Origin of the sequence: Streptomyces sp. NPDC017991 (assembly GCF_044328075.1) — a bacterium.
Lineage (GTDB): Bacteria > Actinomycetota > Actinomycetes > Streptomycetales > Streptomycetaceae > Streptomyces.
Genome location: NZ_JBIRGP010000001.1, coordinates 680,307 through 735,384 on the forward strand (window position 1 = coordinate 680,307; position 55,078 = coordinate 735,384).

Genomic DNA, 55,078 nt, shown 5'->3' on the forward strand with positions numbered 1-55,078 from the left:
TTCCGTTTTGTTTGCGAGTGGGGGCCCGGGGGGTGTGGTTTTTGCGCCCGTTAGTTCCCCGGGCGGGGCGGCGGGGCGGGGGGGGGGGGGGGCGGGGGGGGGGGGGCCCCCCCCCCGCCCCTCGGTCGGTTCGGGTCGGTTCTCCCGCTCGGCGGCCGGTTCAGCGGCCGGATCAGTGGCGGATCAGTGGGCGGATCAGTGGCAGGGCTCCGCGATCCGGACGCCGTGGCTGTCGCCGTCGGACAGGAACGCGGCCAGCGCCTCCCCCTCGTCGGCCACGGCGGTGCGGTCAGTCCGGGAGAAGCCGTGCAGCGGGGTGACCGTCACGGTGCCGTCCTTGCCGACGGTCCAGGTCGCGGCGGCCCGGCCGTCGACCAGGACGACACGCTCACCGGCGACCGACAGACCGCGGTGTGCGTCGTCGATGATCCGGCCGCGGTCGTGATAGCCGAGGATCGCGTTGTCGAACGCCGGCAGGAACCGCACCGGGGCCGGCGCGTCCGGATCGGGGCGAGGCGCGTCGGGCAGGTCCAGCAGCTCCCGGCCCCGCTCGTCACGGAAGGCGACCAGCTCTCCGCGTACGGCCGCGATCGCGGCGGGCAGACCCGCGAGACCGCACCAGGCGCGCAGGTCGGCCGAGGCGGCGGGGCCGAACGCGGCCAGATAGCGCCGCACCAGCGCCTGGCCCACCGGATCGGATCCGTCCGCGTTCGGCAGGTCGGCTTCGCGCCCCAGCCAGGAGGAGAGCATCACATTGCGCACCCCCGCCTTCGTCCGCCAGAGCCCGCGCGGCGGCAACTGCGCCATCGGGACGAGAGCGGCGATCAGCATCTCGCCCAGCGCCCGCGGCCCCGGGTCCGGCCAGCGCTCTTCGACGGCCCGCGCCAGCTCCGTCATCGAGCGGGGCTCGCCGTCGGCCATGACAGCCCGGCCCGCCGCCGCCAGCTCGTCGAGGTCCACCCCGCCGAGTTCCCGGCGGTAGGTCCCGAGCACGCGTTGGCGCAGCATGGCCGTGTGGCGGCCCCGCCATGCCAGGGCGTCGTCGGCGGTGACGAGGTGGACGGTCCTGCGCATGAGGTGGGTGCGCACCACCTTCCGCCCGGTCAGCAGGTCCGAGAGCACCATCGGGTCGAACGCGGACAGCCTGGACCAGAGCCCGACGAACGGTTCCTGCGGTTCCTGAGCCTGCAGACCGCCCAGGTGCGCGACGGCGTCGAGGACCGGCGGATCGGCACGGTCGAGCAGCAACTGCCGGGCCAGCGTCGCGCGATTGAGCGCCCGGGTGCCGAGAACGGTCGAAGTGCCCACCGCTCAGGTCGACTTCCGGCCGTCGAGCGACTCGCGCAGGATGTCCGCGTGGCCTGCGTGCTGGGCGGTCTCCGCGATGACGTGCATCAGCACGCGGCGAGCGCTGTGCACCGACCCCGGTTCGTTCCAGGGCGCCTCGGGGAGCGGGTGCGTCACGGACAGGTCGGGCAGGCCGGCGACGACCTCCTCGGTCCGGGCGGCGACCTGCTCGTACCGTTCGACGATCCCGGCCAGCGTCTCACCGGGCAGCAATTGGAAGTTGTTCCGGTGGTCGATCGCCCACTGCGGGAACTCACGTGCGGTACCGGACGCGAAGTCGGCCCAGGTGACACCGTCCGGCAGGTCGAAGCACATCGCCGACGGGCCCTCGACCACGAAGCGCAGCCAGCTCTCCTCGATGGCCGCGACGTGCTTGATCAGCCCGGCCAGGGACAGCGTGCTGACCGTCGGGCTCCGGCCGGCCTGCTCGTCACCGAGATCGCGGGTCGTGGCCGTCAGAGCGGACCGGACGGTCGCGAGTTCGGCGAGCAGGTCACTCCGCTCGGGGTCGAGGGCGGGCCGGGAGGTGGTCGTGGCGGTCACGTCGGTCATGGCGGTCACGTCGGTCATGGTGATCGGGTCCTTCTTCCAGTCGGTGTTCACGCTGTGGCCGTGACAGTGGGCGGCCGGGGGGGCCTGTCGCTGCCCCTGCCCCTGCCCCTCGGGCACAAGAAGACAGTCGCAGGGGAAGCGGTCAGGGTGTGTCCGCTACTCCGGGCACCATGGAGCCATGCCGAAGACCTCAGCGCGACTGCTGTCCCTGCTCTCGCTGCTCCAGGCGCGCCGGGACTGGCCAGGGGCGCTGCTGGCCGAGCGACTGGACATCAGCCCGCGCACCGTGCGCCGCGATGTCGACCGCCTGCGCGAACTCGGCTATCCCATCGTGGCCTTCAAGGGCCCGGACGGCGGGTACCGCCTCGACGCCGGTACGGAGCTGCCGCCGCTGCTGTTCGACGACGAGCAGGCCGTGGCCCTCGCTGTCGCGCTCCGGATCGCGACCGCCTCCGGTGCCGGTATCGGGGAGGCGGCGGTGCGTGCGTTGGCCACCGTGCGGCAGGTCATGCCCACGCGACTGCGCCGCCGGATCGACACCCTTCAGGTCACCGCCGTCGAGCGGCCCGCGTCCCGGCCTGCGCCGCAGCTCGACAGCGGTGTGCTTCTGACGCTCGGTGCCACCGTCCACGCCTGCGAGGTACTGCGCTTCGACTACACCCCGGCGGACGCGACGGCTCCGGCGTCCGGGGCGCCCCCACGCAGGGCCGAGCCCCATCATCTCGTCACCTGGGGCGGACGCTGGTATCTCGTCGCCTGGGACCTGGACCGCGAGGACTGGCGGACCTTCCGCGCCGACCGGATCACCCCGCGCATCCCTACCGGCCCCCGCTTCGTCCCGCGCGATCTCCCCGGCGGTGACGTGGCCGCTTTCGTGGCCGCCAGGTTCCGTGGCTCCGACGGCTTCGGCGACTGGCCCTGCCGCGGCGAGGTGATCCTCTCCATACCTGCCTCCAGCGTGGCCCGGTACACGCATGACGGAGTCGTCGAGGCGCTCGGACCGGAGCGCTGCCGGCTCACCCTGGGCTCGTGGTCCTGGGTCGGCCTGGCCGCCTCCATCGGCCGATTCGACGCCGACATCGAGGTCGTCGGCCCGGCCGAACTCAGGGACGCGTTCGCACAACTGGCCCGCCGCTACGGCGACGCCGCGTCCGCGACCGCACCCGCCGCCGCACCCGCCTCCGGCTCCGGCTCCGGCTCCGGCTCCGGCTCCGGCTGCCGAACCGTCTTCGACGTCGACCGACGCCGACCTCTTACGGACCGGTGACGTGGTGTGCGTACCCCTGCTCCGGGCCATGGAGCGGATCTAGGGTTCGGCGTATGCGTGTACTGGTCACCGGCGGTGCCGGGTTCATCGGGTCCCATGTCGTCGAGGCGCTGCGGGCGGGCGGACACGAACCCGTGGTGTTCGACCTACGAGCCGTAGGAGAAGCAGGAGACGGACGAGGAGCGGTGGGCGGCGACGTACGCGATCGCGACGCGGTGTCGGCGGCCGTCTCCGGGGTCGACGCGGTCTGTCACCAGGCGGCGATGGTCGGCCTGGGCAAGGGGGTCGCGGACGCGGCCGAGTACGTCTCCCACAACGACCTCGGGACCGCCGTGCTCCTGGCGGCGATGGCCGAGGCCGGGGTGCGGCGGCTGGTCCTCGCCGGGTCGATGGTCGTGTACGGGGAGGGCCGGTACTCCTGTGCGCGGCACGGCGGGGTGCAGCCCGGGCCGCGGTCGGCCGCCGATCTGACGGCGGGCCGGTTCGAGCCGCGGTGCCCGTCCTGCGACGCGGACCTGGCGCCCGGTCTCGTCGGCGAGGACGCCCCGGCCGACCCCCGCAACGTGTACGCGACGACCAAGCTCGCGCAGGAACACCTGGCCGCCGCGTGGGCGCGGTCGACGGACGGTACGGCGGTCTCGCTGAGGTACCACAACGTCTACGGGCCCGGGATGCCGCGCGACACCCCGTACGCCGGTGTCGCGTCCTTCTTCCGTTCCGCGCTGGCCCGCGGCGAGGCTCCCCGTGTCTTCGAGGACGGCGGTCAGCGGCGGGACTTCGTCCACGTACGGGACGTGGCGGCGGCCAACGTGACGGCGCTGGAGGCGGATACGGCGGGCGGTGCGCTCACGGCGTACAACGTGGGGAGCGGGGAGCCGCACACGGTCGGCGAGATGGCGCGGGCGCTGGCCGGCGCGTACGGCGGGCCCGAGCCCGTGGTGACCGGGGAGTTCCGGCTGGGGGACGTGCGGCACATCACCGCGGACTCGTCCCGGCTGCGGACCGAGCTGGGCTGGCGGCCCGGGGTCGGATTCGCCGAGGGCATGCGGGAGTTCGCGGTGGCGCGCCTGCGTGGCGAGTGAGTCCGTTGTTCACATGGCTGTTCGGAGTGGCTGTCCGGAGTGGCTGTCCGGACAGGTGAGTCGCGGCTCGCTCTCAGCTTCCGGTCGCCGCGGGCAGGGTCACCTCGAAGCGGCAGCCGCCGGAGATGTTGCGCACGGTGGCGCGGCCCTGGTGGGCCTCGACGATGCCCTGGACGATGGCGAGTCCTAGGCCGGCTCCGGCCGGGGGCGTGCGTGCGTCGGAGCCTCGCCAGCCCGTGTCGAAGACGCGCGCGAGGTCCTGCTCGGGGATTCCGCCGCAGCCGTCGCTGACGGACAGGACGACTCCGTCGGCCGAGCGGGCGGCGGCCACCGCGACCGTGCCGTCGGCCGGGGTGCGCCGGATCGCGTTGACCAGGAGGTTGCCGAGGACCCGGCTCATCTCCTTGCCGTCCACCTCGACCGGCACCGGCTCGACGAGGTCGCCCACCAGCCGTACCCCGTGCCGGCGGGCGAGCGGGTCCGCTCCGGCGAGGGCGTCGCTGACCAGGTCGTACAGCGACATACGGGACAGGGACAGCGCGAGTGTTCCGGCGTGGATGCGGGAGAGTTCGAAGAGGTCGCCGACCATGTCGTTGAGGTGGTCGACCTCGGTACGGATCTGGCGCAGATAGCGCTGGGGGTCGGCCGCCACGCCGTCCTCCAGCGCCTCCGACATCGCGCGCAGCCCGGCGAGCGGGGTGCGCAGGTCGTGCGAGATCCAGGCGACGAGCTCGCGGCGGGAGGACTCCAGGGCCCGCTCACGCATCCGGGACTCGGCGAGCCTGGCGCTGGTCGCCGCCAGTTCACGGCTGACCGCGGCGAGTTCGGCGGTCGCCGGGGCGTCGGGGACGGTGAAATCCCCGCCGTCGCCGAACACCCGGGCCGCCACGGCGAGTTCGTGGCTGCGGGCGACGACCCACCGGCCGAGCAGCAGTGCGGTGACCATGGAGACGACGGCCGCCATCGCGACGACCGTGGTGACCACGCTCAGATCGTGCGCGGACAGGAACATGGCCTGCGCCACGGCCAGCGTTCCGGCGAGCATCGCGGTCACCGCCACGGCGGCCACCACCGCGAGGGACACCGTGAGCGAACGGCGCCGGATCAGACGCAGCGCACCCGCTCCGGCCAACCCCGCGGCCGCGGCGCCGGCGAAGGCGTACAGGGCGATCAGCAGCATGTTACGCATGGTCGGCCTCCCCCTGGCGGCCGTCGTCGGCGGTGGGTGCCGGGCCGTTCTCACGGGTGGGGGCGGGGGCGCCACCAGCGGGGCCGGGGGCGTCGCCGGAGGGACCGGGAGCATCGCCGGTAGGACCGGGGGCGTCGCCGGAGGGGTCGGGAGCGTCGCCGGTGGGGTCGAAGCGGTAGCCGACGCCCCACACGGTCTGGATCAGCCGGGGCCGCGCCGGATCGTCCTCGACCTTGCCGCGCAGGCGTCTGACGTGGACGGTCACGGTCGACAGGTCCCCGAAGTCCCACCCCCACACCTCGCGCATCAGATCCTCCCGGGCGAACGCGCGGCCCGGGTGGCGCAGGAGGAACGACAGCAGGTCGAACTCCCGCAGGGTGAGGGCGAGTTCCGTGCCCCGCTTGGTGGCGCGGCGCGCGGCGGGATCGACGGTGAGCCCGGCCGCGCTCAGTGGCCGCGCGGCGACGGCGGGCCGCGTGCGGCGCAGCACCGACTCCACCCGCAGCACCAGTTCGCGCGGGCTGAACGGCTTGGTCACGTAGTCGTCCGCGCCCACTTCGAGGCCCATGATGCGGTCGTCCTCGTCGCCACGGGCGGTGAGCATGATGACGGGGACCGGTCCGCGGTCGCGCAGCCGTCGGCACACCTCCAGCCCGTCCATGCCGGGCAGCATCAGGTCCAGGACCACGAGGTCGGGCCAGTGCGCGGCGGCGCGCGCGAGCGCGTCGGGGCCGTCGCCGGCCCGGTCGACGCCGTAGCCGGCGCGGTCGAGGTATCCGGAGACGACCTCGGCCACGGTGGGATCGTCGTCGACCACCAGGATCCGGGCGCCCCCGGCGGAGCGGGATGCGGCGTGCGCGGCAGCCTGAGGGACAGCTTGAGGAACTGCCTGAGGCGCGGTCTGAGGGGCGGCGCGAGAAGCCGGGGTCGGTTCGTGCGGCTGGTGCATGCGCCAAGCCTCGCACCGCGCTGTCCATCGTGCCGCCCCCCGACCCCGACGTCCCTGTTTCGTAAGGACCCGATGCCCGAAATGTGCATTTCGCGTTCGTAGGGTGAGAGGCGTGACAACCCCTCCCGCCTCCCCTCCTGTCGACGTGGTCCTCCCGTGCCTGAACGAGGCCGAGGCCCTGCCCTGGGTCCTCGGCCGGATCCCGCCCGGCTGGCGGGCCCTCGTCGTGGACAACGGCTCCACCGACGGCTCGGCCGACATCGCCCGCGCTCTCGGCGCGAGCGTCGTCCACGAGCCGCGCCGCGGCTTCGGGGCCGCCTGCCACGCGGGGCTCGCCGCCGCCACCGCCGACATCGTCTGCTTCTGCGACTGCGACGCCTCGCTCGATCCCTCGCTCCTCCTTCCCTTCGTACGTCAAGTGCGCGAGGGCGAGGCCGACTTGGTACTGGGCCGACGCCGCCCCGAAGGCCGGTCCGCCTGGCCCGCCCACGCCAGGGCCGGCAACCTCGCGCTCGCCCGGCTGCTGCGCCGCCGCACCGGACTCCGGCTGCACGACCTCGGTCCGCTGCGCGCCGCCCGCCGCGAGCCGCTGCTGTCCCTCGGGCTCACCGACCGGCGCAGCGGCTACCCGTTGCAGATGGTCGTCCGCGCCGCCGACGCGGGCTGGCGGATCGCGGAGCACGACGTGCCCTATCTGCCCCGTACGGGCTCCTCCAAGGTGACCGGCACCTGGCTCGGCACCTGGCAGGCCGTCCGGGACATGAGTCGCGTACTGGCCGAACCCGCTCCCCCTCCCCCGGCCGCAGCCCACGCCCCGGCCCAAGCCCAAGCCCAAAACTCAGCCGCGGCCCAAGCCCAGGGCTCAACCCAAACCGCCCAAGGAGGCACCCCCCGATGACCACGCTGCTCGTCATCGCCAAGGAGCCGCTGCCGGGGCGGGTCAAGACCCGGCTCACTCCGCCCTTCACCCCGGCGGAGGCCGCCGCCCTCGCGGAGGCGGCACTCGCCGACACCCTGAGCGCCGTGGCCGCCACACCCGCCACCCGCCGGGTCCTCGTCCTGGAAGGGGCCCCGGGCCCCTGGTTGCCGCCCGGCTTCGACGTCGTACCGCAGTGCGGCGGGGGTCTCGACGAGCGGCTGGCCGCGGCCTTCGCCGGCTGTGACGGACCGGCCCTGCTCATCGGAATGGACACGCCCCAGGTGACACCGGCCCTGCTGACTGTGGACCTCACCCGCTGCGACGCCGTCTTCGGCCCGGCCGAGGACGGCGGCTTCTGGGCGCTGGGGCTGGCCGAACCCGATCCGCGGCTGCTGCGCGGGGTGCCGATGTCGACGCCCACCACCGGGACCGTGCAGCGGGACCGGCTCGTCGCCGCCGGGCTGCGCGTACGCGATCTGCCGCCGCTGCGGGACATCGACACGGCCGCCGACGCCGATGCGGTCGCCGCGCTCGCGCCCCAGGGCCGCTTCGCCGCCCGTCTCGCCGGACTCACGGCGGTCGCCGGCCGATGAACCGACCCGTGAACCAACCGGTGAACCAACCGATAGACCGTCCGACGAGCCGACCGCTGAGCAGGCCCATGAACCGGTCCATGAACCGGTCCGTGGACCGACCCATGGACCGACCCGGGGGCCGGCCGTTGGAACTGCCCACGGGCGAACCCGCCGTCGACGACCCCGCCCCACCGCCGGCCCAGCCCGCGTGGGCCGGCGCCGACCCGTACACCCGCGCGCTGCGCACCGGCCGCGGGCCCCTCTTCCTGCGTCGCACCGACGGCTGGCTGCTGCCGTTGGAGGTGGAGCGCTGGTGTGCCCGCGCCGACGCGGTGGACCTGGAGATCCTGGGCCGGTGCGAGGGTTCCGTGCTCGACATCGGCTGCGGCCCCGGCCGGCTCGTCGCGGAACTCGCCGGGCAGGGACGGCGTGTCCTCGGCATCGACGTCAGCGCGGCGGCCGTCAGCCGGACCACGCGGCTCGGCGGCCCCGCCCTGCGCCGCTCCGTCTTCGAGCCGCTCCCCGCCGAGGGCCGGTGGGAGACCGCGCTCCTGGTCGACGGCAACGTCGGCATCGGCGGTGATCCGCGCGCTCTCCTCGCCAGGCTGACCGACCTGCTGGTCCCGGCCGGGCTGCTGATCGCCGAGACCGTGCCGGTGGACGTCGACGAGCGCGTCCGTGTACACATCACGGACGCGCGAGACCTCGACGTTCCCGGCACTCCCGCCACGCCGTTCCCGTGGGCCCGGATCGGCACACGCGCCCTGATCCAGTATGCGACGCGCGCGGGCTGGACGGCCGTCGATCAGTGGACGACCGGCGGCCGGTCCTTCGTCGTCCTGCGCAGCCGCAGCCCCAGGCGCAGCAGGAGGACGAGCGCCGACCCGGCGAAGAGGACGGCCGTGATCAGCAGCCAGCGGCCGAGGAAGCCCTCCGCCGACAGCCCGGTCGCCATCCGGTACCGCCGGTCCACCTGACCGCTGATCAGCGGGAACCAGACCAGCAGGAGCAGCGCGGACAGGGCCGCCGGGACCCGGACGTACATCGTCCGCTCCCGGTGGCCTGCCGCGCCGAACACCCGGACGACCCCGCGGTCCGCCACCGCGTACAACGGCAGCAGCACCAGATCGTGCAGCAGGGCCGCCCCCACGAACCACAGGGTCACCCCGAGCCGGTCGTCGCCGAGCAGCCGGACACCGGCATAGCCCGCGAGGGCGAACGAGCAGGCGAGCAGCAGCAGTTGCAAGGTCCCCCTGGGCGGCTTCCTCATCACAGGTCTCCGAACGTCATGCGGGCCACCCATTTCGTGTTCAGCACACCGGGCGCGGCGGGCACGACGACCCGTGCCGGGTAACCGTGATCCGGGCTGAGGTCCTCGCCGTTGACCTCCAGGGCGAGCAGGGAGCGCGGGTCCGCCACCTGGTTGGCGCGCAGGGCCGCGTGGCGGAAGGCGCCGTGCCGCTGAAGGGACTCGACGAGGACGTCCGGCGGGTCGTCGTCGTGGCCGACGAGTGCCGCGAGGTCACGCAGCCGCACACCACGCCACCCCTGGTCCGAGGTCGACCATCCTTCGACGCACGCGATGGGCAGCGCCGCACTGTGCTGGGGCAGTTGGAGCAGCTCGGCCCGGCTCAGCCGGACCGTGCCCGTCCGCCCCGTGACGACGAGCCGCCACGCGTCCTCGCCCGTCTCCGCCTCGTCGATGCCCGCGTAGGCGGCCGTCTTGTTGATCTGGAAGCCGTTCGGGCCGCTGCCCGGGTCGGCTCCGCCGTGCGGCGCGAGGAGGGCCGTGCGCCGCAGCGGCCCGTCGAAACTCCGCCCCGCCGTCGTCCCGAACAGCAGCAGGGACCCACCGCCGACGAACCACAGCGCCCCACGCCGTGAGACGGTCGCGGGATCGGGCCGAGGGGATGTCAACTCCCCTTCTCCCGTTGCCTCCTGCCCCTCCCGCATACGTCGTACGTTCCGTACGGCGGCCGGCGTCTTCAGTACGGCGTGGGCGATGAACGCGGCGAAGAACACCCACGCGCCGTAGAAGTGGAGCGGGTAGAAGGACCCCGGGAAGAGGTAGTCGAGCTGGACGTTGAGCACGCCGGTCACGAACTCGAACAGCGCGCCCCCGACCAGCAGCAGCAACGAGATCCGCTCCAGGGCGTGGGCGGGCGAACGGGCCGGCGGCAGCGCGAACAGTTTCGGCACCACCGACCACAGCTTGGCGAGCAGAACGGGGATCAGGGTGACGCCGAGCGTGACGTGGACGCCTTGTGTGAGGCGGTAGAGCCAGTGCGGGCCGGTGGGCCACGCGAAGAGATAGAAACCGAGGATCCCCTTGTCCGGGGTCTTGTCGTTCACCGGCGACAGGCCGGGGTTGTAGGCGGCGTACGACAACAGACCTGTCACGAACAGCACGGTGATGCCGACGAGCAGGACGAGGCCGAGGACCGAGGTGAACCAGGGGCCGCGCAGCGGACTGCGCCAGAAGCCGGGTGAGGTGGGAAGTCGTGGGGAGTGGTCGCGCATGGCCCGACCGTAGGCAGGAAAGGGCCCCCGGCACGGCCCGGGAACCATGACGAAACGCTGACGTCCGCAGGGCAGGCGGCTCGGGACGGCCTCTGTCGCCCTAGCGTTCCCGTGTGATCCGCTCCCCGCTGCGCGACCCGACTTCGCGCCACCTCGCTCCTCGTCACCTGACTCCGCGCAGCCTGACTCGTCGCATCCTGACTCCGCGCGGCCTGACTCCTCGCGGGCAGACCCTGCGCGACCTCGCCGCGGCGTCGGCCGCCGTGCTCCTCGTCCTCGCCGCCGTGCTGATCGGCCGCCACATCGAGGAGACCGACCACACCCTGTTCGCGGACTGGCCGCCTCTGTGGGCGAGGTGGAGTCCGCACCTCGGCCCGGGCACTCCGGCCGCGCTGGCGGTCGCGCTCGGGGTCGTGGCATACGGTCCCGTCCTCGCGGCGCGCCTGCCCTGGCGTGCGCTGCTGGGCACCGCCTGGGCGGGCGCCATGGCCTGGATCTGGTCACTGGCCCTGATCGACGGATGGCACCGGGGCGTGGCCGTCCGGCTCACCACCCGTTACGAGTACCTCCAGGTCATCGACCGCTTCCACGACATTCCGGCGACCCTGCGGGACTTCACCCACCACATCCCGCTCGGCTCCCCGGACCACTGGCCGCCCCATGTGGCGGGACATCCGCCCGCCGCCTCCCTCACCTTCGTCCTCCTCGACCGGATCGGGCTGAGCGGCGGCGGCTGGGCCGGGGCCTGGTGCATCACGGTCGGCGCCACCGCCTGCGTCGCCGTACTGGTGACCGTGCGCAGGCTCGCCGACGAGGAGTCGGCGCGGCGCGCGGCACCGTTCCTGGTGCTCGCACCGGCCGCGGTGTGGATGGGCACGTCGGCCGACGCGTACTTCGCCGCGGTCGCCGCCTGGTCGGTCGCGGCGCTCGCACTCGCCGTGACCGCGCCGAAGGGCACCCGAACGAAGGTCGCCGCCTTCAGCTCCGGCCTCCTGTTCGGCCTGACCTGCTACCTCTCGTACGGGCTCACGCTCATGGCGGTGATCGGTGCGGGCGTGCTGTTCCTCGGGCGGAGCCGTGTCCGGGTGCTCCCCTGCCTCCTCTCCCGCGTCGGTTTCCTCGTCGCCGGTCTCACCGTCGTCCCCGCGGTGTTCACACTCGCCGGGTTCAACTGGTGGGAGGCGTACCACCTCCTGGTCGCGCGCTACTACGACGGCGCGGGCGGTATCCGGCCCTACAGCTACTGGGTGTGGGCGAACCTCGCGTGCACGGTCCTCATCACGGGCCCCGCGACGGCGGCCGGGCTCCGGCGGGCGGCCGTCGCGCTGGTCCGGGGGCGCCACGGACTCCTGCCCCACCGCGAGACCCGAGGGCCGGGGGTCGTACGTCGAGTGCCGGGCCCCAAGTCCGCGACGATCGGTGCGGCGTCTTCGGAGCCTGGCGCCGAGTCCCGTGAGGTGGGCGCCGAGTCGCCGGGGGCGGGCGCGCGGACCCGGCTGGCCCTGCTCGTCCTGTGCGGTGCGCTCGTCCTGCTCATCGCCGACCTGTCCGGGATGAGCAAGGCCGAGACAGAACGCATCTGGCTGCCCTTCGCGATGTGGCTGCTCCCGGCATGCGCCCTGCTCAGCCGCCCCCGGGCCTGGCTCGGCGCCCAGGCCGTACTGGCCCTGCTGCTCAACCATCTGCTGCTGACCGGTTGGTGATCGCCCTCGTGCCCGTCGTGGGGACACCCTCACCATTTTTTGCTCGCCCGCCGCCCAAAAGAACCGCATTTTCCCGCGCGGGTGTGGCAAGTTGTACCTCAGCCGGTCCCGTCACTTCCCCCCGTAGTGGCGGGCCCGGCGTTTTGCGTCCGGCTGCTCCGGCTTACGACCCCGCCCCGCTCGTCGTCACTTCTCGTCGTCACTTCTCGTCGGGATCCGGCGTGGGAGGCCAGACGGGGCGATGGGCCTCGGGGAGCTCCAGCAGGGCCAGCCCGACCGTACGGCGGACGGGCAACAGCTCCGTACTGCCCGTCAGTACGAGCAGCTCCGAGAGTCTGCGGCCCGCTCCGGCCAGGAAGAGCTTGCCGTCCAGGCGTTTCAGCAGCCATCTGATGGCGAGCAGGCAGTTCAGCCCACGTGAGTCGCAGAAGACGAGAGCTGTCACATCGAGCACCAGGTGCCGTCGCCCCGCGTCGACGATGGCGGCGAGGGTGCCCAGGAAGTACTCCTCACAGCTCTGGTCGAGCTCGCCGCTGACCCGCAGGACCGCGCAGTGCTCGCAGTCGGTTATCTGGGTGATGGTCAGGCGGTGGGTCTGCGTGGACATCACACCTCCCGGTTCCGGTGCCACGGGCGCCCTGTGGCACGACGCCCGTACGCGTGCGTGTGCCCCGCATTCGAGCGGGCAACGGCGCGGGGCGAAACTCTCTGGCTCGGTGGATCACGGTTGCCGCGAGGTCTGCTTCCGCGGCGTTCTCGGTGTTGTCCTCCGTGGTGTTCCGACGACGCCGGCCGCGGCGGCCCTGAGGAGGCGGCGGAAGGTGGGGCATTCGGCGTGGCTCGGCGCGGGACAGGCCGCCGCGTGCCGCAGCGAGTCCCGCAGCGCACCGAGCTCCTGGATCTTCCGGTCCAGTTCGTCCGCCCGGGCGGCCAGCATCCGCCGGTCGATGCGCGGCTGCCCGTCCGGCGCGAACATGCGGGTGATCTCGTCGAGCGAGAACCCGGCGGTGCGGCCCAGCGCGATCAGCGACAGGCGCTCCAGCACGGCGGGATCGTACTGACGCCGCAGACCCCGTCGGCCGGTCGGGGTGATCAGGCCCTTTTCCTCGTAGAACCGCAGCGTCGAGGCGGGCACCCCGGCGCGGTGCGCCACCTCGGCGATGTCCAGTTCCGGCATTCTCTTGACCTCAAGTCGACTTGAAGTAGCACGGTGTCATCTCCGTCCGGACAAGGCAAGCACAGGAGACACCATGGACAGGGGCATCGACATCACCCACGGGAACGACGACGAGCAGACGGCCCGTTGGAACGGGACCGCCGGACACGCGTGGGTCGAGAGCCGGACAGTGCTCGACGAGATGTTCAGGCCCTTCGAGGACCTGCTCGTCGGTGCGGCCGTCGCCGAACAGGCGAACCGGGTGCTCGACGTCGGCTGCGGTACCGGCAGCACCACGCTGGCCGTCGCGCGGCGGCTCGGCGCACGGGGGCGCTGCGTCGGCGTCGACCTCTCCGAGCCGATGATCACGGTCGCCAGGGAGCGCGCGGGGCAGGAGGGCGGGCAGAGGGACGGGCAGGAGGGCACGCGGGCCTCGTTCGTGCTCGGCGACGCGCAGGATCACGCGTTCGAGCCCGGCGCCTTCGACCTGGTGATCTCTCGCTTCGGCGTCATGTTCTTCAACGACTCCGTCAAGGCCTTCACCAACCTGCGGAGCGCCGTGCGCGACGACGCCGGGCTCAGGTTCATCACCTGGCGTGGCCCCGCGGACAATCCGTTCATGACGACGGCCGAACGCGCCGCGGCACCGTTCCTGCCGAAGCTGCCCGTGCGCCGTCCCGACGAGCCCGGACAGTTCGCCTTCGCGGATCCCGACCGGGTCCGCGGCATCCTGGAGGAGAGCGGCTGGACCGGGGTCGACATCCGGCCGCTCGACGTCGTCTGCACGCTGCCCGAGAGCGAACTGGTCCGCTATTTCACCCGGCTCGGACCGCTCGGCCTGGTCCTGCGCGAGGCCGACGAGCGGACCCGTGCGGGCCTCGTCGAAACGGTCCGCGCCGCGTTCGACCCGTACGTCCAGGGTGCGGAGGTCCGCTTCACCGCGGCCTGCTGGACGGTCGGCGCGCGGGCGTAGGCCGTTGCTCCCACCGGGTTCCCGTCCTCCGGGGCGGGCGCACGACAGTGACGCGCCGCAGTGGGTGTCGCACCGCCGGCCGTCAACCGACACAGGTGCGTCCGCAAGGATCCACAACCGGGCAACGGTCGCCCCGCCCGGTGGATTCGGCGCGATGGGGGATGTGAGGCTGCAGCGCATGAAGCCTCGTACCGCCTTGCCCGCTCTCGCCGTGTGCGCCGTCTGTGTCGTGCTCGCCCCGCTCACCGGATGCGGCGGTGGCGGCGACGACGACTCCACGAGCCGGAAGCCGACGCCCTCCGATGGCACGGCCTCGGCCTCCGGAGTTCCCAGGGCGCCCGCCGAGAGCCGGCCGCCGGTGGCCGGGAAGGGGTCGAAGGACCCCGACGACCTCAACGGGGACGGGTTCCGCGACCTCGTCGTGCCGATCTCCGTCGGCGACGACCCGGACGATCCCGACGGCGACCAGCGGGTCGGCGTGGTCTACGGATCGGCCGAGGGGCTCGATCCCTCGACACGCACGGTCCACGGACGCCGCGACCTCGGTCTGCCCGGGTCCCCGGAGAGTCAGACGGGTGCCGACAGCGTCGGCGCGGAGTCGGTGGTCACCGCCGACCTGGACGGTGACGGCTTCCCCGACCTCGTCACGTCCGTCGCGGGCGGGTCCGTGGACGACGGACGGATATCCGCCACGCGCACCGCTCCGTACGTGACCTGGGGCGGCCCCGGCGGGCCCGGGACGAAGGCCGGCGGTGCCGCCGGGGCGACCGCGGTGCGGCTGCCGCCGAGCGTGACGAAACTGGGCCTGGAGTCGGTCGTCCGCGGCGACTTCGACGGGGACGGGCACCACGACCTCGCGGCACTCGCGTACAACCAGTCGTCCCTGGTGCTGCTGTACGGCCCCTTCACACGCGCCGGTGCGCCCGCGCGCGCCGACACCGGTCTGCCGTGGAAGAAGGGCACTCTCGTCGCGGACGACATCGACCCGTCCGGCGAGCCCCGCGCGACCTCCTTGCTGCTGCACGGTCTGAGCGACGGTGAGCAGTCGGGGAACACCCTCTACGCGGCCCGCCGGGGAGCTCCCCTCGCCGGCGGCGGCAAGCGGCTGCGCCTCGGCAACGCCCACGCGTTCGGTGACTTCGACGGCGACGGGGAACGTGACGTGGCCATCGGGGACGACGGCGGCCGCAACGACGAACCGGGCTTCGAGACCCAGGCACCCGAGGTGAGCGGATCCCTCGCGGTCTACCCCGGCAGCGGCGCGGCCCCTGAGACGCGGCGACTGCCCGAGGCGCCAAAGGACTTGAGCACCTATTACGGGCCCGGCGGCTTCGCGGCGGCCGATCCCGACGGTGACGGCCGCGACGGCGTTCTGGTCGCCACGTACGAGGGGGCCACGCTCATCGACGGTGATCGGCGCGTCCCCGTGCTGCGCCAGGGGCCCGCGAAGGCGGACGGCAGGAAGACGCCCGCCAAGTGGCGGCACGCCCGGCCCGCCGGTGCCGCCGACTTCGACGGCGACGGCAAGGACGAGCTGATCCTCGACTGGGCGTCCGGCACGTTGTTCGGCCTCTACGGCCTGCACCCCACGCACTGGTGGATCACCGAGGGCACCACGTCCCGCGATCAGGCGTCCTTCGCGACGACGGGCGCGTAGGTGCCGCGTTCGGCGGTCCAGGTGACGTGCGGGGGTACGACCCGTGCGCACAGGGGGCCGCCGTGGGGGTCGGTCAGGCCCAGGCGCGCCACCAGTACGCCCTCGCGGGCGGCCTCCGCGAGTACTTCCGCCGGGACCATGTCGAGCATGAGCTTGGCGCGCCGGAACATCGAGAAGACGCCCTCCTCGTCGACCGTGCCCCAGGACAGGTAGACGAAGCGGCGGCCCAGCCGGTCCTGCACGTAGGGGCCCTGCACGTCGGTGCCGGTCGGCGTCGCCGTCGCCGTGCACTCCAGGGTCCAGGTCGCCGACCGCGCGCCCCCGGGGTGGGGGTCGAGCAGTTCGCCCGGCCGGTTGCGGCGCTGTACGGCTACGTAGACGTCGCGGGGCTCTTCCGGGCCGTTGCGGCTGACGGGGACGGGGTGGGTGGGGCCGGGGAGGTCCACGGCTTCGATTCGGACGAGCAGGCGGGTCATGGGGTCATCATGCCGCCGTGGGCGGCGGCATGTGGCCGCCGGGCCTGCGGCGGCGGGCGGCCTGCGGCCACAGGGCGGGCCGGGCGGGTGGTGAGCTGCGGGCTCGTCGTGGCTGGGCGCGCAGTTCCCCGCGCCCCTGTCGGGGCGCCCCTCCGGGGGATCTCAAGACGCCGGGATTGCCACGTACTGGTAGTCCAGGAATTCGTCCATTCCTACCCGGCCGCCCTCCCGGCCCAGGCCGGACTGTTTGACGCCGCCGAAGGGGGCCGCGGGGTTCGAGACCAGCCCGGTGTTGAGGCCGACCATGCCGACCTCAAGGCGTTCGCTGACGCGGAGGGCGCGGTCCAGGCCCTCGGTGAAGACGTAGCCGACCAGCCCCCACGGGGTGTCGTTGGCGCGGCGGACCACCTCGTCCTCGTCGTCGAAGGTGAGGATCGCGGCGACCGGGCCGAAGATCTCCGTGTCCATCAGACGGCTGCCGGTGTCGACGTCGGCGAGCACGGTCGGCGGGTAGAAGCACCCCGGCCCCTCGGGGGTACGGCCACCGACGAGCACCCGGGCGCCGCGTTCCACCGCGTCCGCGACGAGGTCCTCCACCTTGGCGCGCCCCTTCGCGTCGATCAGCGGGCCCACGTCGACTCCGGCGCGCGTGCCCGGGCCCACGACGAGCGCCCCCATCCGCCGGGCGAGCCGCTGTCCGAACTCCTCCGCCAGCGACCGGTGCACGAAGAAGCGGTTGGCGGCGGTGCACGCCTCCCCCATGTTGCGCATCTTGGCGGTCATCGCGCCGTCCACGGCCTTGTCGAGGTCCGCGTCGCCGAAGACGACGAAGGGCGCGTTGCCGCCCAGTTCCATCGAGGTGCGCACGACAGCGTCCGCGCACTGCGCCAGCAGCAGCCGCCCGACCTGCGTGGAGCCGGTGAAGGACAGCTTGCGGATCCTCCCCCAGCCTCCGGCCGGGGGGACCCCCACCCCGCTTCGCTCCCCGCGCAGCAGCGGCTCGCAGACCTCCGAGGCGCGCGAGGTGGTGAGGACGTTCAGGACGCCGTCCGGCAGCCCGGCCTCCTGGAGGATCGCGGCCAGGGCGAGGCTGGACAGCGGTGTCTGCGGAGCCGGTTTGAGCACCATCGTGCAGCCCGCCGCGACCGCCGGGCCGATCTTGCGGGCGCCCATGGCCAGCGGGAAGTTCCACGGGGTGATCAGCAGACAGGGGCCGACCGGGCGGCGGGTCAGCAGCATGCGGTGCCGCCCGTCGGGCAGCGTGCCGCACCCGCCGTCGACGCGTACGGCCTCCTCGGAGAACCAGCGGAAGAACTCGGCGGCGTACGCCACTTCTCCCCTGGCCTCGGCGAGCGGCTTGCCCATCTCGGAGGTCATCAGGTGGGCGAGTTCGCCGGTCCGTTCGAGGACCAGCTCGTGTGCGCGGCGCAGGATCTCGCTGCGGGCCCGGGGTGCGGTACGGGCCCACGCCTCCTGGGCCCGTACCGCGGCGTCCTCCGCGAGCCTGGCCTCCTTGAGACCTCCGTCGGCGACATGGCAGAGGATCTCACCGGTCGCGGGGTCGTCGACGGGCATGGTGGCGCCGTCCGCGGCGTCCACCCAGGCGCCGCCGATGAACAACCGGGTCGGGGTGTCGGTCATGGTGTCACTCCTGAGTCGATCGGCTGGGCGGGCGGATGCACACGGGCCGGGGCCGGACCTTCATCGGTCCTGGGGCGTTGTACCGGCCTTCACCGCCGACGCCCACGCCTCAAGGCCCGCGTCCACCGCCGTCTCGTCGATCACCAAGGCCGGGATCATGCGGACGACCTGGTTCCAGGCGCCGCACAGCAGCAGGAGCAGGCCCTCGTCGACGGCGGCCCGCTGCACACGGGAGGCGGTCTCGGAGTCGGGGCCGCCGTCCGCGTCGACGAACTCGCTGGCCAGCATCAGCCCGAGGCCGCGTACGTCCCCGATGGCGGGCGTCCGGGCGGCCACCGCCTCCAGGCCCCGGCGCAGCCGTGTCCCCATCGCCTCGGCGTTCTCGACCAGCTTCTCGTCGCGTACGACGTCGAGGGTCGCGCAGGCCGCGGCGCAGGCCACCGCGTTGGCGCCGTAGGTGCCGCCCTGCGAGCCGGGCCACGCCCTGGCCATCAGCGCCTCGGGGGCGGCGATGGCGGACAGCGGGAATCCGCTGGCGAGCCCCTTGGCGGCCACCAGGATGTCGGGGGTGACACCGAAGTGGTCGTGTCCCCAGAACCGGCCGGTACGCCCCACCCCCGTCTGCACCTCGTCCAGGATCAACAGGAAGCCGTGCCGGTCGGCGCGTTCCCGCAGCCCCTCCATGAAGGCGCGGGTCGCGGGCACGTAACCGCCCTCGCCGAGCACCGGCTCGACGATCACCGCGGCCGTGTCGGCGGGCGAGGAGATCGTCTGGAGCGTGTGGTCGAGCTCCTGGAGGGCGAAGCGGGTGGCGGTCTCCTCGTCCCAGCCGTACCGGTAGGCCGTCGGGAACGGTGTGACGACCACGCCGCTCATCAGCGGGGAGAAGCCGGAGCGGAAGCGGGTGCCGGAGGTCGTCATGGCGGCGGCGGCCACGGTGCGGCCGTGGAATCCGCCGTGGCAGACCAGCACGTTCGGGCGGCCGGTGGCCTGCCTGGCCAGCCGCAGCGCGGCCTCCACCGCCTCGCTCCCGGAGTTGGCGAAGAAGAGGCTGTCGAGGCCGGCGGGCAGCACCTCGCCGAGTTGGTCGACGAGCTGGCGCAGCGGCTGGTGCATGACCGTCGTGTACTGGCCGTGGACGAGCCTGCCCACCTGGTCCCGGGCGGCCTCGACGACCCTCGGGTGGCAGTGCCCGGTGCTGGTGACGCCGATGCCCGCGGTGAAGTCCAGGTAGCGGCGGCCGTCCTCACCGAAGAGGTGGACGCCCTCGCCCCGGACGGCCACCACGGGAGTGGCCTGGCGAAGGTGCGGCGACAGTGCGGTCATGTGCGTCTCCCGGCCGTGCGTTGTCGTCTGCTCCGGAAGGGCGAGCATCTCGACCGGGGCGGCGGGCGACAATGCGTGAACTGTCCGACCAGGCGGCGGGGTTCGGACGTTGTGTCAACCGGCCGCAGGTCAGCCACGCTTGTCACGGGGTCCGGGCGGGCAGGCACGCAGCATGAGCGAGTACGCCGAAACGCCCCGGACGTCCGTGGCCGAGGAGCCGGGCGCAGCTCTCGCGGGCCGCTCGCTCACCGTCGCCGACGTCCTGGCCCTGCCCGTCCTGGCCGCGGGGCAGCCGGAGGTGGTCGCCGGGGCCGGCCGCCTCGGCCGGCCGGTCCGCTGGGTCCACATCACCGAACTCACGGACCCCGCCTCCTTCCTCAAGGGCGGCGAACTCGTCCTGACCACCGGCATGCCGCTGCCCGAGGATCCGGCGGGCGTACGCCGCTATGTCGACGAACTGGCCGACGTCGGGGCCGCGGCCCTGGTCATCGAACTCGTACGGCGCTACCACCGCCCGCCCGCGCCGCTCATCCGGGCATGCCGCGGCCGTGGCCTGCCGCTCGTCACCCTGGCCAAGGACGTCAACTTCCTTGAGGTCACCCAGGTCGTCCACACCCTCATCCTCGGCAGCCAGGCGGACGCCGTGCGCCGGACCCAGCGCATCCACGAGGCGTTCACCGCCCTGACGCTGCGCGGCGCCGGACCCGAGGACGTCGTACGCGCGGCGGCGGAGATGAGCGGCCGCACGGTCGTCCTGGAGAATCTGGCGCACCAGGCGCTGCTCTGCGAGCCGTCCGGCAGCACGGTGGACGAGGCGCTGTCCGGCTGGGAGCGGCGCTCCAGGGCGACGCGCCACGAGACGGCCCTCCGGACCGTCGATCCGGACGTGATCGATCCGGACGTGACCGGCCCGGAGGGCTGGCTCGTGGCCCCCGTGGAGTACCAGGGCGAACTCTGGGGACGCGTCGCCATGCTGCCGTCCCCCGCACCATGGGCGGTCTTCGGGCCGCAGGACGTCACCGTCCTGGAGCGGACGGCGATGGCCCTGACGATCGCCCGCCTCATCCACGCCACGCCCTGGGAGCGCACGGCGCACCGAAGCGCCCTGCGCGACCTCGCCGAGCAGCGCCACCGCTCCCCAGCGGACGCCCGCGCGCGCCTCGCCGCGCTGGGCCTGCCCACTGAGGGCACCGTCTTCCTCGCGGTCCTGCTGGACACCCGGGCGCCCGCCGACGGCACCGGCCTGGAGGCACGCCTGTCCCAGGAGCTCAGGACGACGGGCACCGCCGCGCTGGTCGGCACGCTGGCGCCCGCGCGTCTCGGCGTCCTGCTGGCCCTGCGCCCCTCCCAGCCCTGGCGGTCCACCGTCGAGCAACTGGGCCGTATCGCGCTGGAGTTGGACCCGTGTGCCGTCGTGAGCATCGGTTCCGAGGTCGTGGACCTGGCCCACGCCGCCCGTTCCTTCCGTGAGGCGTCCCGCGTCGCGGAGGCCACCCGTCCGGGCCGGCCCCTCCCCGCGGGCAGGTCGTACAACGAGCTGTCCGACATCGGGCTGCGCCGCCTGCTGTACGCGCTGCGCGAGGACACCCGTATCCAGGAGTACGCCGAACGGCAGCTGGGCCGGCTCATCGACCACGACGGCCGGCACGGCACCGACCTCCTGTCGACCCTGCGGCACTATCTGGACGCCGCGGGCAGCAAGACAGGTGCAGCCCGGCTCGGCGGACTGTCCCGGGAGACCGTCTACCAGCGTCTGCGCACCATCGAGCGCCTGCTGGACTGCGACCTCGAATCCGGTGAGCGGCGTACCGGACTGCATGTGGCTCTCACGGCCCTCGACGTCCTGCGGGACGGCGGAGCGGCGACCTGAGACACAGGGGCGCGACTCCGCCGTCCCGCACGGCCGGGCTCTACTCGTGGCCGCGGAGGCGTGCGCGCAGCAGGTTGGGGTCGGTGCCCGTGGCGTAGGCGGCGCTGAGCACGTACACCTCCTTGCCGCGCAGCGCCACGGAGCTGGGGTTCTGGAGTCCGTCGGCGGTGTCCAGGACGGTGGTCCGGGTGCCGTCGGACCTGATGTGCACCACCTTGTTGGGGGTGTTGAGCGTGGCCAGGACGTCGTCGCCGTGTCCGGTGAAGGCGAAGTCGTCGATCCCGGCCAGGTCCGACGCCTTGACCTGCGGGGTGCCGGCGCGGTTTCCCGGGTGGATCGGAATGCGCAGGAGGGTGCCCCGGTCGAGGTTGGTCACCCAGAGCGCGCCGTCGCGCACCTTCGCTCCGTTGACCCCGAGGAAGCCGGTGGAGGCGAGTTCGGGCGCGGTGGACCAGGCGGTGGGGGTGCCGCCGGTGACGGGGACGGTCCACACCGTGCCGAGCACCGAGTCGGTGATGTAGAGGCGCTGGCCGCGTTCGTCCAGGGCCAGTCCGTTGGGCAGGCCGTCCGCGGGCAGTGCGGCGATCCGCTGCGGGGACCGCCCGGGGCGCAGCCGCCACAGCCCTGTCAGGTCGGCGGTTCCGGTCGCGTACAGCACGTACAGGGTGCCGTCCGGGGTGCGGGCGATGCCGGTGGCCAGCGGGAAGCCGAGGGCGGGAGTGCCGACTCCGCCGTCGGCGGGTGCGGGCAGTGTCGCCAGTACGCGGGTCGCGCCCCGCGGGCTCACCGCGGCCACCTGACGGCTCGCCGCGAAGGTGACGGCCGCGGTTCCGTCGGGCAACAGGGCTATGTTCTCCGGCAGTTGGCCCGAGGACACGTCGAAGTGGGTGGCGATCCGTACATCGGTCAGCGGTTCGCTCGTGGGACGGGTGGGCGTGGCGTCGGCAGGCAGGGCCGAGGCGAGGGTGGCGGCGGCCACCGCGACGGCGGCCATGAGCATCTTGATACGGCGGTTCGGCTTCGAGTTCGACATGGGGTTCGGCTTGGAGTTCGGCATGGGGTTAGACATGGTTCCTTCGCTGGTTTCGGGCATGCGGCAGCCGCGGTGCGGCGCCGTGGTCGAGGGGCGCCCCGCTGAGAGGGCGCCAGGGTGCAACCGCCCCGCGAACCGCGCGGGTCGGGCGGTGTGCGTCAGCGGATCAACGCTTCAGAAGGTGTGGGTATCGGCGCCGCGGTGCGGGCCGTCCGCCGCCCGGGGCGCGGTGGCATGGGCGAGCAGCGCCAGGGCCGCCGCGGACGGGGAACCGGGGTCGGCGGTGGCCACCACCAGGGACGGTCCGTCTCCCTGCGGGCTCTGGAGTGTCTGCTGGGTGACGGTCACCGTCCCGACCAGCGGGTGGCGCATCTCGTAGTCGGCGACATCGCAGGCGAGCACCCGGTGATCGGCCCACATCGTGGCGAACTCCCGGCTGTGCATGGTCAGTTCACCGATCAGCGCGGCCAGCAGCGGGTCGTCCGGGTGCCGTCCGGCGGTCAGCCGCAGATTGCCCACGACGGCCCTGGCCTTGGCCGGCCAGTCGACGTACAGCTCGCGGGTGTGCGCGTCCAGGAACACCAGCCTGGCCATGTTCGGCCGTCGCCCCGGATCGCCCGCGCCGCCCGGATCAGCAGGGCTGTCGTGATCGAGGTGCCCCGCGAACAGCCCGTGCCCCGGGCGGTTCCAGGCCAGGACGTCGCTGCGGCGGCCGATCACGACGGCGGGGGTGCCGTCGACGGCCGCCAGCAGGGCACTCGTCGCCGGGGTGACGCGTTCGGGGCGCGGCCGTGCGCCGGGCCCGCGCCGCTTCGGGGTACTGGCCAGGGTGTGCAGATGGGCCCGCTCCGAGTCGTCCAGTCGCAGGGCGCTCGCCACGGCGTCGAGCACCTCACGCGAGGCGTTGCGTGACTGGCCCTGTTCCAGGCGGGTGTAGTAGGGCGCGCTGATGCCGGCGAGCATCGCGAGTTCCTCCCGGCGCAGCCCCGGCACGCGGCGCCGCTCGCCGTAGGTCCGCAACCCCACGTCCTCGGGGCGCAGTCGGCTCCGGCGTGCCTGGAGGAACTCGGCGAGGTGCCCGTGCTTGTTCATGTCACCGAGTATGCGGACCGCCGCCGGTCGGTGCCTCACCCCGCCGGGGTAGGGATGACCACGGTCCGGCCGACCCGGTACTGCCTGCCGCGCTCTACCCGGCGACCCTGTGGGCCTACCCGGCGCCCCTGTCGGCCAGTCCCGCGAGCACCCGGTCCGGGGTCAGGGGGAGTTCGCGGTGGCGGACGCCCGTGGCGTGGTGGACGGCGTTGCCGATGGCGGCGGCCGTGCCGACGATGCCGATCTCACCGATGCCCTTGCTGCCCATCGGGTTGAGTTGGGGGTCGTCCTCGTCGATCCAGTGCGCCTCGATGTCAGGCACGTCGGCATGGGCCGGGACGTGGTACGCGGCGAGGTCGCGCTCCACGAAGTCGCCGGACGCGGCGTCCACGGTGCTGCCCTCGGTCAGCGCCATGCCCAGGCCCATGGTCATGGCTCCGATGAACTGGGAGCGGGCGGTACGGGCGTTGAGGATGTGTCCGGCGGCGTAGACGCCCAGGAGGCGGCGTACCCGGACCTCTCCGGTCACCGTGTCGACCGTGACCTCGGCGAAGTGGGCGCCGAAGGCGTGCCGGGAGTAGGGGCTGTCGGCGTCGGCGGTGCCCGCCGTGTCGGCGTGTGTCCGGAGTCCCGCGTCCGGCAGGGGGCCCGTGCGTTCGGCCAGGGTCGAGGCCAGCCGCGTACAGGCCTCGTGGACGGCCCAGCCCCAGGACGCCGTACCGGCCGAACCGCCGGCCAGCGGCGCGGACGGCAGGTCGCTGTTGCCCACTTCGGCGCGTACGCGGTCCAGGGGGACGCCGAGTGCGTCGGCGGCGACCTGGGCGAGGACGGTACGGGCGCCGGTGCCGATGTCGGTGGCGTTGATGCGGACGACGAAGCCGCCGTCGGGCAGCGCGTGTGCCTCCGCCTGTGCCGCACTGGCCATCGCCGGATAGGTGGCGGAGGCCACTCCCGTGCCGACGAGGAGCGGGCCCTCGGCACGGGACCGGGGGCGGGGGTCGCGTGCTGCCCAGCCGAAGCGCCGCGCGCCCTCCCGCAGGCAGTCGACGAGATGGCGGCTGCTGAACGGCTTGCCGCTGTCGGGTTCGGTGTCCGGCTCGTTGGTGATGCGCAGTTCCACGGGGTCCAGGCCCGCCGCGACGGCGAGTTCGTCCATGGCCGACTCCAGGACGTACATGCCGGGCGCCTCGCCGGGTGCGCGCATCCAGGAGGGGCTGGGCACGTCCAGCGCGACCACCCGGTGGGAGCTGAGCCGGTGGGGCGCCGCGTACATGATCCGGCTGGGTACGGCGGCCTGCTCCACGAACTCCTTGATGCGTGAGGTGTAAGTGGTGACCTCGTGGAGGGACGAGGTGAGGGTGCCGTCGGCGGTGGCGCCCAGGCGGAGCCGGTGCAGGGTGGGCGCCCGGTGGCCGACGACCGCGGGCAGGAAGCGCCGGGGCAGTGCGACGGTGACGGGGCGTCCGGTCTCCCGCGCCGCCATCACGGCGAGCACCACATGGGGACGCGGGGTGCCCTTGGATCCGAATCCGCCGCCGACGTGTTCGCTGACGACGGTGACGTCGTCCTCGGACAGCTCGAACAGCGATGCCAGGGTGGCGCGGACGGTCGTGGCGCCCTGGCTGGAGTCGTGCACGACGAGTCTGCCGTCGTCCCAGCGGGCGGTGGCCGCGTGCGGCTCCATGGGGTGGTTGTGCAGGGGCGGGACACGGTAGTGGGAGTCGACGCGGACCTCGGAGGCCGCGAACGCGCTCTCGGGGTCGCCCTGTTCGCGGCGCGCGGGGAAGCCGCCGTTGGCGTCCTCGGGCGTGTAGGCCCCGGGGTGGTCGTCGGTCAGGGTGACGTCGTGTTCCTCGACGTCGTACTCGACCCGGACCGCGGCGGCGCCGGCGCGGGCCGCCTCCAGGGTCTCGCCGACGACCAGGGCGACGAACCAGCCGTGGTGCGGTACGCGCGAGTCCTGCAGCACGGAGAGCGTGGGATCGTCGGCGGGGGCGAGCCGGGGCGCGTTCTCGTGGGTGAGGACGGCGAGGACCCCGGGCAGTGCCAGGGCGGCCCCGGCGTCGACGGTACGGACCGTGCCGCGGGCGATCCCGGCGACCACCGGCCAGGCGTGGGCCCTGCCGGGGTCGGTCTGTTCGGCGGCGTAGCGGGCGCTGCCGGTGACCTTGTCCCGGCCCTCCCGGCGCTCGGCGGGCGCGCCCAGCGCGGTGCCGGTGTCGGCCATGACTGCTCCTTCTGCTGGTGTCCGGTCAGGTGCTGGTGGGCGGCGCGAGCCGTCGCAGGGCGTCCACCGCGAGATTGCGGGCCAGCCGGACCTTGTAGCCGTTGTCGCGCAGTGGCCGGGCGGCGGCGAGTGCGAGGTCGGCGGCCCGCTCGAACGCGGCGGTCGTCGGGGCGGCGCCCAGCAGTGCCTCTTCCGCGATCCGGGCCCGCCAGGGACGGTGGGCCACTCCCCCGAAGGCGAGGCCGACCTGCCGGACGACACCGCCCTCCGTGTGGAGCACCGCGGCGACGGAGACGAGGGCGAAGGCGTACGAGGCCCGGTCGCGGGCCTTGCGGTACAGCGAGGGCAGCCCTGCCGTGGCGCCCGGCAGGACCACACCGGTGATCAGTTCGCCGGGGCGGATCACCGTGTCCTGTTCGGGGTGGTCCCCGGGCAGCCGGTGGAACTCCGCGACGGGAACGGTCCGCGGCCCGTCGGCCCCGTGCAGTTCGACACCCGCGTCCAGGGCGGCGAGCGCCACGGCCATGTCCGACGGATGCGTGGCGATGCACTGCGGGGAGTACCCGAGCACCGCGTGGTCACGGTGTACGCCGTCCAGGGCGCCGCAACCGGAGCCGGGCGCCCGCTTGTTGCAGGGCTTGTCGGTGTCCTGGAAGTACGGGCAGCGGGTGCGCTGGAGCAGATTGCCGCCCGTGGTGGCCGCGTTGCGCAGTTGTCCCGAGGCCCCGGCCAGGAGTGCCTGGGAGAGCGCCGGATAGCGGTCGCGGACCATGGGGTGGGCGGCGAGGTCGCTGTTGCGGACCGTGGCGCCGATCCGTACCGATCCGTCGGGCAGCTCGTCGACCGTGTCGAGGGGCAGCCTGCTGACGTCGACCAGTGTGGTCGGTTCCTCCACGCCGAGCTTCATCAGGTCCACCAGGTTGGTGCCGCCGCCGAGATAGCGGGCGCCGGGGTGGGCCGCGTACAGCTCGGCGGCCTCCTCGACACTGCCGGCGCGCGCGTATGCGAAGGGTTTCACCGGATCACGTCCTCGACGGCCCGCACGATGTTCGGATAGGCGCCGCAGCGGCAGAGGTTGCCGCTGAGCCGTTCGCGGATCTCGTCCGCGCCGAGCGGCACGGGCTCCCCGGACGGGGTCTCGGGGTCCGTCACGTGCGAGGGGTGACCGGACTCGGCCTCGGCGATCGCGCCGACGGCGCTGCAGAGCTGTCCCGGTGTGCAGTAGCCGCACTGGAAGGCGTCGCGGTCGATGAAGGCCCGCTGCAGCGGGTGCAGTTCGCCGTCCGCCCGCCGTTCTTCGCCCTCGTCGCCGTTACCGCCGGCGAGTCCTTCCACCGTCGTGATGTCGCAGCCGTCCTGGGCCACCGCGGGCAGCAGGCAGCTGTTGACGCGGCGGCCGTCCACCAGGACCGTGCAGGCGCCGCACTGGCCGTGGTCGCAGCCCTTCTTGGCGCCGGTGAGGTGCAGCCGCTCGCGCAGCACGTCCAGCAGGACGGAGCGGTGGTCGACGACGAGCGTGCGCGGCGTGCCGTTCACCCGCAACGTCACCTCGGAGTGGTGGCGATCGGGTGACGAGGGGATTCGTTCCCCCCTGGGGGTGCCGCCCGGGCTCCCCGGGCGATCGGCTCCGCCGTCCGGGGCTCCGCCGTCCGCCGCCCCGCCGTCCACGGCCGAGCCGTGCGTCGGGCCGCTGCTCAGGCTGTTCTCCGGGCTGTTCCTCGGGCTGTTTTTCGGGCTGTTTTTCGGGCTGCCCATGCTGTTCATGACCTTCCGACGGCGTCCGGACCACACAGCTCACGTATCCAGGCTGCCGCCCGCCACACGTTCCCGCACGCCGGAGCCGTGCGGGAACGGTCCGGCGGGCGGCCTCCTCGTCGGCCTGTGTCAGCCGCCGGCCGCGGCCGTGACCGTCGCCGGGTCCTCGCCGGTCAGCTCCACGACGCGGTGCGGCGGTACACCCGCGGCCAGCGCCCGTCCGATCAGTTCGTCGCGGCCGTCCGTGATGTCGCGGTAGGACAGCAACTGCCCCTCGACCCGCGCGATCGCCTCCGGGCCGGTCCGTCCGCGCACCCGGCTCAGTTCCTCGTCACTCAGCGGCACCGGCAGCCGCTCCGCGCCCTCGGGAACGGAGCCCGTCTCCTCCGGCGGCAGCAGACGAAGTTCCGGCGCGGTCGCCGCCGTTCCCTGCGCGTCCAGCCACGCTCGTACCGCGGGAGTCTCCATACAGGCGAGCTCACCCACGGCGGCCGGGGGCACGCCGAGCCGTACGGCGGGGTCGTCGAGCAGGAACAGGTAGGCGTCGTCGGTCATCCTCGGCTCCTTCTCAACGGGGAGTGGTCGACACCCCTGTACCCCGCCGCCCGCCGATTACCGCCGCCTTTCGACCCGGGCCCGGCCTCGCAGTTCCGGCGGCGAGGGGTCCGACCGGTACGAACGGCGGACGCGCAGCGGAGAAGTTGAAAGCGCGATCGAATAAGACAAATGCAACTTCTATGAATAAGTCTTGCCATAACGGTCACCCGTACCTTCGAGAACCGAGAAGAACATGTCTCTCGAAAAGGGGATGGTGGTATGTCTTCCACCGAGTTTCTGACCGACGAGCTCACCGAGGTCCAGGGCGTGGACGTCGAAGCGGCTCTCGACCCGGTCGAGGCCGACGGCTCGTACCGTGACAGCCGCGAGTGCGCGGCGCTCGCCCTGACGTCCGGGTCGACATCACTCCTGCTGTCGCCTCCGACTCCGCGGCCCAAGAAGGGTTGACGGGACAGACACATGGAACAGTCAGGCACTTCGACCCGCCTGGCGGACGCAGTGCAGGGCCTGACGTCAGAACTGGTCTCCGCTCTTCGGAGCGGGGGCCCGTTCGGGCTCTCCGGCAGCGTCCCAGGAGCCGACGGACCGGAGCCGGCCGACGGACTGACCCTCGCCGCCGTACGGGTGGTGGGGGCCGACGCCGTCCTGCCGAGCGTTCTGCGCCGCACCCCTCCCGAACCTGACGACCTCGCCGTGTTCAGCGGGGCCGTGCACGCCTATCCGCCCCCCGCGGACGCGTCGCCCACCTCCGCGTGGAGCCACTGGGCCATGAAACGAACACTCCTGCGACTCAAAGCCGGCCCGGACACGGGACCTGACGCGTCCGTCGCGGGCGTCTCCACGCATGACGCAGAACCCGCAGCGGCCTGGCTCGACGGCGCCTCGTGGCAGTCGCTGACCCACCAACTGGCCGTACTGGCCCCGCTCGCGGTGCCCGGCGGGGACTGCGCGGTGACGCGCATGGCCCGTGGCCGCCCCGTCGACGTCGCCCGGGGATTCGTCCGGGCGGTCCGTCGCCGCGACTGGCTCCAGGCCGCAGGGGCGGGCCGCTGGCTGGCCCTCCTCGACGGAGTGCCGGACACGCTCGGACTGGACGCCGGCCTCGCGTTCGTGGCACAGATGGGCTGCGCCGATCCCCGTGTGACGCTGCAGGTCGAGGCGGCGCGGCTGATGCGAACCGGGGCACCGGTGTGACGGCGCGCGATGTCCGAGGGCTCGGCGAGGCCGCGATGGCGTGGGTGTCCGCCCATCGCGGCGAGTTCGCGCTCGGCGACGACGCACTCGCCGAGCACGCCGACGTCAACTTCACCTGGAAGCCCCTCGGGGAACTGGCCCAGGTGTGCGTCAGCATCCGCAGGCACACCGAGGCCACCGACCCGCTGCACGAGGCCGCCTGCGACCTGCTGGCCTTCGCCTGGCGGCAGACCGGGCAGGGCGCCCTCTTCCTCGAACTGAAGCACCTCGAACCCTTCGCCACGTACCCACTGGAGATCTACGCGGCCTTCGCGTCGGCCGGCCTGCGGCACACCGACTACGAGAAGGCCACCGCGACGGTGGCCCGTACCCGCGGCTGGCAGGTGACCGAGCAGGAGCCGAACCGGCGCCTCAGCGTCCTCAACTCCGAGCGCCGCAGCGGCATCCCGCTCCACGCCGACATGGAGAGGGCGCTGCGGCGCACCTGGCTGGGCGGCCTGCCTGAGCCATGGACGTTCGAACGGGCCGCCGGGTACACGCTCACCCATGTGGTCTTCCATCTGACCGATTGGGGCCATGGACCGGTGGGCGTTCCCCCGCTGGTCGCCGACTACCTCTCGCACTGGCTGCCGCCCTGGCTGGACACCTGTCTGGAGGACGAGCAGTGGGACCTGAGCTGCGAACTGCTGGCGGTGGCCGGCAGCCTGCCCGGCCCACCGGACCTCACCATGCTGCGGGAGGCCTGGGCGAAACTCGGCTTGGCCCAGGACGCGTCCGGTGCCGTCCCGGAGGTGGGTTCCGGGCGAGAGGGCCATCCGATCGCGGACGACTTCGTGGGCTGCTACCACTCGACCCTGATGACTGCGTTCGCCGCCGTGCTGACCACCGCCCGCTCGCGTGCGCACGCCGCCCACATGACCCGTGCGACCCACGCGGCGCGTCCGGGACAGGGCGGGCAAGGAGTGTCGAGATGACGAGCACCCGCCTCATCCACACCGTCGGGACCGGCGCCCTGGAGTGGCTGCACGCCCACCGGGACGGATTCCGTCTGGAGCAGGACGTCGACCCGGAAGTGGGCTTCCTGGAACGCTTCAAACCGGTCGGCGAACTGGCCCTCATCTGCAAGGTGTTGTTCCGCGAAGGCGTGGCCGGCTCCCGACAGGCCCAGCTGGCACGGCAGTTGCTCGACCACGCCTGGCGCGACACGCTGGACGGCGGCCGGATGCTGGTCCGCGGCCAGCGCATCGAGCCCCTCTCCCCCATCCCCTTCGAGGTCTATCTCCCGTTCAAGGAACTGGGCTACAGCCATCCCGAGGCCGAGCAGGCCTTCCGGCTCAACCAGCGGCTGGAGAGCTTCCACGCCTTCGAGCTGCCGCCGACGCGCCGGCTCGGCCTCTCCGCGTTCCAACGCCGTTACGGGCTCCCGGCCCGGCCGCCGGAGTCCGAGGTGATCGGCACGACATGGCTCGGGCGTACCCCCGAACCCTGGACCGTCGAGGGGCACATCGCCTACGACATCACGCACACCGTCTTCCACCTCACCGACTGGGGCGAGAACCCCGGCGGCATACCGGCTCCGCTCGCCGACTACCTGGCCACCTGGCTGCCGGTCTGGCTGGACGACTGGCTCGACCTGGAACGCTGGGACCTGCTCGGCGAACTGCTCGTCGTCGACGCCTGTCTGCCGCGCCCCACCCTGGACGAGCGGGCCTGGGAAGGCTTCGCCGCCGCCCAGCAGCCCGACGGGGCGATGCCCGCCGTGCGCACGATGCCCCAGGGCGATCCCGAGGAACTGTTCGACCTCGTCTACCACCCGACGCTCGTCGCCGCGTTCGCCTCCGTCCTGGCCACGTCCCGCGCCCTGACGCGGTTGGCGCACGCACCGGCATGACACCACGACCCGAGCCCTGGCCGGGCGTTCCGCCCGGCCTCACCGGTGAACCCCCGCCGTACCACCCCGCCCAGGAGCGGTCCCTCGACGGCGAGACGGTACGGGACCTGCTCGACGACGCCGTCCGCGCCGTGGACGCACCCGATGTCGTCTTCGCCCTCTCGCGGAACGGTCACCGCACGGTGCGCTGCGGGGGCACCGGGCCGCCTCCGCCCGTTCCCCGCGATCAGCTGCGCTACGAGATCGGTTCGGCCACCAAGACGTTCACCGGACTGCTCCTGGCCCGGCTGACGCAGTCGGGCAGCCTGTCCGCCGGTGAGCCTGCCGTCACCTGTCTGGATCCGACGCGGCGCGTCGGCCGGGACCCCGTGACCCTCACGCACCTGATCACCCACACCTCCGGGCTGCCCGCCCTGCCCGCCGACTTCTTCCTCCGGGCCCTGCCCACCTGGCGCACCGACCCGTACGCCGCGTATCCGGACCGGCGCGTGGTCGACGCCTTTCTGCGCCACCGGCAGCACCGGCGGCCCGGCACCCGCTGGCACTACTCCAACTTCGGTGTCGCCGTGCTCGGTCACGCCCTGGCCGCGGCCACCGCGACACCCTGGGACGAACTGCTGGGCAGTCAGGTGCTGCGGCCACTCGGCCTGAGCGGCACCGCCCTGCGGCCCGGCGGCCCCGACACCGACGCCACGGGCCACCGCAAGGACGGCACAACACCCGTGGCCCCGTTGGCAGTCGGCGGCTTCCGGTCGGCCGGCGCCGTCCGGGCCACCCCGCCCGACCTGCTGTCGTTCCTCGAAGCCCATCTGAACCCGTCGGGTCCGTACCCGACGGGCCTGGATCCCTCCGACAGGTCACTGGCCGATGCCCTGCGCGCGGTACGCCGTCCGGTGCTCCGGCGCGGGTGGGGGCACCGGCACGTGCACACGGTGGCCTGGTTCCAGCACCCCACCGGTCACGGCCCGATGTACTTCCACTGCGGAGCCACACTCGGTCAGCAGGCCTTCCTCGGATTCAGGCCCGACACCGGAACGGCGCTGGCGGCCGTGTGCACCCGCCGCTTCCGGGCCCGCGACACCTTCGTGACGACGGCGTACGCGCTGCTGGCCGGGATGTGAGACACGGCCGGACCCACCGGACCGACGGGGCGCATGCGAAGGCGCGAGGGCCGTGTCCGGAGACAGGCACCTCGCGCCGCCGCGACCTGCGGCCGTGGCCGAGTGACCGTCAGAGACGCTGCCACAGGGCCGGCGTGAGGCGGGGCTGCCACACTCCCTGCGCCTGATGCGTCTGCAGACACTGGTACGAGACACCGTCGTAGGTCACCCGGGTCCCGACCTCGTACACCCGGCCCGTGGTCCAGCCGACCGTCCGGCCGTCCTCCGGGGCGGGCGTGCCGCTCTGGCCCGTGGCGGTCTTGAGCGTCAGACCGTACGTGGTGAGCAGCGGGTTGATCGGTTGGTGGAAGGTGACGCCGCCGGCCTTGCAGTCGCCGCTGCCTCCGGAGGTGACGCCCTGGGCCTGGGTGCCGGACAGGTAGGAACCGCCGGAGTCACCCGGCTCCGCGCACACGGTCGTACGGGTCACGCCGTTGATGTCGCCCTCGGCGTAGCTCACGGTGGTGTCGTGCTGCTCGATCGTGCCGCAGTGCCAGCCGGTGGTGGAGCCGGAGCGGCAGATCGCCGCACCCACCAGCGCCTGTACGGAGCCGGCGACCTGCACGTTGGTGTCACCCTCGCCCTTGACGGCGGGCGTGGCGGTCCACTCGCTGTTGACGCTCACCCACGACATGTCCTGCCCGGGGAAGACCGAGGCCTCGAAAGTGCCCTGGGCGACCTTGTTGAAGCCGGTGGTCCTGGCGCCCGCCTTCCCGCAGTGCCCGGCACTGGCGAACCCCTGCTGCTCCCCCTTGGTCACGGAGAAGCCCACCGAGCAGCGGGCCTTCTCGTCGATGTAGTACGCGTCACCGCCCCGCACGTCGTGCAGGGCGCGCGGCCGGTCCGCCGACACCTTGACGTCCACGAGCCGCCGGTCGATCCCGGCGGCCGCGACGAGCTTGTCGGCGGCGGCACGGCTCGTCGCCTGCACCGTCACGCGGTTGGTCCGTACGTCGACGTACCGGACCGGCGTGTCGAGGGCCTTGCCCACCGCGGCGGCGTCCAGCTTCGCCTTGGCAGTGTTGAGGTCCTTCAGCGCGTTCTTGACGACCTTCGCCTGCGCCCCGTCGGCCTTGATGGCGGCGACACCGGCGGCGTCGGTGGTGGCGACGGTCAGGCCCGCGGAGGTCGTGCCGTGAACCCAGGCGCCCGCGAAGTGCTTGCCCAGCACGTTCTGGAGCCGGCCGGCGCGGGTGCCCGCCTCGGCCTCGTTCACCAGCCGCGCCTTGGCCTGGGGGCCCGTCAGCCGCAGGTCGCGCTGCATCGCGCGCAGGACGGCGGCCGACGGCCGGTCGGCGCCGAGCGTCTGCGCGGAGGAGGGCCCCGGCGCGGGGGGCTCGGCGGCGGTGGCCACGGGCAGCCCGGTGAGCGCGAGTGCGCCGAGCACGGTCAGGGCGGTCCGGGCGGCTCCGCCGGCGTGTCTGGGGACCATCGGGTGACTCCTCGTTCTCGGGGATCTGGTGCCGCGGCATTAGACCTTGCCGACATGGGCTCAGAAAATGTCCGGTTTCCTGTGGTTCGGCGCTTCGGACGACACGAAGGACCCGCCCGGCGGAGTACCGGATGCCGAGGGGCCGCCTCACCGGGTACTGATGTCCCGCGACCGCACGCGTCCGTCCGGGACTGTCCGCGCCCATCCGGGACCGTCCGCGGGAGGAGCGGCGGCGCGGCGGACGGTTCTCGTCAGACGGGTTCGAGGCCGGGGTCGCCCGCCTCGGTCACGAAGGACGCGGCGGTCGTGACCGGTGCGCCGGGCGTCGTCACGGCGGAGACGGTCCGGTAGTCCGCCCTGGCCTTCGCACGGTCCAGGGCGACCCGCACATAACCGCGCCGCCCGTTGTAGAACTTCAGGTGCGGGTTGGCCTTCAGGTACGTGTCCCAGTTGCCGGGCTTGTCCGCGCCGTCCTTGCCGCTCGCGACCGAGGTGGCGACGATCTCCGTGCCCAGCGTCTTCGACGCCGGGTCGTCGAAGTCCTCCTTGATGTCGAAGGCGTACCCGACGTGCACGTCCCCCGTCATGACGAGCAGGTTGTCGACCCCGGCGGAGTCCGCGCCGTCGAGGACGCGCCGGCGCGAGGCCCGGTAGCCGTCCCAGGCGTCCATGGACGTCCTCGCCTCGGCGCCGAGATCGAACTTGCGCTGCGAGAAGCACACCTGTTGCGCCATGACGTTCCACAGGTTCCGCGAGGCACGCCAGCCGTCGATCAGCCACTTCTCCTGCGCCGCCCCCGTGATGGAGCGTTCCGGATCGTCCGTCTCGGGGCCGGGAGCGTGCAGCGTGTCACCGTATGCCTGGTCGGAGCGGTACTGGCGGGTGTCGAGGACGTCGAACTGGGCGAGGCTGCCCCACTGGAACCGGCGGTAGAGCTGTGTGTCCGGGCCGTTGGGCATCTGGGCGTTGCGCAGGGGCTGGTTCTCCCAGTGCGCCCGGTAGGCCGCCGCGCGCCGCAGCAGGAAGTCCTGCGGCGGGTCGTTGTTCTCGCTGATCGCGCCCGCGTAGTTGTTCTCGGTCTCGTGGTCGTCCCAGGTGACGACGAAGGGATGCCTCGCGTGGGCCGCCTGCAGGTCCGGATCGCTCTTGTAGAGGGCGTAGCGCAGCCGGTAGTCGTCGAGGGTCTTGGTCTCGCGGTTGTAGAGGTCGGGCAGCTTCCGGTCCGTGTAGTCGCGCGCGCCGCCCACGGAGTTGACGGCGTACTCGTAGAGGTAGTCGCCGAGGTGGAGGACCACGTCGACGTCGTCCTGGGCGAGATGGCGGTGCACGGTGAAGTACCCGTCGTGGTACGCCTGGCAGGCCACGGCCGCGTAGGTGAGCTTCGCGACGGCGGCCTCGGTGGCGGGGGCCGTGCGGGTACGGCCGGTGTCGCTGATCCAGGCCCCGGTCCTGAACCGGTAGTAGTACACCCGGCCGGCTTCGAGGCCTTCGACTTCCACGTGCAGGCTGTGGTTGTACTCGGGGAAGGCGACGGCGGTGCCTCTGCGGACGATCAGGGCGAAGAACTCGTCGGCGGCCAACTCCCACTCGACGGCCACGTACTGCCCGGGCAGACCGCCGCCCGGCTCGTACGGGGCGGGCGCGAGCCGGGTCCACAGCAGCACGGAGCTGGGCAGCGGGTCTCCGGAGGCCACGCCGAGCGTGAACGGATCGGTGGGGATCCGCGCCGCGTCCAGTTCCCCGGCGCCTGCCACGCCCCGGGCCGGCAGATTGGTGCCGAAGGCGAGGGCGGCAGCTGCGGCGGTCACCGTGAGGAACCGGCGGCGCCCGAAATGCCGTGCGGCGGCACGCAGTTCGGGGTCGTGTCGTGACGAGGTGTCCTGCGTCAGCGCTCTGCGACGGCCTGCCGGGGCCATGGAGGCCTCCTTTCGCGGTTGACGACACGCACAACGGACCCACCGGCTGCGTGCGACCGGGTCACAGGGCCGTAGGGCCGCATGAAGTGGATCACCGCATGTTAAACAGATAAAGCTCACAAATACGGCAGGCGCGGGACGCGCGGAGCGTCCGGACCGGACGCGAGGGGGCGGGTCCGGCCTTCCGGATTGTCAACGTCCGCTTGTCATGCCCGACTTGACCGGTTGCGGACCCCGGCGCGGGGTACGCGGAAATCCCGTACGAACACGGTCCCGTACGAACACGGGTGGACGTGGAAGGGAAGACGAGTCATGGCACTGCGAGGCAGAGCGACACCGCCGTCCGAGCTGGGCACCCTGGAGCACGGCACCAGGCAACGCGGGCAGCTGCGGGTGCGCCTCATGGACATCGCGTGGACCGCGCTGTGCACCGTCCTGGCCCTGTGGGCCGTATGGAGCGTCTTCGGCGTGGCGAACGGAGCGACCGACTGGGCCTACTGCGCCGTGGCCTGGGTCCTTCTCGCCATCGCCCTGTCCCTGCGTGTCGCGACCGTGCGCCGGCGGACCCGGGTCTGACGCGGCACCGACCGGAAACCAAGGAGTGACGGACCATGGAACGCGTCAACACCCTGCTCGGCAAACACGTCTGGCTGCAGTTCGTCCTGTCCATCCTCGTCGGCAGCGCCCTGATAGTGCTTCTGTTCCCGGGGCCCTCCGTTCTCTCCGTCGTGATCCGCACGACCGTCATCTCGGTCGGAGGCATCGCCGCCGTACTCGTCGCCCGGCGCAAGGAGAAGCGAGCCGCCGGCAGCACGGACAGCCTCGTCGTGCTGGACCGGAAGCTGCGCCAGGGTGATGTCCCCACCGATCCGGCGGAACGCGATGCCATGCGCGCGCTGGTCGCCCAGCGCCTGCACCGCACACGTCACCGCGTGCCGGCCCTGGTCTTCCTCACGGCCCTCTTCTGCTCGGTCACCGTCCTGACGGCCGCCACAGGCGGGCTGCGCCAGGCCATCGGCTTCGCACTGCTCACCGTGGTCTTCATCGGCTGGGGCGTCTCCAACAGCTCCCTTCAGCAGCGCCGCCTGCGCGCCATGAACGCGGCCCTGCGGAGCGACGGCCCCGCGCAGCGGCCCGACCACTCCCGGGCCCAGGCGCAGGCCCAGGCGCAGACCTAGGCCGGGCCCGGCGCCGCCGCCTCAAGGGCGTCGATGCCGCCGGACATGATGGTCCGGACATGTTCGCTGATGTGCTCGGCGGGCCAGTCCCACCAGGCGACAGCCAGCAGCCGCGCGATGTCCTCGTCGGCGTACCTGCGCCGCAGGAGTCTGGCCGGGTTGCCGCCGACGATGCCGTAGTCGGGCACGTCGTCGACCACGACGGCCCCGGAGGCGATGATCGCCCCGTGACCGATACGGACTCCGGGCATCACCGTGGTCCGGTATCCGAACCAGACGTCGTTGCCGACCACGGTGTCACCCCTGCCCGGCAGACCGGTGATCAGATCGAAGTGCTCGGCCCAGTCGCCTCCCATGATCGGGAAGGGGAACGTCGAGGGGCCGTCCATCCGGTGGTTGGCCCCGTTCATGATGAACCGCACGCCTTCGCCCAGCGCGCAGTACTTACCGATCACCAGCTTCTCCGGCCCGTAGTGGTACAGCACATTGCGGGTCTCGAAAGCCGTCGGGTCGTCCGGATCGTCGTAGTAGGAGTACTCCCCCACCTCGATCAACGGCGAGGTGACCAGGGGCCGCAGCAACACCACGCGGGGCTGCTCGGGCATCGGATGCACCACGTTCGGATCGGCGGGAACAGCCGGCATCACGGATCAACTCCTCATGGGTCGATGACGGGTCCCATGATCGCAAGCGGGCACGAGGACTTGGGCGGGAGGATCCAACCAGCCGTACGCCCAGTCGGGTTCGCCCTCGTCAGTCGGGTTCGTCCGCGTCCAGCAGCCACAGCGCGGCGGCCCGGATCTCGTCCGAGGACGCCTCGTCCGTCAGGCGGCGGAGGGCGGGGAGGGCCTCGTCGAGGCCGGCGAGGGCGTTGCATGTGCGCCAGGTCGCGTCCCTGCCGGAGGCGAGATGGGCGGTGAGCGCGTCTGCGACGGGACGGCGTTCCCAGAAGCGGAGGCCGTCGTGGACGACTTCGCCCAAACCGTCGACCGCGCCCGCACGGATCTCGGCTTCGGGATGGTCGAGAAGCGGGAGCAGCAGCCAAACGGCGTCCCATCTGCCCGCCCTGCCGACCGCCACCGCGGCGGCAGCCCTGGTAGCGCCCGGCATCGCCTCGTCGGCGAGGGCTCTGCGCAGGTGCTCCCCGGCGGTCCGGGTGCCGATGTGTCCCAGAGCGGCTGCGGCCCACCGCCCGGCCCCCGGGTCTTCGAGCCAACGCACCGCGAGGTCGGTCACCCGGCGCTCGCCCCGCCACCCGAGTCCGCTCAGCAGTAAGCCCGCGACCCGCGGGTCCCGCTCCGTCCGGAGGGTTTCGACCAGGGCGTCCCGCACCGGGGGCCGTGCCAGGTCCAACAGCCGCCGGGCCACCGCGTACCGCACCTCGGAGGACGGGGCGCGCAGTCCGGTGAGCAGCGAGTCGAGCAATCGCTTCGTGCAGTGCTTCGGCAGCATCTCCAGGGCCCGCGCCCGGGCGGCGCCCTCGCCCTCCCGGGCCGTGCGGATCACCTCCGCGCGAACGACCGGGTCGTCGCGGAACCGGTACAGCAGCATCCGGGCGCGTCCCCACACCGCGCCCTGCGGATCGCCGAGCAGCCGTGCCGACGCCGCTACATCGCCCGTCACGCCCAGCGCGTACAGGCCGACCAGGGCGTTGATCCGCAGGTGGTGGTCCGGATCGTCGAGCAGGCCCGCGAATGCCTCCGTGACCGTCCGGCCCGTCAGCTCCAGCCGGATGGCGGCGACCGAGGCCCGGCGTCGCACCCATGGGTCCGTGTCCCGCATCAGCCCCGGCAGCACGGGGCCGCCCGCCGCCGGGACTCCGAGCCGGCCGAGTCCCAGGGCCGCCGCCGCGCGCACCGCCGGTACGGGGTCACCGGCAGCCTCGGCGAGGGCTCCGGCGTGCTCGGGCCGGCCGATCCTGCCGAGGCCTTTCGCCGACGCCGCGCGTCGCTCCGGGTCCGCGTGCGGGCCGACGTCCGTCAACTCCCGTAAAAAGTGCGCGATCTGTTGTTCCGTCCCCATGGCACCCCCTGCAAGGGAGACTCATGAGACGCCGTGTGGTTGCGCTCGCGCCGCCGGGCCGCGTATCCGCTCAGTGGCCGCGGAACGCCTCTTCGAGCCACCACGACCCGTGGGCCCGGGTCACCTTCGCGTCGATGAGCAAGGGGGCGGACCGGGGGCCGGCGACCCAGTCCTCGACGGCCTTCAGGTCCGTCGGCGTGCGCACGGTCACCGCCTGGAAGCCGTGGCCGCGGGCGACCGCGGCGATGTCCGTCGGCGGGAACTCGACCGTCGCGAGGGGATGCCCGTCCGGTCCGAAGTGGTGCACCTCCGCTCCATAGGCGTCGTCGTTGTACACGACCACGACCATCGGCAGTCCGAGCCGGCGTACCGTGTCGAGCTCCGCGGCGCCCATCATGGCTCCGCCGTCGCCGAGCGCCGCCACCGCGAGCCGGTCCGGCCGCGCGAGTGCCGCGCCGATCGCGGTCGCCAGCCCCAGGCCGATCGCCTGGAACGCCTGGGTGAAACACAGGCCGTTCTCGTCCGGCACCGACAGATACATGCTCGGGTGACCCATGAAGTTGCCGGAGTCCACGCCGATCACGCGCTCCGCGGGCAGGATGTCGTCGAGGGCGATGCTCAGCGTGCGCGGGTCGATCCGCTCACGGTCGCTGTCGTCCTCGTACGGCACGTCCCGCCAGCGCACGCGTGCGGTGACGGCCTCGGCGATGTCGGTCGTCCGGTAGCCCCGCCGTTCCGCGGCGCCGCTCCTCTCCAGGGCGCGCCGCGCGGTGAGTTCCACGTCGCCGGTGACGCCGAGCCGTACCTCCCGGTGTGCGCCGAGCGCCGACGCGTCGTCGTCGACCTGCACGACGGTCGTGCCGGCGCCGATCAGCCTGCCGTGCCGCATCGTCCACATGTTCAGGGCGCAGCCCCAGCCCACGATCGTGTCCGCGGCCCCGATCAGCTCGGCCGCCAGAGGTGACGAGAAACCTCCGGACACGTCGAGCGACCAGGGGTTGCCGTGGAACAGACCGCGCGCCACGGCCGATGTCGCCAGCAGGGCCCCGTAGCGGTCGGCGAGCGCTTCGAGGGCGGCCCGCGCTCCCGGTGAGCGTGCTCCGCGGCCGGCCACGAAGAGCGGCCGCTGTGCCTGTTCGAGGACGCGCACCAACGCCGCCACGTCGTCCGGCGACGGCGCCACCGCCTCCCGTTCCCCCGGCGGTGCCGCCTGTGCCAGGGCTCCGTCGGGAACGTCCAGGGACTGCACCGGCAGAGGGACGTTGAGCAGCACGGTCCGCCGCTCGTGCACGGCCCGTCCGACCGCCGCGCAGGCCTGCTCCACCGCGTGCTCGGCCGAGGTGATCCGCAGCGGAACCGCGCCCACCGCCCGGGCCAGCGCCTCCTGGTCGACGTGGAAGTTGGACCTCGGTTCGGTCACCTCGGCCGCCAGCACCAGCAGGGGCGTACGGCTCTTGGCCGCCTCGGCGATGCCTGTCATGGCGTTCGTGAGACCGGGTCCCTGATGGACACTCAGCGCGGCCACGGTGCCGCTCATGCGGGCGTACGCGTCGGCCATGGTCGCCGCTCCGCCCTCATGGCGTGCGGCGACGAAACGCGCGCCCGCCGCGACCATGGCGTTGGTCAGATGGAAGTTGCCCGATCCGACGACGCCGAAGACCTGGCCGACCCCGGCCGCGTACAGCGCCCGTCCGACGGCCTCGGCGGCCTTCATGAGCGCTCCACCAGGGCGAGCACCCGGGCCGGGGAGCCGGAGCCCGAGACGATGGGCAGCGGTCCGGCGACGACGACGGAGCCGGTCGGGGGCAGCGCCGCCAGGTTCTGCAACTGGGTGAGCCCGTACTTGTCACTGCCCATCAGGTACGAGTGGCACGGGAAGGCCGGGTCGAAGGTGTGCCCGCGTCCGGCGTCGGTGCCCACCGTCTCGACGCCGAGGCCGATCACCGGCGACTCCTCGGCCACCCAGCGGGCACACTCCGGCGACAGGCCGGGGGTGTGCGGGCCGTTCTCGTCCGCGTTCAGGAACGCCTCCTTGGCGTGCGAGCGGGCGTCCCACCCCGTCCGCAGCAACAGCCAGCCGCCGTCGGGCAACGGCCCGTGCTCGGCCTCCCACTGCCGCACATGGGCCACCTCCACGAGGAAGTCCGGGTCCTTCGCCGCCTCGGCGGTGAAGTCCAGCACCGCGGCCGGCGCGACCAGCCGCCCCGCCGGTACGGACGCCACGTCGGCGAGGTCCCTGCCGGTCACCCAGTGGTTCGGGGCGTCGAAATGGGTGCCCGTGTGCTCGCCGCTGCGGAAGTTGTTCCAGTACCAGGCCGGCCCCCGGTCGTCGTACCTGCTGATCTCCTCCAGGGTGAACACCTGGGTCTGGCCGAACTCGGGCGGCAGCTGGAGCACCGGGGTCGACGACGACAACGGCACGGTGAGGTCGACGACCTCGATGGACCCTCCTCGCAACCCGGCCACCAGCGCGGCGAGAACGGACGGCTCGGACATGCGGCCTCCTCGTACGGCGGAAGAACTGACAGCATGGCAGCCGGGACCGACAGTCGCTCCGGTCCGACGAGCGGAAGGCGGGTGGAGACCCAGTGCGCGCGATGCCCAGGAGCACGACGGCGGCGGCCGTGTTCGCGGCCACCGTACTGAGCCTGGCCGGTTGTTCCGCAGACGGCGGCGAGGACGCGGCGCGGCCGTCGGATCCCTCGGCCGGCGCCACGGCCTCTCCTTCCGCCTCCCCGCCCGGCGAACTCCCCAGCCCCACCCCGCCCTCGCCCTCGCCCCCTTCCGTGACGGACGCGGCCTCCGCCTCGGTCACGGCTCCGGCTTCCGGGAGCCCGTCTCCGGTGCCCACGGCCGGACGGCGGCAGAAGCTGGTGACCATGACCGTCAGCGGCGGCTTCGCCGGTGTCCGACAGGAGGTGATCCTGCGCGGCGACGGCACCGTCCGCACCAGCGACGAGGGCGACACCGAGGTACGCCGCGCCAGCGCGGCCCAGTTCGATCAGTTGCGTACGCTGCTCGGGGACCCGGCACTGGACGACGTCCCCGCGTCCACCGTGGACAAGGGCGCGGCCGACCTGTTCCGGTACACGCTGCGGTTCGACGGCCGTACGGTCGTCACGGACCGCTCCGCCGAGCGGCCGCCGCTCGACCGGCTCATCGACGCCCTCGGCGCGTGGCTGCCGGTCTGACGGCTCAGACCGGTGAGTCGCCGGACACGTCGCGGACCGCACCGATCCGGTGAAGCTCCTTGAGCGGGTACGGCGTGTGCTTGCTCTCGTCCGTGAGCCGGCGGATGAAGTCCGCCATCACCGCGGCGAGCGGCGCGTCGCGGGTGAGGAGTGCCGCGACCCCCGCCGGAACTCCGGTGGGACGCTCGCCCTCGGCGTACGCCCGCACCTGCGCCGCACGCCTGTCCCTCCCGTACAGGGCGGCGACCAGCCAGTTCACCAGATAGCCGGCCGAGTAGCAGCGGTCGTAGCCGCGATGCCGGTCGAAGAAGGCCCGCTCCTCCGGTGACAGCTCGAACCGGGAGGAGAGGGCGAGTCCGTAGTCCGCGAAGTAGAGGCGCTCACCGTCGGTGAGGATGTTCTCGAAGTGGGTGTCGAAGTGCAGCAGCCCGCGGCTGTTCATGAAGGAGGTGCCCGCTTCCAGGCCGCTCTCCACCATGGCGCAGGCCCGGTCGGCGGCCTCGTCACCGGCGGCCAGCTGCCGCCCCAGCCACTGGTGCAGGTTCTGCGGGACGTACTCCAGGAACAGCGCGATGCTCGCCGAGGACCGCCGCAGGGCGTCGATGCGTCGGCGCACCGCTGCTCCGCCGCTCTCCCAGCTCGCGGCGGCCCGTTCCATGTCGGCCAGTTCCCCGAACAGGGGCGTCGAGTCCGGCAGGACCCGCCAGTGGTGCGTCAGGGGAAAGCCGTCGTACTCGCCCGCGAGCACCCAGTTCGTCGTCATCGTGTGCACGGCGAGTTCCCGCCAGGCCCCGAATCCCGGCCCTCCGACGCCGTACTGGCTGAAGAGCGGCAGTTCGAACAGGTTCGCCGTGGACCGTGTGTTCCCTGGTTGCCGTTCGAGGTCGGTGAGGGGCACCCGCTTCACGAAGACCCGCGTTCCGGCGACCTCCAGCAGGGTCGTCCTGCCTCCGATGCCGGTACCGGTCGTCCCGGCGGCGTCCAGGAGTTCCTGGAGCGCCCGGTCACTGAGCAGGGCCAGCGCCGTGGAAACGGCTCCATGGGCCGTGAGTCGCGCACTCCGGCCCGTACCGCCACGCTTCACCGCTGACTCCACTCCGATCGACCCCGCCCACGCTCGGATGCGTGTTCGAGAACGCCCCCGTGACGAGTCACATTAAGTGAGGTCCAGGAAAGTCGGGGCAGAAGGAACGGAATCCGATGGGAGGTCGTCGTGGATGGTGGAGATCTGGAACTGGGTGAGCTGTTGGCCTCTGCGGAGGCCGCGCCACCCGGCGAGTCGGTCGACGTGGTGGCCCGCAACCTGCAGAAGCGGTTCGGCGCCGAGCACGTGTCGTTCCTGTTCGTCGACCTCATCGGCCACCGGCTCGTACGGCTGACCGCGGCAGTCGAGGACGAGGCCGCGGAGCGGACCGAGCCGATCGCCCTGCAGGGCAGCGTGCACGGCATGGTGCTGCGGAGCCAGCGCCAGCACGTGGAGGCGGACGATCAGGGCAACCAGCGCATCATCACGCCCGTGTCCAACCGCGGGGACTGCCTCGGCGTACTCGAAGTCACTTTGCAGCACGCGGACGACACCGTGCTGAGACAGGTCCGGGAGGCGGCACACGCGTTGGCCTACATCATCGTCACGGACCGCCGTTTCACCGACCTGTACCACCTGCGCCGGCGCACCACCGACACCAGCCTGGCCGCGGAGATCCAGCACCAGCTGCTTCCCACGGCGTCCAGTTGCGAGTCGTCGCAGTTCACTCTCGCCGCGGGGCTGGTCCCGGCCGACGACATCGGTGGCGACACCTACGACTACACCCTGGACCGCGACACCCTGCATCTGTCGATCACCGACGCCATGGGCCACGACACCGATTCCGCTCTGCTGGCCACGTTGCTGCTCGGTGCGCTGCGTGGGGCCCGCCGCAGTGGCTGCGACCCGGTCAGACAGGCGCAGCAGGCCCACCAGGCACTGCTGAAGCACAGCCGGGGTCTGGCCACCGGGCAACTGCTGTGCATCGACCTCGCGTCGGGTGTCTGCCGACTGGTCAACGCCGGTCATCCCTGGCCGATGCGGCTGCGCGACGGGGCCGTCGAAGAGATCGAACTCGCCGTCAACCTGCCGTTCGGCGTACCGGCGCCGATCCCCTACCGCGAGCAGAAACTGCACCTGCGGGCCGGAGACCGGCTGATACTGCTCACCGACGGCATGCAGGACCGCGGTGCCGCCGCCGTCGATCTGGCCGGGGTCGTCCATGAGACCCGCGCGCTGCATCCCCGGGAAGCCGTGCGGACCCTGACGGCCGCGGTCTCGGAGGCCTGCCGGGGCAACCTCAGCGACGACGCCACAGTCCTGATCCTGGACTGGCACGGCAACCGTGCTCCGGCCCGGGAGACAGCCGCGGCGAGCTGACGACGTACGGCCGCGGACGGTGTCTCCCGGCCCGCCACCCCTTCACCGGACCGGCCACCCCTTTACCGGACCCTCCGCAAGGGCGCCTGCGGGATCTGCCGGTGGCCGTCGAGCAACGCGCTTCCGAGCGTGGTGGCGCTGTGATGCACACTCTGCCCGCGGCGCTGCGTGACGATCAGGCCCGAGTCGCGCAGCGCCGCCGCGTGCTGCGAGACCGACGCCGGGGAGACCACGAGCCGCCGGGCCAGATCGCTGGTCGACCCGCCGTGGTCCGCGACGGCCGCCAGCACCTCGGCACGGGTCTTCCCGAGCAGGGCGCCCAGTGCCTCCCGGGCCTCGGGGCCCCCGCCGTCATCGGCTCGCGACCACCCGAGGTCGTGGGCGACCGGGTAGACGACCACGGGAGGAAGACCGGGATCGCGCAGCGTGATGGGCGCCCGCCAGCAGAAGAAGGAGGGCAGCAACAGCAGCCCGCGGCCGTCGAGCCGGATGTCGCGGTCGTAGGCGCTGGCCACGGTGAGGACACCGGGCTGCCAGCGCAGGGAGGGATGCAGGGTGGACAGCATGCCCTCGGTGCCCCCGTCCAGGAGCGCGCGCACCCGGACTGCGCGATCCGCTTCGATCGAATTCCTCACCTCGGCCCAGTACGGCCGCAGCGCGACATCGAAGTAGCCGCGCAGGGCCGCGCCGAGGCTGCGCATCGCGTCGGAGCCCGCCTCGGCCAGCGACAGGGTGCGCGCCCCGAGGTTCCGGGCCGCGGCGAGACGGGCGATGTCACGCCTGAGCCCGCCGCGCGGGGTGGACAGAACGGCGTCGATACCCGTTTCGAGTCCCCCTCGATCAGGCGCGGGAGTGAGGAAGTCGGCTGAATATCCGCGGGGCGGCGCCAGATCGAACAGCAGCCGGGTGCTGCCGGGCAGGCGGTTGCGGATGCGCCGCTTCCACGCCCCGAAGACAACCGATCCGTCGTTCCCGCCGAGCAGATGCAGGCTGAGCAGCAGCTCCCACATGGGATCCGGGCCGCCGGCCATCCGGATACGGGCCATATCCGCGTCCGTGAAGTGGAACTTGAGCATGGTTCCCCCGTGTGCGTTCCTTACTTGATTCGTCCCGTACCCACTTAAGAGCCGCCAGGTGAGACGGGAGTTGCACGAGGGCCGGTAACCGGGCGTGCAATGGCCGGATCCGTTCGGCCCGTCGTCAGTGGCGGCCGGCGGCCGGTGGAGGCGGGTCCCGCCGTGATGGAGCGCTTGGTCGGGGTACTGGGCACACGAACATCCGGGACGGGCGGCCTCGACCGTCCCGCACGGCGCCGGGCGCTCGGTCGCATGCCTGCCGACGGAGGCGGGAGTCGTACGCCGGTCCGTCGGCGGGCGCGGCTGCCCGGGCTACGAAGGGACCACATGTGGCTGATCCTCTGAACGCGCCGGCCCTCGACGGCGGAGACGCATCGTCCGTCGAGGCGGAGTTGCTGGCCGGGCTGCTGGTGAACGAGGAGCGACCCGAGCAGCCGGTCCTCCTGGACGGCGAGGGCAAGCCTCTCGACACCTGGCGCGAGAACTACCCGTACGAGAAGAAGCTGCGCCGTCAGCCGTACGAGCGGCAGAAGCGGATACTGCAGATCGAACTCCTCAAGCTGCAGAAGTGGGTACGGGACACCGGCCGGCGGGTCGTCGTGGTGTGCGAGGGACGCGACGCGGCGGGCAAGGGCGGCACCATCAAGCGGTTCACCGAACGGCTGAACCCCCGCGGCGCCCACGTGGTGGCACTGGACAAGCCCACCGAGAAGGAAGCCGGGCAGTGGTACTTCCAGCGTTACGTCCCCCATCTCCCGGGAGCCGGCGAGATCGTCTTCTTCGACCGGTCCTGGTACAACCGGGCCGGGGTCGAACGCGTGATGGGCTTCTGCACCCCGGCCGAGTACCGGCTCTTCCACACGCAGGCGCCCATCTTCGAGAAGATGCTCACCGACGAGGGCATCGTGCTGGTCAAGTTCTGGTTCTCGGTGTCGCGCGGTGAGCAGCGCACCCGGTTCGCCATCCGCCAGGTCGACCCCGTCCGGCAGTGGAAACTGTCCACCACCGACCTGGCCTCCCTGGACCTGTGGGACGCCTACACGGAGGCCAAGGTCGACATGTTCCGCGCGACGGACACGCCGTACGCGCCATGGACCGTGGTGAAGAGCAACGACAAGCGCCGCGCCCGCCTCGAAGCCATGCGTCATCTGCTCCTGCTCTGCGACTACACGGCGAAGGACGAGAAGGCCGTCGGTACGGCCGATCCGCGGATCATCGGTTCCGCCAACACCCTGCTGGAGAGCGGCGAGGAACCGACGGACCTCTCCCCCACCCCGCTGTCCCACCACGCCGAGGGTCCCGGCCGGCACCCCTAGAGCGACAGCGCCACCCCTGGGAGCGGGCGGACAGCGGCGGCCCGTCACCGCAAGAGGTCATCGCGAAGGGGCACCGCGAAACGGCACCGCGAAATAACCGCAAAGGGTCCTTCGCAAAGAAGTCTTTGCGAAGGACCCTTTGCGGTCTAGAGTGCGCGGTATGCCTGAATCCGACGCGACACCCGCGACACCCGCGACGCCGCAGCGCCCAAGTGCCCACCAGGACACGGCCGTTCTGGACGCCAAAGGGCTACGGGCCCTCGCCCACCCGGTCCGGGTGCAGTTGCTGGGGCTGCTGCGCAAGCACGGCCCGTCGACGGCCACCCGCCTCGCCGAGCGGCTGGGAGTGAACTCCGGCACCGCCAGTTACCACCTGCGCCGGCTCGGAGACGCCGGTCTCGTCGAGGAGGACACCGAACGCGGCAACGCGCGAGAACGCTGGTGGCGGTCGGCACACAGCAGGACGTGGTTCAACGACCACGATCTGGCCGAGCGGGAGCCGGAGGCGACCCTGGCCTATCTGCAGTCCGTGGCCGCCCTCTACACCGCACGCACGGAGCGGGCACTGGGCGAGCTCCAGACCATGCCCCGCGTGTGGCGGGACACCTTCGACATGAGCGACTGGGTCCTGCGGCTGACCCCCGCGGAGGCCGCCGGTCTCTACGAGGAGTTGCGCGGTGTCGTCAGCCGCTATCGCCAGGACACGCCCGAGGCGGCGACACCGGCCCCCGAGGGAGCCGAACGGTTCTCCGTGATCACCCACCTACTGCCGGAACCGGGTACGTCCGCGGCCGACCCGGACCCGGACCCGAACCCGGATCCGGCCTCGGCCTCGGCCTCGGCCTCGGAGAAGCCGTGACCGGCACCGCCCCGGACATGGGCTCGGACACGGACCACTTACCCGGCAAGCGCGCGTTACGGCCGCTGGGCGGAGTGCTCACCGCCATGGCGATCTCGCTGACCGGTACGCGGATCTCGGCCATCGCGCACCGGCTGAGGCGCCGGGCGGTGTTCTTCGTCGGATTCCTTCTCGCCGGGGCACCGAAATTCCTGGCCCTCGCCTCCGGCGCGCCGCTGGGTGCCGTCCTCGCCGTCTTCGCCGTGAGCGGGCTCGGCGCGGGCTTCATCAACCCGATCATCGGCGCAGTCCTCTTCGAGCGCATTCCACGCCCGCTGCTGGGCCGCGTCAACGCGCTCGGCGACTCGCTGGCCTGGTCCGGCATCCCCCTCGGCGGGCTGATCGCGGGAGCGGCCGTGGCCGCCGTCGGACCGGCGCCGGTGCTGTTGGCCGGCGGGATCGCGTACTTCCTCACCACGAGCCTGACCGGACTGCGACCCGAATGGCGCGCCATGGATCGCGCCCGCGGGAACACGCGCGAGCGCACCAGCGACCTCGCGAGAGACCGACCGGGCTGAGCTATCAGTCCGGCAGCCCACGGAAGGTCGCCAGGAAGGTCTTCAGCGCCTGCTGATTGCCCGCGTCCTCCCAGTCGGCGGCCGGTGTCGCCCAGCGGATCGAGAAACCCTCGCCGCCCCCGATGAGAAACCCACGGCCGAAGGTACGCACCCGGGTGCCCTCGGACTCGTCGACCCACTCCATGTCCGCGGCCTCGCGGCCCTGGTACGTCGTCGCACGGATCGCACCCAACCGGTCGTAGCCGGACTCCTTTCGCAGCGAGGGCTCGACGGTGTCCCGCCACACGGCCACCGGGTCGGCGCCGACCCGCGTGCTGTAGGTGACGGCCAGGTCCCGTGGGTCTCCGTCGGCGCCGAAGACGACGCGGTAGGAACCGTCCTCGGCGCGTTTCGTGCTGAGCCGCTGCCAGCCCTCGGGAAGGGCGACGGCAAAGCCTTCCGACGCCGTGAAGACGCGGAAGCCCGCCGGGAGTTCCCCGGCAGCCGAGGACGAGGAAGGGGCAGAGGGCGAAGGCGAGGAGGTAGAGGAGGAGGGCGACGAGGTAGGGGACGCGGAGGGCGAGGGGTAAGTCGTGGGGGACGCGGTACCGGACGGGGGCGTACCCGCCGCGCCGTTCCCGTCGCCGGTCGGAAGCACGGGGCCGGTGCGCGAGGCCGTCGCGTCGGCCGCCGAGACGTCGTCCCCCGAACCGTCGCCGGTCGCGGCGAGAGCGGTCATCGTCACGGCGACGACAGCGGCGACCGCGGTGCCGACGAGCGCCGCACGGCCGAGGTTCTTCCTGCCCCCGGCCAGACTCATCACGTGGTGGACCGAGGGCCGCGACTGCGGAAGCGACGCCTCCGCGGCGGCGGGGTCCTCATTCACGATACGGACGAGGGCGTCGCGGACCACGGGCCCCGTGAGCCGTTCGCGGGAGTCCTTGCGGAGCAGTCCCTGCATGATCCGGGCGAGCGGGCCGGCGTGCCGCGGGCTGCGCAGTGGCAGCCTCAGGATCGCCTTGAGGGTCGCCTCGGGCTGGCCGCGGTCCCGGAAGGGCGGGCGCCCCTCGGTCATCGTGTAGAGCAGTGCGCCCAGCGCCCACAGGTCGGCCGGCGAACCGTAGGCCTCGCCACGGGCCTGCTCCGGGGACGCGTACGCCGGCGCGCCGATCCGTGCTCCGGGACCGGCGCCCGCCAGACCGTACCCGGAGACGACCACGCCTCCGTGGTCGCGCACGAACACCTGGCCCAGGCTCAGCTCGCCGTGCACCAGGCCCTCGGTGTGCGCGGACTCCAGCACGCCCAGGACGTCGAGCCCGATACGGGCGGCCCGCGCGTGGTCGAGCGGGCCGTACTGGTCGAGGAACTCGCCCAGGGGCATGCCGTCGATCCATTCGACGACCGTCCAGAGGCTGCCGTACTCCTCGACGACGTCGATGACGCTCGCCACCGCGCCCGGACACCGCAGTCCCATGACCTCGGACACGTACCTGATCCGTGCGACGGCCGGGCCGGCCCGGTCCTCCATCGGATCGGGCGGTAGCTGCGTCTGCGTCAGCAGTCTCGGACGGGCGTACTCGATGTCCTCCCCGTACCAGCAGACGCAGCCCACTTCGTGGTGGACGACCTCTTGGAGCCGGTATTTTCCGGCGACCAACTCATTTGCAGCGGCACCCGCGTTGCCCATGCCCATCCCTCGCTGAAGCCTTGCTCCCGGTCACCAGGGATACGCAGAGGGCCATGTCCTGCGTTCAAAGGATCCGCGATCGCTGACGGTCGATGCGCCTGCCGCGCCTTGTTCCGGGTGCGTCCCCGGCACCATCGCAGCGCGCAGAACGGGCTCGCGAAAACGGCGGGAAAGCGGGACGTGCGACCTCCCCAGGCTCCACGTCCCGCTTTCCCGCGACATGGGGCGACTACCCGGGCGTCCCGGGCTTACTCCCACGGGTGTTCCACCACTGTTCCGCCTCCGCTTCACCTCCGCTCCACTTCCGCCTCACCCCATGGACCCGGCGTGTGACCTGCGCGTATGAACCCGGCGACGGATCTTCCGTTGCGCCTCGAAGCCCTCGCGGAGCACCCGGTCGGATTTCGCCGACAGCGGATGCGTAGGTTGCGAAAGAGGGGGTACATGCGGGCGAGCACCGGGTGAGGACGGACTGCATGGAATCTTTGATCAAGGGCGGAGGCCGTATGGCGCCGCAGCGTGGCCGTATAGAGACCACTGTTGCTCTGGAAGGCGATTCGCTCTGCATCGCCGAGGCCCGTCATCTCGCGGCCGACTTCCTGTCACAGGCCCAGGCCGAACACGGCGTGCCGGTCACGGCCCGGGCGATGGACCTGACCCAGCTGGTGGTGAGCGAACTGGTCACCAACGCCCTGAAGTACGCGCCAGGGCCGGTCCTGCTCGCCCTGCGGATCGTCGGCGGCCTGCTTGAGGTGGCCGTCTGGGACAGCGATCCGGTACTGCCGGTGGCCCGGGCGGCGGACCCCGGACGGGTGGGCCAGCACGGCCTGGAGATCGTCATGGCCATCTGCGAGGGCTTCGAGGCCCGAAGAGAGCCGGTCGGCAAACACATCACGGCCCGGATCAGGCTGCTCGCCGACACCCACACCGACGTCGACACCCACTGACCGGCGCACCCGGGCGGACCCAACTGGACTTCGGATCGGGCCCGTACGCCCCGGAACGCGACCTCCGCTCCGGGACGTACGGCTGCCACGGTCCGACGTGGCGCGTGCTCGGTGACTCGTGACTCAGTGACTCAGCGGCTCGGTGACTCAGCGACTCGGTGCGCGTCGAGTCAGTCCACGATCATGACGCCGACCGGTACCGCTCCGGCCGTCCGCGCCAGTTCACCGCCGAAGTTGCCCTCGACCTCGGACTTCTCGGCCGCGTTCGGGTACGGGTTCGTGCACGCGACTCCCGCGCTGGAACCGGACATCAGGCTGCTGCACGGGCCCGGCTTACGGTCCGGCAGACCGAGGATGTGCCCCAGCTCATGGGCCGAGATGCGGATCGTGTTGTAGCCCTCGTTGACCGCCTGCCGTCCGATGTAGACGATTCCGTTGCCGAGCGAGGTGGTCTGGGCACGGGGCCAGCCGTTGTCCGCCAGGACCCGGATGTTGGCGCGCTGTCCGGATGCGACGGGCTGGAGTTCGACGGCGTCGACGCTCTCGTTCCAGATCGCGGCGCCTCGGTCCACCGCGGTCCTGAACTCCGCGGAAGCGCTCGCGTCGTAAGTCACGACCCGGGCGGCGGCGATGTGGTCCGCGACCGGGGCCGGGGCCGGGGCCGGGGCGGCCACGGCCTGGCCACCCAGCAGGGAAAAGGTCACCGCCAGAACGGCGGCGAATCCACCTGTCAGTTTACGGACGTGCATGGTCGACCTCCTTGTGGGGGGAAGGTAGTCGTGCACATGACATGACATTCCCTGGCTCCCTGCCCACCGGGGACGGACGCCAATCCGTCAATCGGGCCGCGTGCGGCCGAGGCGACGAGAACGACCGCGGCACGGCGCCGGGCCCGGCCCCCTCTCCGGGGAACCGGGCCCAGCACCGTTCCGCGCCGCGTCAGCCCTGACGGGCCTTGAAACGCGGATCCTTCTTGTTGATCACGAAGACCGCACCCCGTCGGCGCACCACCTGCGCTCCGGGCTTGGACTTCAGCGAACGCAACGACTTGCGCACCTTCATGACTCTGCTCTCCTCCCACCAGGACTCCGGCCGGCCGTCATCGACTCACCGGGGCATCGAACTCGTCAGCCCCTCGACTCGCCAGCCCTTCGACTCGTCAGGCCGTCGACGGCGTACGGCCGTAGCGCCGTTCGAACCGCTCCACCCGGCCCGCGCTGTCGACGACGCGCGCGGTTCCCGTGTAGAAGGGGTGGCCGGCCGACGAGACCTCCACGTCGATCAGCGGATAGGTGTTGCCGTCCTCCCACACGATCGTCGTCGCCGAGGACGCCGTCGAGCTGGTCAGGAACGTGGCGTCCGCGGCGCGGTCGCGGAAGACGACCGGGCGGGACACGGGATGAATACCGACCTTCATGGGGTTTCCTTCCTTGCAGCCGTACGCCGAGCGGCGACGGCTTGGTTCATCGCTCCTCGCGGAAGAGGACGTGCTCCCCCGCCACCCGGTCGTACTTGCGCAGGACCAGTCGGTCGGGATCGTTCAGACGGCTCTTCCGCGTCACATAGGTCGCACCGGTCCCGGCTGTGGATTTCAACGTCACCACCGGACGCGTACCTCTGGCAGCCATGAACGCCTCCTTTCACACCCCCGGGCACCCACCTGGATTGATGGGGCCATGTCATTCACGTGCGATATAACCGGGCCCCAGGTGGATGTATTCCCCCACTCCACCGAGGGCCTGGCCCGCCCCCTGCTCTCCCGCCGTCTCCGTCCCAGCCCGCCGAACCGACAGCACCGGCGGAGTCCGACGAGGACGGCGACGGCGACGGACGACTGGGCGTGAGGGTCCTGCGAAGCAAGGTTTCGTCCGAGGTCGGAGCGTTAAGGTTCGCCCTATGAACGCTCGGCTGGATCTTCTCGGCACGGTGGCCCCCGGCGCCACGGAAAGCGAGGTCTTCCGGCTGGCGCTCCAGCACGCGATGGGAGAGCTGGGCGCGCTGGGTGGAGCGATCCATCTGCGCGGCCCCATGTCCGCCCTGAGACTGGTGTCCGCGGTCGGCCTGCCGTCCGCCCTCACCCGTTCATGGGAGATCGTCGACCAGGAGGGGCCGTCCGCCCCGGCCCGCGCCCTCCACCAGGGCAGCGGCGTATGGGTCCCGTCGATCCCCGGTGACGAGTTCCCGCCCGGGTCCGGTCTCGCCGCCCTGCCGGTGTCCAGCGAGGACCGCCGCATCGGCACGCTCACCCTGCTGACGGGCGACCGGGGCGAACCCACCCCCGAACAGTGGGACTTCCTGCGGGCCGTCGTCCGCTGGGTCGAGGAGCGCATCCTCCAGGCGCCGATGCCGTCCGGGCCCGTACACACCGAACTGCACGGTGAACGTCTGCGGCAGGCGCTCAAGGAGGTCAGCGTCGGGTCGTGGGACTGGGACATCCGCGGCGGTGAGCTGATCTGGGACGAGGCGGCCCTGGAGCTGTACGGCACCAGGCCCGCCGACTTCACCGGGCGGATCGAGGACTGGATGCGGGTCGTCCACCCCGACGACCTGCCTCCCACCCTGGCGGCGGCGCAGCGGGCGATCCACGACCGCACGGTGTTCGAGGCCGAGTACCGGGTGCGGCGGCCCGACGGTTCGTACGGGTGGACCCGGGCCCGCGGCCGGGCGACCTACGACGACCGGGGCGAGGCCCTGCGGATGATCGGCGTGGGCTGGGAGAGCAACGAGTCCCGCACCGCCCGGGACGCCCTCGGCCGCGCCCTGCGCCATATGAGCGACGGCTTCCTGTCCGTGGACGAGCGGTGGCACATCACCTTCGCCAATTTGGAGGCCGAACGCACCCTGGGCTTCTCCGAGGAGGAGTTGTTCGGGCGCGTCCTGTGGGACCTGCCCTCCACACGACGGATCCCCGGCCTGGAGGAGCGCTGCCGGGAGGCCGCCGCCCGCGGGAAGCCCGTCGGTTTCGACGTGCCCGCGCCCGGCACCGGGCTCCTGTACCACCTGCGGCTGGTGCCAGGGCCCGACGGCCACACCCTCTACTTCACCGACGTGACCGACAGGCGGCGCCGGGCCGAGGAACGCCGGTCGGCCGAACTCGCCGCGGCGGAGCGGGCGGCCCGGATCGCCGAGCTGACCACGGAGCTCGCCAAGGCGACGACCACCCAGGACGTGGTGGACGCGGTCGCCCGACGCGTACTGCCGCCGTTCGACGCCACCGGACTGCTGATGCAGGTCGTCGAGGGCGACCGGCTCCACCATGTCGGGTCCGTCGGCCACCCGGAGGAGTTCCTGGCCCTGCTCGACCGCCGCCCGCGGGGTCCCGAAGACCCGGCCTGGGAGCCGATCATGTCGGGCACTCCGCTGTTCCTGGCCTCCGTCGAGGAGTTCGCCGCGCACTCGCCGACCCGCGTCGACATGCCGGCTCGGGCCGGCAAACAGGCCTGGGCGTTCCTGCCACTGGCCGCGTCCGGGCACACGTTCGGCGTATGCGTCGTCTCCTTCGACCGGCCGCGCCTGCTCACCGACGAGGAACGCACCCTGCTGACCACGATCAGCGCCCTCGTCGCCCAGGCCCTGGAACGGGCCCGGCTGTACGACGCCGAGCACGCCCGGTCCCGCGAACTCCAGCGCAGCCTGCTGCCCCAGGGGCTGCCCGAACTGGCCGCGTGCACGGCCGCCGCCCGCTATCTCCCCGCGGGCCAGGGCATGGACGTGGGCGGCGACTGGTACGACATCATCCCGCTCTCCGGCGGCCAGGTCGCCCTCGTCGTCGGCGATGTCATGGGGCACGGGCTGCCCGAGGCCGCCGCCATGGGCCGACTGCGCACCGCCGTGCACACCCTGGCCGACCTCGAACTGCCCCCCGACGAGATCATGAGCCACCTCAACGACATCGTCGGCGGCATGAACGAGGAGTCGTACGCCACCTGTCTGTACGCGCTCTACGACTCCACCACCCGGACCTGCTCCATCGCCCGTGCGGGCCATCCGCCGCCGGCGCTCGTCCATCCCGACGGCAGCGTCCACTTCCCGGAGCCGGCCGCCGATCCGCCGCTGGGCACGGCGAAGCCGCCCTTCGAGACGGTCGAGATCACGGTGCCCGAGGGCAGTCTGCTGGTGCTCTACACCGACGGCCTGGTCGAGTCGGCGAAGCGGGACATCGACGCGGGGATGGCCGACCTGGCCCGGCTCCTGCACACCACCCACGAGGACGGCACCGACAAGGACCTGGAGCGCCTCTGCGACACCCTGACGGCCGGTCTGCTGCCGGCCGAGCAGCAGGCGGCCGACGACGCGGCGGTCCTCGTCGCCCGGCTGCACGCCCTGCCCGAGGACAGGATGGCGGCCTGGCCGCTTCCCAAGGATCCGAAGGCGGCCGGCCAGGCCCGTCGCCATGTCCGCG

The 55,078-nt window shown here is 72.4% G+C and carries 51 protein-coding genes and 2 pseudogenes (1 of these 53 running past the window's edge); 23 read left to right on the top strand and 30 right to left on the bottom strand.

Annotated elements, in window-relative coordinates:
* Positions 1-195: 195 nt before the first annotated feature.
* Both ACH4DZ_RS02890 and ACH4DZ_RS02895 read right to left on the bottom strand, forming a co-directional pair.
* Positions 196-1,308 carry a winged helix DNA-binding domain-containing protein gene (locus ACH4DZ_RS02890; RefSeq protein WP_398285110.1) on the bottom strand — a complete coding sequence of 371 codons (1,113 nt, stop codon included), beginning with the start codon at positions 1,306-1,308 and terminating at the stop codon, positions 196-198.
* 3 nt (positions 1,309-1,311) lie between these two features.
* Positions 1,312-1,890, bottom strand: coding sequence for a DinB family protein (locus tag ACH4DZ_RS02895; RefSeq protein ID WP_398285453.1), 579 nt, complete (start codon positions 1,888-1,890; stop codon positions 1,312-1,314).
* A 187-nt stretch (positions 1,891-2,077) separates the two neighbouring features.
* Between ACH4DZ_RS02895 and ACH4DZ_RS02900 the strand changes: the two genes are divergently transcribed.
* Together ACH4DZ_RS02900 and ACH4DZ_RS02905 are read left to right on the top strand one after the other, a co-directional pair.
* Positions 2,078-3,166, top strand: coding sequence for a helix-turn-helix transcriptional regulator (locus tag ACH4DZ_RS02900; RefSeq protein ID WP_398285111.1), 1,089 nt, complete (start codon positions 2,078-2,080; stop codon positions 3,164-3,166).
* A gap of 53 nt (positions 3,167-3,219) precedes the next feature.
* Positions 3,220-4,248 carry an NAD-dependent epimerase/dehydratase family protein gene (locus ACH4DZ_RS02905; RefSeq protein ID WP_398285112.1) on the top strand — a complete coding sequence of 343 codons (1,029 nt, stop codon included), beginning with the start codon at positions 3,220-3,222 and terminating at the stop codon, positions 4,246-4,248.
* Positions 4,249-4,321: 73 nt separating this feature from the next.
* Here the strand turns inward: ACH4DZ_RS02905 and ACH4DZ_RS02910 are convergent, their stop codons facing one another.
* Together ACH4DZ_RS02910 and ACH4DZ_RS02915 are read right to left on the bottom strand one after the other, a co-directional pair.
* A complete protein-coding gene (locus ACH4DZ_RS02910; protein ID WP_398285113.1) occupies positions 4,322-5,437 on the bottom strand; it encodes a sensor histidine kinase in 1,116 nt (371 codons plus the stop codon).
* Positions 5,430-6,386: a response regulator transcription factor gene (locus ACH4DZ_RS02915; RefSeq protein WP_398285114.1), complete on the bottom strand. Its 957-nt coding sequence runs from the start codon at positions 6,384-6,386 to the stop codon at positions 5,430-5,432. The genes ACH4DZ_RS02910 and ACH4DZ_RS02915 overlap by 8 nt, the downstream gene beginning before the upstream one ends.
* A gap of 103 nt (positions 6,387-6,489) precedes the next feature.
* Here ACH4DZ_RS02915 and ACH4DZ_RS02920 point away from each other — a divergent pair, with 103 nt between their 5' ends.
* The 3 genes and pseudogenes from ACH4DZ_RS02920 to ACH4DZ_RS02930 form a co-directional block, all read left to right on the top strand.
* Entirely contained in the window at positions 6,490-7,284 is a 795-nt protein-coding gene (locus ACH4DZ_RS02920; protein ID WP_398285115.1) for a glycosyltransferase family 2 protein, read from the top strand.
* The gene (locus ACH4DZ_RS02925) at positions 7,281-7,898 is read left to right on the top strand and encodes a DUF2064 domain-containing protein (RefSeq protein ID WP_398285116.1); all 618 of its coding nucleotides are present in this window, start codon (positions 7,281-7,283) and stop codon (positions 7,896-7,898) included. Before ACH4DZ_RS02920 ends, ACH4DZ_RS02925 begins: the two co-directional genes overlap by 4 nt.
* Positions 7,899-8,002: 104 nt before the next feature.
* Positions 8,003-8,500, top strand: a pseudogene (locus ACH4DZ_RS02930) (class I SAM-dependent methyltransferase); the annotation flags it as partial.
* 185 nt (positions 8,501-8,685) lie between these two features.
* Here the strand turns inward: ACH4DZ_RS02930 and ACH4DZ_RS02935 are convergent.
* Together ACH4DZ_RS02935 and ACH4DZ_RS02940 are read right to left on the bottom strand one after the other, a co-directional pair.
* Positions 8,686-9,183 carry a hypothetical protein gene (locus ACH4DZ_RS02935; RefSeq protein WP_398285117.1) on the bottom strand — a complete coding sequence of 166 codons (498 nt, stop codon included), beginning with the start codon at positions 9,181-9,183 and terminating at the stop codon, positions 8,686-8,688.
* Complete coding sequence (locus ACH4DZ_RS02940; RefSeq protein ID WP_398285118.1) at positions 9,150-10,400, bottom strand: molybdopterin-dependent oxidoreductase; 1,251 nt, start codon at positions 10,398-10,400, stop codon at positions 9,150-9,152. The genes ACH4DZ_RS02935 and ACH4DZ_RS02940 overlap by 34 nt, the downstream gene beginning before the upstream one ends.
* Before the next feature lie 197 nt (positions 10,401-10,597).
* Here ACH4DZ_RS02940 and ACH4DZ_RS02945 point away from each other — a divergent pair, with 197 nt between their 5' ends.
* Positions 10,598-12,103, top strand: coding sequence for a hypothetical protein (locus ACH4DZ_RS02945; RefSeq protein WP_398285454.1), 1,506 nt, complete (start codon positions 10,598-10,600; stop codon positions 12,101-12,103).
* 199 nt (positions 12,104-12,302) lie between these two features.
* On the opposite strand, the gene ACH4DZ_RS02950 is transcribed toward ACH4DZ_RS02945, so the two are convergent.
* Both ACH4DZ_RS02950 and ACH4DZ_RS02955 read right to left on the bottom strand, forming a co-directional pair.
* A complete protein-coding gene (locus ACH4DZ_RS02950) occupies positions 12,303-12,710 on the bottom strand; it encodes an STAS domain-containing protein (RefSeq protein ID WP_398285119.1) in 408 nt (135 codons plus the stop codon).
* A gap of 114 nt (positions 12,711-12,824) precedes the next feature.
* Positions 12,825-13,280 carry a helix-turn-helix domain-containing protein gene (locus ACH4DZ_RS02955; RefSeq protein WP_398285120.1) on the bottom strand — a complete coding sequence of 152 codons (456 nt, stop codon included), beginning with the start codon at positions 13,278-13,280 and terminating at the stop codon, positions 12,825-12,827.
* Positions 13,281-13,353: 73 nt separating this feature from the next.
* Between ACH4DZ_RS02955 and ACH4DZ_RS02960 the strand changes: the two genes are divergently transcribed.
* Positions 13,354-14,232, top strand: a complete 879-nt coding sequence (locus ACH4DZ_RS02960; RefSeq protein ID WP_398285122.1) for a class I SAM-dependent methyltransferase — start codon at positions 13,354-13,356, stop codon at positions 14,230-14,232.
* A gap of 178 nt (positions 14,233-14,410) precedes the next feature.
* Positions 14,411-15,889 (top strand): FG-GAP repeat domain-containing protein, encoded by a 1,479-nt coding sequence (locus tag ACH4DZ_RS02965; protein WP_398285123.1) that lies wholly within the window; start codon positions 14,411-14,413, stop codon positions 15,887-15,889.
* Here the strand turns inward: ACH4DZ_RS02965 and ACH4DZ_RS02970 are convergent.
* The 3 genes from ACH4DZ_RS02970 to ACH4DZ_RS02980 form a co-directional block, all read right to left on the bottom strand.
* The gene (locus tag ACH4DZ_RS02970) at positions 15,859-16,365 is read right to left on the bottom strand and encodes a DUF5990 family protein (RefSeq protein WP_398285124.1); all 507 of its coding nucleotides are present in this window, start codon (positions 16,363-16,365) and stop codon (positions 15,859-15,861) included. The genes ACH4DZ_RS02965 and ACH4DZ_RS02970 overlap by 31 nt on opposite strands.
* A 162-nt stretch (positions 16,366-16,527) precedes the next feature.
* Positions 16,528-18,006: an NAD-dependent succinate-semialdehyde dehydrogenase gene (locus ACH4DZ_RS02975; RefSeq protein ID WP_398285125.1), complete on the bottom strand. Its 1,479-nt coding sequence runs from the start codon at positions 18,004-18,006 to the stop codon at positions 16,528-16,530.
* 60 nt (positions 18,007-18,066) lie between these two features.
* Positions 18,067-19,332, bottom strand: a complete 1,266-nt coding sequence (locus ACH4DZ_RS02980; protein WP_398285126.1) for an aspartate aminotransferase family protein — start codon at positions 19,330-19,332, stop codon at positions 18,067-18,069.
* A 172-nt stretch (positions 19,333-19,504) separates the two neighbouring features.
* Here ACH4DZ_RS02980 and ACH4DZ_RS02985 point away from each other — a divergent pair, with 172 nt between their 5' ends.
* Positions 19,505-21,202 (top strand): PucR family transcriptional regulator, encoded by a 1,698-nt coding sequence (locus ACH4DZ_RS02985; protein ID WP_398285127.1) that lies wholly within the window; start codon positions 19,505-19,507, stop codon positions 21,200-21,202.
* A gap of 40 nt (positions 21,203-21,242) precedes the next feature.
* Here the strand turns inward: ACH4DZ_RS02985 and ACH4DZ_RS02990 are convergent, their stop codons facing one another.
* The 6 genes from ACH4DZ_RS02990 to ACH4DZ_RS03015 form a co-directional block, all read right to left on the bottom strand.
* Positions 21,243-22,235 (bottom strand): hypothetical protein, encoded by a 993-nt coding sequence (locus ACH4DZ_RS02990; protein WP_398285455.1) that lies wholly within the window; start codon positions 22,233-22,235, stop codon positions 21,243-21,245.
* 174 nt (positions 22,236-22,409) lie between these two features.
* Positions 22,410-23,327 carry a helix-turn-helix domain-containing protein gene (locus tag ACH4DZ_RS02995; RefSeq protein WP_398285128.1) on the bottom strand — a complete coding sequence of 306 codons (918 nt, stop codon included), beginning with the start codon at positions 23,325-23,327 and terminating at the stop codon, positions 22,410-22,412.
* Between the two features lie 115 nt (positions 23,328-23,442).
* Positions 23,443-25,554 carry a xanthine dehydrogenase family protein molybdopterin-binding subunit gene (locus tag ACH4DZ_RS03000; RefSeq protein ID WP_398285129.1) on the bottom strand — a complete coding sequence of 704 codons (2,112 nt, stop codon included), beginning with the start codon at positions 25,552-25,554 and terminating at the stop codon, positions 23,443-23,445.
* A gap of 25 nt (positions 25,555-25,579) precedes the next feature.
* A complete protein-coding gene (locus ACH4DZ_RS03005; RefSeq protein ID WP_398285130.1) occupies positions 25,580-26,572 on the bottom strand; it encodes an FAD binding domain-containing protein in 993 nt (330 codons plus the stop codon).
* Positions 26,569-27,135, bottom strand: a complete 567-nt coding sequence (locus ACH4DZ_RS03010; RefSeq protein WP_398285456.1) for a (2Fe-2S)-binding protein — start codon at positions 27,133-27,135, stop codon at positions 26,569-26,571. The genes ACH4DZ_RS03005 and ACH4DZ_RS03010 overlap by 4 nt, the downstream gene beginning before the upstream one ends.
* 303 nt (positions 27,136-27,438) lie before the next feature.
* Entirely contained in the window at positions 27,439-27,864 is a 426-nt protein-coding gene (locus ACH4DZ_RS03015) for a DUF6003 family protein (protein ID WP_398285131.1), read from the bottom strand.
* Positions 27,865-28,125: 261 nt separating this feature from the next.
* Between ACH4DZ_RS03015 and ACH4DZ_RS03020 the strand changes: the two genes are divergently transcribed.
* The 5 genes from ACH4DZ_RS03020 to ACH4DZ_RS03040 are packed head-to-tail and all read left to right on the top strand — an operon-like array spanning position 28,126 to position 32,073.
* Positions 28,126-28,314: a hypothetical protein gene (locus tag ACH4DZ_RS03020; RefSeq protein WP_107014931.1), complete on the top strand. Its 189-nt coding sequence runs from the start codon at positions 28,126-28,128 to the stop codon at positions 28,312-28,314.
* Positions 28,315-28,326: 12 nt separating this feature from the next.
* Positions 28,327-29,061, top strand: a complete 735-nt coding sequence (locus ACH4DZ_RS03025; protein ID WP_398285132.1) for a hypothetical protein — start codon at positions 28,327-28,329, stop codon at positions 29,059-29,061.
* Positions 29,062-29,096: 35 nt separating this feature from the next.
* A complete protein-coding gene (locus ACH4DZ_RS03030; protein WP_398285457.1) occupies positions 29,097-30,035 on the top strand; it encodes a DUF6895 family protein in 939 nt (312 codons plus the stop codon).
* A complete protein-coding gene (locus tag ACH4DZ_RS03035; protein WP_398285133.1) occupies positions 30,032-30,952 on the top strand; it encodes a DUF6895 family protein in 921 nt (306 codons plus the stop codon). The genes ACH4DZ_RS03030 and ACH4DZ_RS03035 overlap by 4 nt, the downstream gene beginning before the upstream one ends.
* The gene (locus ACH4DZ_RS03040; protein ID WP_398285134.1) at positions 30,949-32,073 is read left to right on the top strand and encodes a serine hydrolase domain-containing protein; all 1,125 of its coding nucleotides are present in this window, start codon (positions 30,949-30,951) and stop codon (positions 32,071-32,073) included. The genes ACH4DZ_RS03035 and ACH4DZ_RS03040 overlap by 4 nt, the downstream gene beginning before the upstream one ends.
* A gap of 109 nt (positions 32,074-32,182) precedes the next feature.
* Here ACH4DZ_RS03040 and ACH4DZ_RS03045 read toward each other — a convergent pair whose 3' ends face one another.
* Complete coding sequence (locus ACH4DZ_RS03045; protein WP_398285135.1) at positions 32,183-33,544, bottom strand: carbohydrate-binding protein; 1,362 nt, start codon at positions 33,542-33,544, stop codon at positions 32,183-32,185.
* Positions 33,545-33,795: 251 nt separating this feature from the next.
* Positions 33,796-35,460, bottom strand: coding sequence for an alkaline phosphatase D family protein (locus tag ACH4DZ_RS03050; RefSeq protein ID WP_398285136.1), 1,665 nt, complete (start codon positions 35,458-35,460; stop codon positions 33,796-33,798).
* Between the two features lie 312 nt (positions 35,461-35,772).
* Between ACH4DZ_RS03050 and ACH4DZ_RS03055 the strand changes: the two genes are divergently transcribed.
* Together ACH4DZ_RS03055 and ACH4DZ_RS03060 are read left to right on the top strand one after the other, a co-directional pair.
* A complete protein-coding gene (locus tag ACH4DZ_RS03055; RefSeq protein ID WP_398285137.1) occupies positions 35,773-36,036 on the top strand; it encodes a hypothetical protein in 264 nt (87 codons plus the stop codon).
* 35 nt (positions 36,037-36,071) lie between these two features.
* Positions 36,072-36,638 (top strand): hypothetical protein, encoded by a 567-nt coding sequence (locus tag ACH4DZ_RS03060; RefSeq protein WP_398285138.1) that lies wholly within the window; start codon positions 36,072-36,074, stop codon positions 36,636-36,638.
* Here ACH4DZ_RS03060 and ACH4DZ_RS03065 read toward each other — a convergent pair.
* From ACH4DZ_RS03065 to ACH4DZ_RS03080, 4 genes are all read right to left on the bottom strand, one after another.
* Entirely contained in the window at positions 36,635-37,282 is a 648-nt protein-coding gene (locus ACH4DZ_RS03065; protein WP_398285139.1) for a CatB-related O-acetyltransferase, read from the bottom strand. The genes ACH4DZ_RS03060 and ACH4DZ_RS03065 overlap by 4 nt on opposite strands.
* A gap of 109 nt (positions 37,283-37,391) precedes the next feature.
* Complete coding sequence (locus ACH4DZ_RS03070) at positions 37,392-38,660, bottom strand: HEAT repeat domain-containing protein (RefSeq protein ID WP_398285140.1); 1,269 nt, start codon at positions 38,658-38,660, stop codon at positions 37,392-37,394.
* A 70-nt stretch (positions 38,661-38,730) separates the two neighbouring features.
* Positions 38,731-40,374, bottom strand: a complete 1,644-nt coding sequence (locus tag ACH4DZ_RS03075; protein ID WP_398285142.1) for a thiamine pyrophosphate-binding protein — start codon at positions 40,372-40,374, stop codon at positions 38,731-38,733.
* Complete coding sequence (locus tag ACH4DZ_RS03080; RefSeq protein ID WP_398285143.1) at positions 40,371-41,156, bottom strand: cyclase family protein; 786 nt, start codon at positions 41,154-41,156, stop codon at positions 40,371-40,373. The genes ACH4DZ_RS03075 and ACH4DZ_RS03080 overlap by 4 nt, the downstream gene beginning before the upstream one ends.
* Before the next feature lie 101 nt (positions 41,157-41,257).
* On the opposite strand from ACH4DZ_RS03080, the gene ACH4DZ_RS03085 reads away from it, so the two are divergent.
* Complete coding sequence (locus tag ACH4DZ_RS03085) at positions 41,258-41,851, top strand: hypothetical protein (protein ID WP_398285144.1); 594 nt, start codon at positions 41,258-41,260, stop codon at positions 41,849-41,851.
* Positions 41,852-41,855: 4 nt separating this feature from the next.
* Here ACH4DZ_RS03085 and ACH4DZ_RS03090 read toward each other — a convergent pair whose 3' ends face one another.
* Positions 41,856-42,935: a protein kinase family protein gene (locus ACH4DZ_RS03090; protein ID WP_398285145.1), complete on the bottom strand. Its 1,080-nt coding sequence runs from the start codon at positions 42,933-42,935 to the stop codon at positions 41,856-41,858.
* A 129-nt stretch (positions 42,936-43,064) separates the two neighbouring features.
* Between ACH4DZ_RS03090 and ACH4DZ_RS03095 the strand changes: the two genes are divergently transcribed.
* Positions 43,065-44,255, top strand: a complete 1,191-nt coding sequence (locus ACH4DZ_RS03095; RefSeq protein WP_398285146.1) for a PP2C family protein-serine/threonine phosphatase — start codon at positions 43,065-43,067, stop codon at positions 44,253-44,255.
* Positions 44,256-44,317: 62 nt separating this feature from the next.
* On the opposite strand, the gene ACH4DZ_RS03100 is transcribed toward ACH4DZ_RS03095, so the two are convergent.
* Complete coding sequence (locus tag ACH4DZ_RS03100) at positions 44,318-45,331, bottom strand: ArsR/SmtB family transcription factor (RefSeq protein ID WP_398285147.1); 1,014 nt, start codon at positions 45,329-45,331, stop codon at positions 44,318-44,320.
* Between the two features lie 392 nt (positions 45,332-45,723).
* Here ACH4DZ_RS03100 and ppk2 point away from each other — a divergent pair, with 392 nt between their 5' ends.
* From ppk2 to ACH4DZ_RS03115, 3 genes and pseudogenes are all read left to right on the top strand, one after another.
* Complete coding sequence (gene ppk2 / locus ACH4DZ_RS03105) at positions 45,724-46,647, top strand: polyphosphate kinase 2 (protein WP_398285459.1); 924 nt, start codon at positions 45,724-45,726, stop codon at positions 46,645-46,647.
* Positions 46,648-46,807: 160 nt separating this feature from the next.
* The gene (locus tag ACH4DZ_RS03110) at positions 46,808-47,506 is read left to right on the top strand and encodes an ArsR/SmtB family transcription factor (protein WP_398285148.1); all 699 of its coding nucleotides are present in this window, start codon (positions 46,808-46,810) and stop codon (positions 47,504-47,506) included.
* A gap of 65 nt (positions 47,507-47,571) precedes the next feature.
* Positions 47,572-48,063 (top strand): annotated as a pseudogene (locus tag ACH4DZ_RS03115) (MFS transporter); the annotation flags it as partial.
* A gap of 4 nt (positions 48,064-48,067) precedes the next feature.
* Here ACH4DZ_RS03115 and ACH4DZ_RS03120 read toward each other — a convergent pair.
* Positions 48,068-49,729 carry a protein kinase gene (locus tag ACH4DZ_RS03120; protein WP_398285149.1) on the bottom strand — a complete coding sequence of 554 codons (1,662 nt, stop codon included), beginning with the start codon at positions 49,727-49,729 and terminating at the stop codon, positions 48,068-48,070.
* A gap of 476 nt (positions 49,730-50,205) precedes the next feature.
* On the opposite strand from ACH4DZ_RS03120, the gene ACH4DZ_RS03125 reads away from it, so the two are divergent.
* Positions 50,206-50,676, top strand: a complete 471-nt coding sequence (locus ACH4DZ_RS03125; protein WP_398285150.1) for an ATP-binding protein — start codon at positions 50,206-50,208, stop codon at positions 50,674-50,676.
* A 170-nt stretch (positions 50,677-50,846) separates the two neighbouring features.
* Here ACH4DZ_RS03125 and ACH4DZ_RS03130 read toward each other — a convergent pair whose 3' ends face one another.
* From ACH4DZ_RS03130 to rpmG, 4 genes are all read right to left on the bottom strand, one after another.
* Positions 50,847-51,425, bottom strand: a complete 579-nt coding sequence (locus ACH4DZ_RS03130; RefSeq protein WP_398285151.1) for a snapalysin family zinc-dependent metalloprotease — start codon at positions 51,423-51,425, stop codon at positions 50,847-50,849.
* 190 nt (positions 51,426-51,615) lie between these two features.
* Complete coding sequence (ykgO, locus tag ACH4DZ_RS03135) at positions 51,616-51,738, bottom strand: type B 50S ribosomal protein L36 (RefSeq protein WP_398285152.1); 123 nt, start codon at positions 51,736-51,738, stop codon at positions 51,616-51,618.
* Between the two features lie 97 nt (positions 51,739-51,835).
* Positions 51,836-52,093, bottom strand: coding sequence for a type B 50S ribosomal protein L31 (locus ACH4DZ_RS03140; protein ID WP_398285153.1), 258 nt, complete (start codon positions 52,091-52,093; stop codon positions 51,836-51,838).
* Between the two features lie 46 nt (positions 52,094-52,139).
* The gene (gene rpmG / locus ACH4DZ_RS03145; RefSeq protein WP_107014951.1) at positions 52,140-52,304 is read right to left on the bottom strand and encodes a 50S ribosomal protein L33; all 165 of its coding nucleotides are present in this window, start codon (positions 52,302-52,304) and stop codon (positions 52,140-52,142) included.
* Positions 52,305-52,572: 268 nt separating this feature from the next.
* On the opposite strand from rpmG, the gene ACH4DZ_RS03150 reads away from it, so the two are divergent.
* On the top strand, positions 52,573-55,078 hold the 5' portion of the coding sequence (locus tag ACH4DZ_RS03150) for a SpoIIE family protein phosphatase (RefSeq protein ID WP_398285154.1). 434 nt of this gene lie beyond the right edge of the window; the window shows 2,506 of its 2,940 coding nt (coding positions 1-2,506); the start codon lies at positions 52,573-52,575; its stop codon lies off the right edge, out of view.

Bases quoted from the DNA above. Each gene is read 5' to 3' on its own strand.
- ACH4DZ_RS02900 (WP_398285111.1), top strand. From the start codon at position 2,078: ATGCCGAAGACCTCAGCGCGACTGCTGTCCCTGCTCTCGCTGCTCCAG.
- ACH4DZ_RS02905 (WP_398285112.1), top strand. From the start codon at position 3,220: ATGCGTGTACTGGTCACCGGCGGTGCCGGGTTCATCGGGTCCCATGTC.
- ACH4DZ_RS02910 (WP_398285113.1), bottom strand. From the start codon at position 5,437: ATGCGTAACATGCTGCTGATCGCCCTGTACGCCTTCGCCGGCGCCGCG.
- ACH4DZ_RS02915 (WP_398285114.1), bottom strand. From the start codon at position 6,386: ATGCACCAGCCGCACGAACCGACCCCGGCTTCTCGCGCCGCCCCTCAG.
- ACH4DZ_RS02925 (WP_398285116.1), top strand. From the start codon at position 7,281: ATGACCACGCTGCTCGTCATCGCCAAGGAGCCGCTGCCGGGGCGGGTC.
- ACH4DZ_RS02935 (WP_398285117.1), bottom strand. From the start codon at position 9,183: ATGGGTGGCCCGCATGACGTTCGGAGACCTGTGATGAGGAAGCCGCCC.
- ACH4DZ_RS02940 (WP_398285118.1), bottom strand. From the start codon at position 10,400: ATGCGCGACCACTCCCCACGACTTCCCACCTCACCCGGCTTCTGGCGC.
- ACH4DZ_RS02950 (WP_398285119.1), bottom strand. From the start codon at position 12,710: ATGTCCACGCAGACCCACCGCCTGACCATCACCCAGATAACCGACTGC.
- ACH4DZ_RS02955 (WP_398285120.1), bottom strand. From the start codon at position 13,280: ATGCCGGAACTGGACATCGCCGAGGTGGCGCACCGCGCCGGGGTGCCC.
- ACH4DZ_RS02960 (WP_398285122.1), top strand. From the start codon at position 13,354: ATGGACAGGGGCATCGACATCACCCACGGGAACGACGACGAGCAGACG.
- ACH4DZ_RS02965 (WP_398285123.1), top strand. From the start codon at position 14,411: ATGAAGCCTCGTACCGCCTTGCCCGCTCTCGCCGTGTGCGCCGTCTGT.
- ACH4DZ_RS02970 (WP_398285124.1), bottom strand. From the start codon at position 16,365: ATGACCCGCCTGCTCGTCCGAATCGAAGCCGTGGACCTCCCCGGCCCC.
- ACH4DZ_RS02975 (WP_398285125.1), bottom strand. From the start codon at position 18,006: ATGACCGACACCCCGACCCGGTTGTTCATCGGCGGCGCCTGGGTGGAC.
- ACH4DZ_RS02980 (WP_398285126.1), bottom strand. From the start codon at position 19,332: ATGACCGCACTGTCGCCGCACCTTCGCCAGGCCACTCCCGTGGTGGCC.
- ACH4DZ_RS02985 (WP_398285127.1), top strand. From the start codon at position 19,505: ATGAGCGAGTACGCCGAAACGCCCCGGACGTCCGTGGCCGAGGAGCCG.
- ACH4DZ_RS02990 (WP_398285455.1), bottom strand. From the start codon at position 22,235: ATGTCGAACTCGAAGCCGAACCGCCGTATCAAGATGCTCATGGCCGCC.
- ACH4DZ_RS02995 (WP_398285128.1), bottom strand. From the start codon at position 23,327: ATGAACAAGCACGGGCACCTCGCCGAGTTCCTCCAGGCACGCCGGAGC.
- ACH4DZ_RS03000 (WP_398285129.1), bottom strand. From the start codon at position 25,554: ATGGCCGACACCGGCACCGCGCTGGGCGCGCCCGCCGAGCGCCGGGAG.
- ACH4DZ_RS03015 (WP_398285131.1), bottom strand. From the start codon at position 27,864: ATGACCGACGACGCCTACCTGTTCCTGCTCGACGACCCCGCCGTACGG.
- ACH4DZ_RS03020 (WP_107014931.1), top strand. From the start codon at position 28,126: ATGTCTTCCACCGAGTTTCTGACCGACGAGCTCACCGAGGTCCAGGGC.
- ACH4DZ_RS03025 (WP_398285132.1), top strand. From the start codon at position 28,327: ATGGAACAGTCAGGCACTTCGACCCGCCTGGCGGACGCAGTGCAGGGC.
- ACH4DZ_RS03030 (WP_398285457.1), top strand. From the start codon at position 29,097: ATGGCGTGGGTGTCCGCCCATCGCGGCGAGTTCGCGCTCGGCGACGAC.
- ACH4DZ_RS03035 (WP_398285133.1), top strand. From the start codon at position 30,032: ATGACGAGCACCCGCCTCATCCACACCGTCGGGACCGGCGCCCTGGAG.
- ACH4DZ_RS03040 (WP_398285134.1), top strand. From the start codon at position 30,949: ATGACACCACGACCCGAGCCCTGGCCGGGCGTTCCGCCCGGCCTCACC.
- ACH4DZ_RS03045 (WP_398285135.1), bottom strand. From the start codon at position 33,544: ATGGTCCCCAGACACGCCGGCGGAGCCGCCCGGACCGCCCTGACCGTG.
- ACH4DZ_RS03050 (WP_398285136.1), bottom strand. From the start codon at position 35,460: ATGGCCCCGGCAGGCCGTCGCAGAGCGCTGACGCAGGACACCTCGTCA.
- ACH4DZ_RS03055 (WP_398285137.1), top strand. From the start codon at position 35,773: ATGGCACTGCGAGGCAGAGCGACACCGCCGTCCGAGCTGGGCACCCTG.
- ACH4DZ_RS03060 (WP_398285138.1), top strand. From the start codon at position 36,072: ATGGAACGCGTCAACACCCTGCTCGGCAAACACGTCTGGCTGCAGTTC.
- ACH4DZ_RS03065 (WP_398285139.1), bottom strand. From the start codon at position 37,282: ATGCCGGCTGTTCCCGCCGATCCGAACGTGGTGCATCCGATGCCCGAG.
- ACH4DZ_RS03070 (WP_398285140.1), bottom strand. From the start codon at position 38,660: ATGGGGACGGAACAACAGATCGCGCACTTTTTACGGGAGTTGACGGAC.
- ACH4DZ_RS03075 (WP_398285142.1), bottom strand. From the start codon at position 40,374: ATGAAGGCCGCCGAGGCCGTCGGACGGGCGCTGTACGCGGCCGGGGTC.
- ACH4DZ_RS03080 (WP_398285143.1), bottom strand. From the start codon at position 41,156: ATGTCCGAGCCGTCCGTTCTCGCCGCGCTGGTGGCCGGGTTGCGAGGA.
- ACH4DZ_RS03085 (WP_398285144.1), top strand. From the start codon at position 41,258: ATGCCCAGGAGCACGACGGCGGCGGCCGTGTTCGCGGCCACCGTACTG.
- ACH4DZ_RS03100 (WP_398285147.1), bottom strand. From the start codon at position 45,331: ATGCTCAAGTTCCACTTCACGGACGCGGATATGGCCCGTATCCGGATG.
- ACH4DZ_RS03110 (WP_398285148.1), top strand. From the start codon at position 46,808: ATGCCTGAATCCGACGCGACACCCGCGACACCCGCGACGCCGCAGCGC.
- ACH4DZ_RS03120 (WP_398285149.1), bottom strand. From the start codon at position 49,729: ATGGGCAACGCGGGTGCCGCTGCAAATGAGTTGGTCGCCGGAAAATAC.
- ACH4DZ_RS03125 (WP_398285150.1), top strand. From the start codon at position 50,206: ATGGAATCTTTGATCAAGGGCGGAGGCCGTATGGCGCCGCAGCGTGGC.
- ACH4DZ_RS03130 (WP_398285151.1), bottom strand. From the start codon at position 51,425: ATGCACGTCCGTAAACTGACAGGTGGATTCGCCGCCGTTCTGGCGGTG.
- ykgO (WP_398285152.1), bottom strand. From the start codon at position 51,738: ATGAAGGTGCGCAAGTCGTTGCGTTCGCTGAAGTCCAAGCCCGGAGCG.
- ACH4DZ_RS03140 (WP_398285153.1), bottom strand. From the start codon at position 52,093: ATGAAGGTCGGTATTCATCCCGTGTCCCGCCCGGTCGTCTTCCGCGAC.
- rpmG (WP_107014951.1), bottom strand. From the start codon at position 52,304: ATGGCTGCCAGAGGTACGCGTCCGGTGGTGACGTTGAAATCCACAGCC.